This is a genomic window from Dyella sp. AtDHG13 (assembly GCF_003201105.1).
In the GTDB taxonomy this organism is placed as follows: Bacteria; Pseudomonadota; Gammaproteobacteria; order Xanthomonadales; family Rhodanobacteraceae; genus Dyella; species Dyella jiangningensis_B.
The window spans coordinates 566,871-621,563 of sequence record NZ_QICJ01000002.1 but is presented as its reverse complement, the minus strand read 5'-3'; the positions used below and the strand labels follow the sequence as shown (position 1 = coordinate 621,563).

Annotated in this window: 61 protein-coding genes, 1 tRNA gene and 1 other RNA gene (2 of these 63 running past the window's edge); 45 read left to right on the top strand and 18 right to left on the bottom strand. The window is 66.6% G+C overall.

Annotated elements, in window-relative coordinates:
• The 8 genes from BDW41_RS05730 to BDW41_RS05695 form a co-directional block, all read right to left on the bottom strand.
• On the bottom strand, positions 1-511 hold the 5' end (the start) of the coding sequence (locus tag BDW41_RS05730; RefSeq protein ID WP_074550834.1) for an NAD(P)/FAD-dependent oxidoreductase. The gene continues 890 nt to the left of window position 1, outside the view; the window shows 511 of its 1,401 coding nt (coding positions 1-511); its start codon is at positions 509-511; its stop codon lies off the left edge, out of view.
• 236 nt (positions 512-747) lie between these two features.
• Positions 748-1,509, bottom strand: coding sequence for an acetoacetyl-CoA reductase (gene phbB / locus BDW41_RS05725; protein ID WP_074550836.1), 762 nt, complete (start codon positions 1,507-1,509; stop codon positions 748-750).
• Positions 1,510-1,611: 102 nt separating this feature from the next.
• Positions 1,612-2,103: a polyhydroxyalkanoate synthesis repressor PhaR gene (phaR, locus tag BDW41_RS05720; protein ID WP_074550838.1), complete on the bottom strand. Its 492-nt coding sequence runs from the start codon at positions 2,101-2,103 to the stop codon at positions 1,612-1,614.
• A gap of 150 nt (positions 2,104-2,253) precedes the next feature.
• A complete protein-coding gene (locus BDW41_RS05715) occupies positions 2,254-3,813 on the bottom strand; it encodes a DHA2 family efflux MFS transporter permease subunit (protein WP_074550840.1) in 1,560 nt (519 codons plus the stop codon).
• 21 nt (positions 3,814-3,834) lie between these two features.
• Positions 3,835-5,037, bottom strand: a complete 1,203-nt coding sequence (locus BDW41_RS05710; protein ID WP_074550842.1) for an efflux RND transporter periplasmic adaptor subunit — start codon at positions 5,035-5,037, stop codon at positions 3,835-3,837.
• Entirely contained in the window at positions 5,024-6,529 is a 1,506-nt protein-coding gene (locus BDW41_RS05705) for an efflux transporter outer membrane subunit (RefSeq protein ID WP_074550844.1), read from the bottom strand. Before BDW41_RS05705 ends, BDW41_RS05710 begins: the two co-directional genes overlap by 14 nt.
• A complete protein-coding gene (locus tag BDW41_RS05700; protein WP_343125751.1) occupies positions 6,526-7,002 on the bottom strand; it encodes a MarR family transcriptional regulator in 477 nt (158 codons plus the stop codon). Before BDW41_RS05700 ends, BDW41_RS05705 begins: the two co-directional genes overlap by 4 nt.
• Before the next feature lie 117 nt (positions 7,003-7,119).
• Entirely contained in the window at positions 7,120-7,887 is a 768-nt protein-coding gene (locus tag BDW41_RS05695) for a TatD family hydrolase (protein ID WP_074550848.1), read from the bottom strand.
• Between the two features lie 139 nt (positions 7,888-8,026).
• Here BDW41_RS05695 and BDW41_RS05690 point away from each other — a divergent pair, with 139 nt between their 5' ends.
• Together BDW41_RS05690 and BDW41_RS05685 are read left to right on the top strand one after the other, a co-directional pair.
• A complete protein-coding gene (locus BDW41_RS05690) occupies positions 8,027-8,608 on the top strand; it encodes a glycine zipper 2TM domain-containing protein (protein ID WP_074550850.1) in 582 nt (193 codons plus the stop codon).
• A gap of 143 nt (positions 8,609-8,751) precedes the next feature.
• Positions 8,752-9,072 carry a glycine zipper 2TM domain-containing protein gene (locus BDW41_RS05685; protein ID WP_233496778.1) on the top strand — a complete coding sequence of 107 codons (321 nt, stop codon included), beginning with the start codon at positions 8,752-8,754 and terminating at the stop codon, positions 9,070-9,072.
• A gap of 70 nt (positions 9,073-9,142) precedes the next feature.
• On the opposite strand, the gene BDW41_RS05680 is transcribed toward BDW41_RS05685, so the two are convergent.
• Together BDW41_RS05680 and BDW41_RS05675 are read right to left on the bottom strand one after the other, a co-directional pair.
• Entirely contained in the window at positions 9,143-9,577 is a 435-nt protein-coding gene (locus BDW41_RS05680) for a cell wall hydrolase (RefSeq protein ID WP_074550854.1), read from the bottom strand.
• A 457-nt stretch (positions 9,578-10,034) separates the two neighbouring features.
• The gene (locus tag BDW41_RS05675; protein ID WP_233496792.1) at positions 10,035-10,904 is read right to left on the bottom strand and encodes a folate-binding protein; all 870 of its coding nucleotides are present in this window, start codon (positions 10,902-10,904) and stop codon (positions 10,035-10,037) included.
• Between the two features lie 59 nt (positions 10,905-10,963).
• Between BDW41_RS05675 and BDW41_RS05670 the strand changes: the two genes are divergently transcribed.
• From BDW41_RS05670 to lpxK, 14 genes are all read left to right on the top strand, one after another.
• On the top strand, positions 10,964-11,131 hold the full coding sequence (locus tag BDW41_RS05670; RefSeq protein WP_074550858.1) for a DUF1674 domain-containing protein: 168 nt from the start codon (positions 10,964-10,966) through the stop codon (positions 11,129-11,131).
• 85 nt (positions 11,132-11,216) lie between these two features.
• Positions 11,217-11,612, top strand: coding sequence for a succinate dehydrogenase, cytochrome b556 subunit (gene sdhC, locus BDW41_RS05665; protein WP_074550860.1), 396 nt, complete (start codon positions 11,217-11,219; stop codon positions 11,610-11,612).
• Positions 11,609-12,022, top strand: coding sequence for a succinate dehydrogenase, hydrophobic membrane anchor protein (gene sdhD / locus BDW41_RS05660; RefSeq protein ID WP_074550862.1), 414 nt, complete (start codon positions 11,609-11,611; stop codon positions 12,020-12,022). Before sdhC ends, sdhD begins: the two co-directional genes overlap by 4 nt.
• Before the next feature lie 4 nt (positions 12,023-12,026).
• On the top strand, positions 12,027-13,814 hold the full coding sequence (sdhA, locus tag BDW41_RS05655) for a succinate dehydrogenase flavoprotein subunit (RefSeq protein WP_074550864.1): 1,788 nt from the start codon (positions 12,027-12,029) through the stop codon (positions 13,812-13,814).
• Positions 13,815-13,835: 21 nt separating this feature from the next.
• Positions 13,836-14,618, top strand: a complete 783-nt coding sequence (locus tag BDW41_RS05650) for a succinate dehydrogenase iron-sulfur subunit (protein ID WP_074550866.1) — start codon at positions 13,836-13,838, stop codon at positions 14,616-14,618.
• A gap of 160 nt (positions 14,619-14,778) precedes the next feature.
• Positions 14,779-15,027 carry a succinate dehydrogenase assembly factor 2 gene (locus BDW41_RS05645; protein WP_074550867.1) on the top strand — a complete coding sequence of 83 codons (249 nt, stop codon included), beginning with the start codon at positions 14,779-14,781 and terminating at the stop codon, positions 15,025-15,027.
• Positions 14,999-15,454 carry a hypothetical protein gene (locus tag BDW41_RS05640; RefSeq protein WP_074550869.1) on the top strand — a complete coding sequence of 152 codons (456 nt, stop codon included), beginning with the start codon at positions 14,999-15,001 and terminating at the stop codon, positions 15,452-15,454. The genes BDW41_RS05645 and BDW41_RS05640 overlap by 29 nt, the downstream gene beginning before the upstream one ends.
• A 68-nt stretch (positions 15,455-15,522) precedes the next feature.
• On the top strand, positions 15,523-16,770 hold the full coding sequence (locus BDW41_RS05635) for a lipoprotein-releasing ABC transporter permease subunit (RefSeq protein ID WP_074550871.1): 1,248 nt from the start codon (positions 15,523-15,525) through the stop codon (positions 16,768-16,770).
• 4 nt (positions 16,771-16,774) lie between these two features.
• Entirely contained in the window at positions 16,775-17,473 is a 699-nt protein-coding gene (lolD, locus tag BDW41_RS05630; RefSeq protein ID WP_074550873.1) for a lipoprotein-releasing ABC transporter ATP-binding protein LolD, read from the top strand.
• A gap of 142 nt (positions 17,474-17,615) precedes the next feature.
• A complete protein-coding gene (locus BDW41_RS05625) occupies positions 17,616-19,880 on the top strand; it encodes a DNA internalization-related competence protein ComEC/Rec2 (protein WP_110301535.1) in 2,265 nt (754 codons plus the stop codon).
• 161 nt (positions 19,881-20,041) lie between these two features.
• Entirely contained in the window at positions 20,042-20,695 is a 654-nt protein-coding gene (locus BDW41_RS05620; RefSeq protein ID WP_074551092.1) for a MotA/TolQ/ExbB proton channel family protein, read from the top strand.
• Positions 20,696-20,698: 3 nt separating this feature from the next.
• A complete protein-coding gene (locus BDW41_RS05615) occupies positions 20,699-21,130 on the top strand; it encodes a biopolymer transporter ExbD (RefSeq protein WP_074550877.1) in 432 nt (143 codons plus the stop codon).
• A complete protein-coding gene (gene msbA, locus BDW41_RS05610; protein ID WP_074550879.1) occupies positions 21,127-22,905 on the top strand; it encodes a lipid A export permease/ATP-binding protein MsbA in 1,779 nt (592 codons plus the stop codon). The genes BDW41_RS05615 and msbA overlap by 4 nt, the downstream gene beginning before the upstream one ends.
• Before the next feature lie 9 nt (positions 22,906-22,914).
• A complete protein-coding gene (lpxK, locus tag BDW41_RS05605) occupies positions 22,915-23,895 on the top strand; it encodes a tetraacyldisaccharide 4'-kinase (protein WP_074550880.1) in 981 nt (326 codons plus the stop codon).
• Positions 23,896-23,958: 63 nt separating this feature from the next.
• Here the strand turns inward: lpxK and BDW41_RS05600 are convergent, their stop codons facing one another.
• The gene (locus tag BDW41_RS05600; protein ID WP_074550882.1) at positions 23,959-24,426 is read right to left on the bottom strand and encodes a glycine zipper 2TM domain-containing protein; all 468 of its coding nucleotides are present in this window, start codon (positions 24,424-24,426) and stop codon (positions 23,959-23,961) included.
• Positions 24,427-24,587: 161 nt separating this feature from the next.
• Between BDW41_RS05600 and BDW41_RS05595 the strand changes: the two genes are divergently transcribed.
• Complete coding sequence (locus BDW41_RS05595) at positions 24,588-24,986, top strand: DUF6165 family protein (RefSeq protein WP_074550884.1); 399 nt, start codon at positions 24,588-24,590, stop codon at positions 24,984-24,986.
• 46 nt (positions 24,987-25,032) lie between these two features.
• Here BDW41_RS05595 and BDW41_RS05590 read toward each other — a convergent pair whose 3' ends face one another.
• Positions 25,033-26,076: a glycosyltransferase family 9 protein gene (locus BDW41_RS05590; RefSeq protein WP_074550885.1), complete on the bottom strand. Its 1,044-nt coding sequence runs from the start codon at positions 26,074-26,076 to the stop codon at positions 25,033-25,035.
• Between the two features lie 91 nt (positions 26,077-26,167).
• Between BDW41_RS05590 and BDW41_RS05585 the strand changes: the two genes are divergently transcribed.
• The 10 genes from BDW41_RS05585 to BDW41_RS05540 all read left to right on the top strand — a co-directional run bounded on the left by BDW41_RS05585 (position 26,168) and on the right by BDW41_RS05540 (position 32,380).
• Positions 26,168-26,899, top strand: coding sequence for a 3-deoxy-D-manno-octulosonic acid kinase (locus BDW41_RS05585; protein WP_074550887.1), 732 nt, complete (start codon positions 26,168-26,170; stop codon positions 26,897-26,899).
• Positions 26,896-27,654 carry an MBL fold metallo-hydrolase gene (locus BDW41_RS05580; RefSeq protein ID WP_074550889.1) on the top strand — a complete coding sequence of 253 codons (759 nt, stop codon included), beginning with the start codon at positions 26,896-26,898 and terminating at the stop codon, positions 27,652-27,654. Before BDW41_RS05585 ends, BDW41_RS05580 begins: the two co-directional genes overlap by 4 nt.
• A gap of 28 nt (positions 27,655-27,682) precedes the next feature.
• Positions 27,683-28,186, top strand: a complete 504-nt coding sequence (locus BDW41_RS05575) for a DinB family protein (protein ID WP_074550890.1) — start codon at positions 27,683-27,685, stop codon at positions 28,184-28,186.
• A gap of 301 nt (positions 28,187-28,487) precedes the next feature.
• Positions 28,488-28,580, top strand: a tRNA-Ser gene (locus BDW41_RS05570).
• Between the two features lie 78 nt (positions 28,581-28,658).
• Positions 28,659-28,755, top strand: an RNA gene (gene ffs, locus BDW41_RS05565) — signal recognition particle sRNA small type.
• A 98-nt stretch (positions 28,756-28,853) separates the two neighbouring features.
• On the top strand, positions 28,854-30,536 hold the full coding sequence (gene dnaX, locus BDW41_RS05560; RefSeq protein WP_074550892.1) for a DNA polymerase III subunit gamma/tau: 1,683 nt from the start codon (positions 28,854-28,856) through the stop codon (positions 30,534-30,536).
• 21 nt (positions 30,537-30,557) lie between these two features.
• Entirely contained in the window at positions 30,558-30,881 is a 324-nt protein-coding gene (locus tag BDW41_RS05555) for a YbaB/EbfC family nucleoid-associated protein (RefSeq protein ID WP_074550894.1), read from the top strand.
• A gap of 133 nt (positions 30,882-31,014) precedes the next feature.
• Positions 31,015-31,608 carry a recombination mediator RecR gene (recR, locus tag BDW41_RS05550; RefSeq protein WP_074550896.1) on the top strand — a complete coding sequence of 198 codons (594 nt, stop codon included), beginning with the start codon at positions 31,015-31,017 and terminating at the stop codon, positions 31,606-31,608.
• A 4-nt stretch (positions 31,609-31,612) separates the two neighbouring features.
• On the top strand, positions 31,613-32,020 hold the full coding sequence (locus tag BDW41_RS05545) for a GNAT family N-acetyltransferase (protein ID WP_233496777.1): 408 nt from the start codon (positions 31,613-31,615) through the stop codon (positions 32,018-32,020).
• Positions 32,021-32,035: 15 nt separating this feature from the next.
• Entirely contained in the window at positions 32,036-32,380 is a 345-nt protein-coding gene (locus BDW41_RS05540; RefSeq protein ID WP_074550900.1) for a histidine triad nucleotide-binding protein, read from the top strand.
• Positions 32,381-32,448: 68 nt separating this feature from the next.
• On the opposite strand, the gene BDW41_RS05535 is transcribed toward BDW41_RS05540, so the two are convergent.
• Genes BDW41_RS05535 through BDW41_RS05520 form a run of 4 tightly spaced genes read right to left on the bottom strand, consistent with a single transcriptional unit; the run spans position 32,449 to position 36,971 of the window.
• Positions 32,449-33,057: a Slp family lipoprotein gene (locus BDW41_RS05535; RefSeq protein ID WP_074551093.1), complete on the bottom strand. Its 609-nt coding sequence runs from the start codon at positions 33,055-33,057 to the stop codon at positions 32,449-32,451.
• Positions 33,058-33,106: 49 nt separating this feature from the next.
• Positions 33,107-35,077 (bottom strand): DUF3488 and transglutaminase-like domain-containing protein, encoded by a 1,971-nt coding sequence (locus BDW41_RS05530; RefSeq protein ID WP_343125750.1) that lies wholly within the window; start codon positions 35,075-35,077, stop codon positions 33,107-33,109.
• On the bottom strand, positions 35,074-36,030 hold the full coding sequence (locus BDW41_RS05525) for a DUF58 domain-containing protein (protein ID WP_074550902.1): 957 nt from the start codon (positions 36,028-36,030) through the stop codon (positions 35,074-35,076). Before BDW41_RS05525 ends, BDW41_RS05530 begins: the two co-directional genes overlap by 4 nt.
• Positions 36,030-36,971 carry a MoxR family ATPase gene (locus BDW41_RS05520; protein WP_074550904.1) on the bottom strand — a complete coding sequence of 314 codons (942 nt, stop codon included), beginning with the start codon at positions 36,969-36,971 and terminating at the stop codon, positions 36,030-36,032. The genes BDW41_RS05525 and BDW41_RS05520 overlap by 1 nt, the downstream gene beginning before the upstream one ends.
• Before the next feature lie 41 nt (positions 36,972-37,012).
• Here BDW41_RS05520 and BDW41_RS05515 point away from each other — a divergent pair, with 41 nt between their 5' ends.
• Positions 37,013-38,605 (top strand): glycosyltransferase family 39 protein, encoded by a 1,593-nt coding sequence (locus BDW41_RS05515; RefSeq protein WP_083337744.1) that lies wholly within the window; start codon positions 37,013-37,015, stop codon positions 38,603-38,605.
• A gap of 6 nt (positions 38,606-38,611) precedes the next feature.
• Here the strand turns inward: BDW41_RS05515 and BDW41_RS05510 are convergent, their stop codons facing one another.
• Together BDW41_RS05510 and BDW41_RS05505 are read right to left on the bottom strand one after the other, a co-directional pair.
• Entirely contained in the window at positions 38,612-39,196 is a 585-nt protein-coding gene (locus tag BDW41_RS05510) for a Maf family nucleotide pyrophosphatase (RefSeq protein ID WP_074550909.1), read from the bottom strand.
• Entirely contained in the window at positions 39,193-39,648 is a 456-nt protein-coding gene (locus BDW41_RS05505) for a hypothetical protein (protein WP_074550914.1), read from the bottom strand. Before BDW41_RS05505 ends, BDW41_RS05510 begins: the two co-directional genes overlap by 4 nt.
• A gap of 173 nt (positions 39,649-39,821) precedes the next feature.
• Here BDW41_RS05505 and BDW41_RS05500 point away from each other — a divergent pair, with 173 nt between their 5' ends.
• The 17 genes from BDW41_RS05500 to BDW41_RS05420 all read left to right on the top strand — a co-directional run.
• Entirely contained in the window at positions 39,822-40,301 is a 480-nt protein-coding gene (locus BDW41_RS05500; protein WP_074550919.1) for a YceD family protein, read from the top strand.
• An 18-nt stretch (positions 40,302-40,319) separates the two neighbouring features.
• Positions 40,320-40,514: a 50S ribosomal protein L32 gene (rpmF, locus tag BDW41_RS05495; protein WP_019466219.1), complete on the top strand. Its 195-nt coding sequence runs from the start codon at positions 40,320-40,322 to the stop codon at positions 40,512-40,514.
• Positions 40,515-40,662: 148 nt separating this feature from the next.
• Positions 40,663-41,637: a beta-ketoacyl-ACP synthase III gene (locus BDW41_RS05490; protein ID WP_074550923.1), complete on the top strand. Its 975-nt coding sequence runs from the start codon at positions 40,663-40,665 to the stop codon at positions 41,635-41,637.
• 316 nt (positions 41,638-41,953) lie between these two features.
• Positions 41,954-42,901 carry an ACP S-malonyltransferase gene (fabD, locus tag BDW41_RS05485; protein ID WP_074551097.1) on the top strand — a complete coding sequence of 316 codons (948 nt, stop codon included), beginning with the start codon at positions 41,954-41,956 and terminating at the stop codon, positions 42,899-42,901.
• A 63-nt stretch (positions 42,902-42,964) separates the two neighbouring features.
• Complete coding sequence (gene fabG / locus BDW41_RS05480; RefSeq protein ID WP_074550928.1) at positions 42,965-43,708, top strand: 3-oxoacyl-ACP reductase FabG; 744 nt, start codon at positions 42,965-42,967, stop codon at positions 43,706-43,708.
• A 300-nt stretch (positions 43,709-44,008) separates the two neighbouring features.
• A complete protein-coding gene (gene acpP, locus BDW41_RS05475) occupies positions 44,009-44,248 on the top strand; it encodes an acyl carrier protein (protein ID WP_019466215.1) in 240 nt (79 codons plus the stop codon).
• Positions 44,249-44,464: 216 nt separating this feature from the next.
• The gene (gene fabF / locus BDW41_RS05470) at positions 44,465-45,703 is read left to right on the top strand and encodes a beta-ketoacyl-ACP synthase II (RefSeq protein ID WP_074550931.1); all 1,239 of its coding nucleotides are present in this window, start codon (positions 44,465-44,467) and stop codon (positions 45,701-45,703) included.
• A gap of 20 nt (positions 45,704-45,723) precedes the next feature.
• Entirely contained in the window at positions 45,724-47,052 is a 1,329-nt protein-coding gene (locus tag BDW41_RS05465; protein ID WP_233496791.1) for an aminodeoxychorismate synthase component I, read from the top strand.
• Positions 47,052-47,876 (top strand): aminodeoxychorismate lyase, encoded by an 825-nt coding sequence (pabC, locus tag BDW41_RS05460; protein WP_074550938.1) that lies wholly within the window; start codon positions 47,052-47,054, stop codon positions 47,874-47,876. The genes BDW41_RS05465 and pabC overlap by 1 nt, the downstream gene beginning before the upstream one ends.
• Positions 47,873-48,910, top strand: a complete 1,038-nt coding sequence (gene mltG / locus BDW41_RS05455) for an endolytic transglycosylase MltG (RefSeq protein WP_074550942.1) — start codon at positions 47,873-47,875, stop codon at positions 48,908-48,910. Before pabC ends, mltG begins: the two co-directional genes overlap by 4 nt.
• 112 nt (positions 48,911-49,022) lie before the next feature.
• The gene (gene tmk, locus BDW41_RS05450) at positions 49,023-49,664 is read left to right on the top strand and encodes a dTMP kinase (RefSeq protein WP_074550946.1); all 642 of its coding nucleotides are present in this window, start codon (positions 49,023-49,025) and stop codon (positions 49,662-49,664) included.
• Positions 49,661-50,596, top strand: a complete 936-nt coding sequence (holB, locus tag BDW41_RS05445) for a DNA polymerase III subunit delta' (protein WP_074550948.1) — start codon at positions 49,661-49,663, stop codon at positions 50,594-50,596. Before tmk ends, holB begins: the two co-directional genes overlap by 4 nt.
• 81 nt (positions 50,597-50,677) lie before the next feature.
• The gene (locus tag BDW41_RS05440; protein WP_074550949.1) at positions 50,678-52,300 is read left to right on the top strand and encodes a hypothetical protein; all 1,623 of its coding nucleotides are present in this window, start codon (positions 50,678-50,680) and stop codon (positions 52,298-52,300) included.
• 1 nt (position 52,301) lies between these two features.
• Positions 52,302-53,240 carry a PIG-L family deacetylase gene (locus BDW41_RS05435; protein ID WP_233496776.1) on the top strand — a complete coding sequence of 313 codons (939 nt, stop codon included), beginning with the start codon at positions 52,302-52,304 and terminating at the stop codon, positions 53,238-53,240.
• Between the two features lie 106 nt (positions 53,241-53,346).
• The gene (locus tag BDW41_RS05430; protein ID WP_074550950.1) at positions 53,347-53,703 is read left to right on the top strand and encodes a PilZ domain-containing protein; all 357 of its coding nucleotides are present in this window, start codon (positions 53,347-53,349) and stop codon (positions 53,701-53,703) included.
• 285 nt (positions 53,704-53,988) lie between these two features.
• Positions 53,989-54,345, top strand: a complete 357-nt coding sequence (locus BDW41_RS05425) for an NADH-quinone oxidoreductase subunit A (protein ID WP_074550952.1) — start codon at positions 53,989-53,991, stop codon at positions 54,343-54,345.
• On the top strand, positions 54,336-54,693 hold the 5' portion of the coding sequence (locus BDW41_RS05420) for an NADH-quinone oxidoreductase subunit B (RefSeq protein WP_074550954.1). 200 nt of this gene lie beyond the right edge of the window; 358 of the gene's 558 nt are visible here — the first part of the coding sequence; the start codon lies at positions 54,336-54,338; the stop codon falls past the right edge of the window. The genes BDW41_RS05425 and BDW41_RS05420 overlap by 10 nt, the downstream gene beginning before the upstream one ends.

Here is a 54,693-nt window from a genome sequence, read left to right as displayed (position 1 = left end):
TGGCCGCGCGCAGGGCGGAGCCCGCGCCATCGGCACCGATGACGACGGGCGCATCGAGCTCGCGCGACACGCCTTGCTCGTCGACGAGGCGGATGCGGCCACGGTCGAAATCCGCGCTGGCCAGCGACTGGCCGAAATGAAAATGCACGCCGGCTGTTTCGGCGGCGTCCAGCAGCAGCATGTTCAGCGCGCCACGCGAGACCGACCAGATCACCTCGCTGTCGTCCACGCCGTAGCGCTGCAGGCCGGAGCGGCCGTCGCGCGTGTGCACCATGCGGCCGCGCATCATCACCGCGCGCTGGAGCACATCCTCGGCGAGACCCGCCTCGCGCAGTGCCTGCAGGCCGCGCTCGGCCAGGGCAAGATTGATGGAGCGGCCACCGGTGAAGCCGGCGATGCGCGGATCGGCGCGCTTCTCGAAAACGTCGACGGCGAAACCCCGCTTCGCCAGTTGCTGCGCCAGCAAGGCGCCGACCAGGCCGCCGCCGATAAGGGTGATGTGCTTCGCCATGAAATCCCGCTGCGTAGGTGGCAACCGCGTAAAACGCTAAGAGTAGCGGGTCCGGGGCGGGCGGGGCGATGCGCAGTGCGGCATGGCGCGATGTGCCGCGCATGTCATGGCCGTCATCCCAGCGAAAGCTGGGATCCAGTGCCTTTTTTCCACGCATTCAAAGTCGCTGGATCCCAGCTTTCGCTGGGATGACGAGCTGAGCGCGAAGGGTGTTGCGTACCGCGACCGCCCCCTCGTCAGAAACTCATGAAGTACCCGCCATTGACCGGCAGGTTGGCTCCCGTGATGTAACCGGCGTCGTCGGCGGTGAGGAAGGCGACGGCGCGGGCGATGTCGCCCGGCGAGCCGAGGCGGCCGACGGGAATGTCGGCGATGATCTGCTCGCGGATGTCCTGCGGCACGGCGGCCACCAGCGCGGTATCGCAATAGCCGGGCGACACCGTATTCACCGTGATGCCCTTGCGCGCCGTCTCGCGCGCCAGCGCCATGCCGAAGCCGTGCACGCCGGCCTTGGCGGCGGAGTAGTTGGTCTGGCCGAACTGGCCGGTCTGGCCGTTGACCGAGCTGAGGTTCACGATGCGGCCGAAGCCGCGCGTGCTCATGCCTTCCACCACGTTGCGGCACATGTTGAACACGCCGTCCAGGTTCACGCGCATCAGCTCGTGCCATTGCTGCGGCGTCATCTTGCGCAGGCTGGTGTCGCGCGTGATGCCGGCGGCGTTCACCAGGATGTCCACGCTGCCGTGCTGCTGCTCGACGCGGCCGATGAGTTCGGCGCAGCTGTCGAACTGGCTGACGTCGGCGGCTTCGAACTTCACCGCACCATCGAGATCGGCCGTGTCACGCCGGAAGGCGTCGAGCCGTTCCTCGCGATTCCCCAGGTCGACGGCGATGACCTGCCGGCCGGCCTGAGCCAGCTGGCGACAGATTTCGGTGCCCAGGCCGCCGATGCCGCCGGTGACGAGGGCGACGCGCGGTGCGCGAGTGTGATGCGTCATGTGAAGGACTCGTACACATGCCGCAGGGCAGCACGTGTTGTGCTGCAGCGGCGGATGAGACGGAAAGGCGGCCCGCGATGCGGGCCACCGCGGCGGGCTGGCTCAGCCCGGCTTCTTGGTGGTGGTGCCGCGCGGCGGCGTGGTCGCCTGCGTGGCCGTGTCCAGCAGCCCGCGCTGCATGTTGCGCCAGGCTTCCATGTTGCGCTCGGTCAGGTCGTTGAGCATGGACCAGGGCGTCTGGCCGAGCAGGCTGTTGAGTTGCGTGCGGAACTGCTGCTGCTGGTCGAGGAAGACCTGCAGGCTGCGTTCCAGGTACGGGCCCATGAAACCCTGCAGCGAGTCGCCGTAGAAGCGGATGATCTGGCTGAGCAGCTGGGGCGACAGCATCGGCTGCCCCTTCTCCTCGTGCTCGGAGATGATCTGCAACAGGACCGAGCGGGTGAGGTCTTCACCGCTCTTGGCGTCGCGGACTTCGAAGGTTTCGCCGTCCAACACCAGCTGACGGACCTCTTCCAGCGTGATGTAGCTGGAGATTTCCGTGTCGTAGAGCCGACGGTTCGGATACTTCTTGATGATGCGGATCGTTTGTGCCATGCACACAAACTAGCAGAAGGTATTGCGCCGCACCAGTCGCCCAACTGGTATTCATTGCTGCACTGGTCAGTTGCAGCAATTCCTGTTAGATCAACCACATGCCTGTTGTTGCCGGTTTGTGCCGGATTGGGTGCAATCCGGCACGCAGGGTCAGTGCGCCGGGCCGCCCGCCGAGCCGAACGGCGGCTTGGCCAGCCAGATCACGGGGATCAGCACGATGAACAGCACGGCGCAGAGCAGGAAGATGTCGTTCACCGCCAGGGTCAGGGCTTCCTTGTTCACCAGCTGATCCACCACGCCCAGCGCCTGGGTCTGGCCCAGGCCGCCATGCGTCAGCTGCCCCACGATCTGCGTGGCCGGCTGGCTGGCGCCCGTGACGTTCTCGGTCAGGGTGGCGTGGTGCAGGATGCCGCGATGCTGCCACAGCGTCACCGTCACCGCCGTGGACACGCTGGAGCCCAGGGTGCGGAAGAAGTTGGCCAGGCCGCTGGCGCTGGCGATCTCGTTCGCCGGCAGCCCCGAGAGGTAGATCTGGTTGAGCGGGATGAAGAAGCAGGGGATGGCCACGCCCATCACGAAGCGCGGCAGCACCAGGGTGGAGAACGACGCGCCGCTGTCGAAGGTGGAGAACCAGTACGAGGTGCCCGCGAACACCACGAAGGCGAACGTCACCACCGCGCGCAATTCCAGCTTCTGCATGTTGCGGCCGATCACGGGCGACAGCAGGAAGGCGAGGATGCCCACCGGCGCGGTGGCCAGGCCGGCCCACGTGGCCGTGTAGCCCAGCGTGGTCTGCAGCCACAGCGGAAACACCACGTTGATGCCGAAGAAGGCGAACATGCCCAGCGACAGGGCGATCACGCCCGCGGTGAAGTTGCGCTGCTTGAACAGGGTGAGATCGACCACCGGATGCTTGGCGTGCAGCTCCCATACCACCAGGAAGGTCAGGCACACCAGGGCGATGATGCCCAGCGTGGTGATCAGGCCGGAGGCGAACCAGTCATGGTCGTTGCCGTTGTCCAGCATGAACTGCAGGCAGCCCACGCCGGCCACCAGCAGCACCAGGCCGATCACGTCGATCGGTGACTGGAACGTCTTGGTCTCGCGCTTGCGCAGCAAGGTCCAGGTGATCACGCCCGCGAGCACGCCCACCGGCAGGTTGATGTAGAAGATCCACGGCCACGAGAAGTTGTCGGTAAGCCAGCCGCCCAGGATGGGGCCGAAGATCGGCGCCACCACCACGGTCATGGCCCACAGGGCCAGCGCGATGCCCTGCTTGGCCTTGGGGTAGCTCGCCAGCAGCAGGGTGAGCGACAGCGCCACCATCGGGCCGGAGCCGGCGCCCTGCATCAGGCGGGCGAACACCAGCATCGGCATCGACGTGGCTAGGCCGCACATCATGGAGAACACCACGAATAGGCCCACGGAGACCACGAAGGTCTTCACTTCGCCGAAGCGTCGTGCGATCCAGCCGGTCAGCGGCTGCATGATGGCGCTGGCCAGCGAATACGAACTGATCGTCCAGGTGCCTTCGTTGGCGCTCACGCCCAGGCTGCCGGCGATGTGCGGCACGGCCACGTTGACGATGGTCATGTCCAGCACCTCCATGAAGGTGCTGAACGCCACCGCGATGGTCAGCAGGACCAGCGCGGTGCCATGCAAAGGCGGCAAGCCTTCGGCGGTTTTTTCTTCGGCGGAATTGTCAGCCATGGCGGCGTGCCCGTCGTCTCGTCAGTTCGCGTCGCGGGGGCTGAGGTTGGCCTTGATGATCTTCTCGGCCTCTTCGTCGGCCTTGCTGGCCATCTGGTCGTAGACCGTGGTCTGCGCGATTGGCTGGCCGTTGCCCTGGGCGGCGTTCATCGCGCCCTTGTCGTTGGTGATGTCCACCGTGACCTCGGTGGACAGGCCCACGCGCAGCGGATGGTCGTCCAGGTCCTTGTTGTCGAGCGCGATGCGCACCGGCACGCGCTGCACCACCTTGATCCAGTTGCCGGTGGCGTTCTGCGCCGGCAGCAGCGAGAACACGCTGCCGGTGCCGGCGCCCAGGCCGACCACCTTGCCGTGGAACTCGACGCTGCCACCGTAGACGTCGGCCTCGACCTTGGCGGGCTGGCCCACGCGGATATGACGCAGCTGGTTTTCCTTGAAGTTGGCGTCCACCCACAGGTCGTGCAGCGGCACCACGCTCATCAGCTGCTGGCCGGGCTGCACGCTGTTGCCCACCTGCACGCTGCGCTGCGCCACGTAACCGGTGACCGGCGCATAGATGTTGTTGCGCTGGGCGGCGATCCAGGCCGAGCGGAAATTCGCGCGCGCCTGTTCCACCGCCGGATTGTTGGCGATCTGCGTGCCCTCGATGGCGGCGCGCGAGGCGGCGGCCTGAGCGACGGCGGCATCCAGCGAGGCGCGTGCCTGATCCACCGCATCGCGCAGATGCTGCACGTTCTGCGGCGCTTCCGCCTGGGCGGCGATCAGCGGCGCGCTGCGCGCGAGGTCGGCCTCGGCCTTCTTCAGGTCCACGCGTGCGCGGGCCACCTGGGCGTCGGCGCTGTTGGCCGATTCGGTCTGCTGTCGCACTTGGCGAACCGCCTGGGCGAGCGCGCTGCTGGTCTGCTGCAGGCGCACGTCCGCGTCGGTGCTGTCTAGCTTCACCAGCACTTGGCCGGCTTCCACGCGCTGCGTGTCGTCGGCGAGGATGGCCACCACGATGCCTGGCACCTGCGCGGAAATCGCCACCTGGTTGCCGTTGACGTAGGCGTTGTCGGTCTTCTCGCGGGTGGAGAACACGAACACCCACAGCAGCAGCCACGTCGCGGCGGCGAGGATGAAAACCAGGGCAACGATCAGCAGCGCGCGGCGGCGCTTGGCCGGATCCTTCGCGGCCATGCCGCTGTCGTTGCCGTTCTTGTTGGCGTCGGAATCAGTGGCGCTCATTCGGGGCGTCTCCGGAAAGGTTCAAAGGGGAAGAGGGGCGTTCGCTGGATGCCTGCTCCGGCAGGCTGGCGCGGTAACCGCCGCCCAGTGCCTTGATCAGCGAGATATCGGTGGAAAGCGCCTGGGCCTGCAGGCTCACGTCGCTGTCCTGCTGTTGCAGCAGCTGCGCCTGCGCGCTCAGCGTTTCGCGGCGATCGCTCACACCGCGCTGCACGCGCGACTGCGCGGTGGCGAGCAGCTGCTGGTTGGCGGCGATCTCGCGCGCCTGTTGCTGCCGGCGTCCTTCGATCTGGTCGGCGGTGAGGCTTTGCGTGGCGACGTCGCGGGCGGCGCTCAGCACGGTGCTGTTGTACTGCGCCACGGCCGCTTCCAATTGCGCCTTGCTGATGTCGTAGTTCGCTTCCAGCAGGCCGCCGGTGAAGATCGGCAGGTGCAGTGCGGGCGTCAGACCGAACACGCGGCTGCCCGAGTTGAACATCTTGTCCAGATCAATGCTCGACAGGCCCGCCATCGCGCTGATGCTGATGTCCGGGAAGAACTGCGCGCGCGCCACATCGGTTTGCCGCAATGCGGCTTCAACTTGCCACAGGCTGGCCGCGATGTCGGGGCGGCGGGCGATCAGGTCGACGCCGACATTGTCGGGCAGGCCGGTGGTGACGCTGGGCAACGCGCGTGGCTGCAGCGCCGGCAGTTGCGCGGGCGACACGCCGCACAGGCTGGCGAGCGCCGCCTGTCGAATGCGCGCGGAGCTTTCGATGGTCACCAGCATCTGCCGTGCGGAGGCCGTCTGGGCCTTGGCCGACTGCAGCGTATCCGGGCGATCGACGCCTTGCTTCACGCGCAGCGCGGCGATCTGCTCCAGCTGTTCGGCCGTCTGTACCGCTTGCTTGGCGATGGTGATGCGCGACTGGTCGGCGAGCCAGCCGAAATAGGTGTCGGCCACGGTGGTCTGGATGGCCAGGGCTGCGGCGCTGTGCTGTGCTTCGGCCGCATGCGCCTGGTCCACGGCGCCTTCGATGGCGTTGCGCTTCTTGCCCCAGAAGTCGAAGTCGTATTGCGCCTGCACGCCGATGTCGCCCTGGTTGTACCAGGTGAAACCGAGGAATTTCGGCGGGATCAGGCCGGTTTCGCTGAGGCGCTGGCGCTCGACCTGCGCGCTGCCGCTGACGCTCAGGCCGGATTGCGCGGTGGCGGCGCGAATGGATTGCTCCGCCGATTCCACGCGCGAACGGGCTTGGGCGATGTCCGGCGAATCCTTCATCGCCAGCTCGATCAGGTGGTCGAGTTGCGGATCGTTGTACTGCTTCCACCAGGCCGTGTCCGGCCAGCCGGCGCGGTGGCCGGTATCCAGGCCCGCCAGCGGGACATCGTCGCGAACAGGCGGGCGGTTGAGCTTGGCGGGAATGGAGCAGCCCGCGACCGCGAGCGCGACGGCGCACGCAAGCAGTGCGCGACGGCCGAGTCCGTGGCGGGAGGATCGATATGGGGTCATGGACGGGAGTCCGGCTGGGTGAGCGAATCGATGTTGACAGCGATCTGGCGGAGCAGTCGGTCGAGCGTGCGTTTGTCGCTCGCCGTCAGCGAAGCGAAAGCCCCGTGCACGTGCGGGAACAAGGGCGGAAGAATCTTTCGCACCAGACGCTTGCCGGCGGTGGTGATGCTGAGCACGATGCGGCGGCGATCCTCCGCGCTGGTGGCGCGCGTGATCAGCCCCGCCTTCACCAGGGCGTTGGCGATGCGCGTCATGTTGGTGGCGCCCTGTTGCGCGTACTCGCACAGCTCGCTGGGCGTGGCGCTGCCCGTGGGGCTGCTGTAGATCATCATCAGGGTGCGGAAGTCGCTGTCGTTCAGGCCATGCGGCCTCAGATTGCGTTCAAGCTCGCCCAGCAGGGTTCCACCGACCAGCAGCAACAGGCGCGTCAGGATCACTTCCTGGGCCGGCAGGTCCGGGAAGATCTCTCCCACACGGCCAATTCCCTCGTCCATGTGGGCAAGGCATTCGGGCATCCGCTTCATTTCACCAAAGAATAGTTCGCCAGTGAAGTATTAAGTCTAGCGCCGGGTTCCCGGGGCCCGCAAGCCTCAGGCGAGCCGGAAGAGGGCGCGGGCGTTCCGGGTGGTGGCCTGCGCGATGGCTTCGGGGCTTTCACCGCGCAGCTGCGAAATCACGTCGAGCACTTCGATGATGTTGGCCGGCTCGTTGCGTTCGCCGCGGTGGCAGGCGCCGGGCTGGTCCGGTGCGTCGGTTTCCAGCAGCAATCGTTCGACAGGCATGGTCGCGACGATGTGACGAAGGCGTTGTGCCCGCTCATACGTGACGGGCCCGCCTATACCCAGATGAAAGCCCATGTTCCACAGCTGCTCCGCCTGCTGCAGGCTGCCGGAGAAGCTGTGCACCACGCCGCGCAGGCCGCCGATGCGACGCATGGTGGAGGTGACTTCGTCCATGGCCTTTCGCGCATGCACGATGACGGGAAGGTCTATGTCGCGGGCGATGCGCAGCTGTTGCTGGAAGTACTCGCGCTGGCGCTCGACATCCAGGCCTTCCAAGAAATAGTCGAGACCGATCTCTCCCACGGCAACGGCGCGATGCGTCTGCAGCCACGATCTGAGCTGGTCCAGGTGCTCGGGGCGATGCCGGTCGATGTAGATCGGATGCATGCCATAGGCGGCATGCGCCTCGCCATGCCCGGCGCAAAGGTCCGCGATGCCTTGCCATGAGGCCTGGTCGATGGCGGGCACCACGATATGCCGTACGCCGGCGTCGCGCGCGCGTTGAAACATGGCCTCCCGGTCGGACGCGAAGCTCGCATCATCGATGTGCGCATGGCTGTCGGTGAGTTCAAGCACAGTTTTCAGCGTCCTGAATTTGAAAAAATGGGCGGCTTCGATCTAAGCGAATATTCAGTGAATCAGAGGTTCAATGTTCACGCTGGGATCGAAATGGCGGGAGCGGGGGCGCTCCGCCGGTCCAGAACAGGAGATTATTATGAACAGGTTGGTCGTTTCGGCGCTGCATGTCGGTTTCGCCGGTGTATTGGCGTTCGGTCTTTCCGCGTGCAACAAGGACGCCAATGCCGACGGTGGCGTGGGCGGCATGGCGCAACAGGGGGCTTCCAACGGAGCCAAGTACGCACGCGTGGTGAGCGTCACCCCGGTGCGCGAGGCGGCGAGTGCGCCGCAGCAGGTGTGCCACGATGAGGTGGTCACCACGCACAAGCCGGTGCAGGACACGCACCAGATCGCGGGCACGGCCATTGGTGCCGTGGCGGGTGGCCTGCTGGGCAACCAGGTTGGCGGCGGCAAGGGCCGCACGCTGGCGACGGTCGCGGGCGCGGTGGGCGGCGGCTATGCCGGCCATGAAATCCAGAAGAACCATCAGGCGAATGCGACGCAGCAGACCACCCAGCGTCACTGCGAAACGGTGCCCGGAAACGGCGGCGACAAGGTGGTGGCGTACGACGTGAGTTACGAGTACAACGGTGTCACCCGCACTGTGCGCATGGACCACGATCCGGGTGACAGGCTGCAGGTGCAGGAGGGTGTGGTAGCCGTTTCCGACGCTCACTGAGGATTCACGCCATGGATACACTGCTTCGACGTTTGGCTGTCTTTGGACTGGTTTCTGCTGTAGCGCTTCTTTCGGGATGTGAGACGCCGCCCCAGCGGCAAGTGGTTTACAGTGGTGCTTCCAATCGTTGCGAGCAGTGTGGCGTGGTCAGTGACGTGCGCCAGATCCAGACCCAGAAGGAGAATTCACCGCTGGGCATGGTCATCGGCGGCATTGCCGGCGGCGTGATCGGTAACCAGTTCGGCGGCGGCAGCGGCAAGGCCCTGACGACCGTTGCGGGCGCGGTGGCTGGTGGCGCGATCGGCAACCAGGTCGGCAAGAACTCCGGCGGCCCGGACGTGGCATGGCAGGTCACCATCAAGCTCGATGATGGCCGCTACGCCACGGTGACGCAGGCGGCCGATCCGCAGGTTCGCCCGGGCGACTACGTGCAGATCCGCAACAACCTCGTCTATCGTCTCTGACGAATAGACGTCTGGACGTCCAAATGAAAAGGCCCTCTTGCGAGGGCCTTTTTTTATGGGTTGGGGTGGTTCAGTTGTTGACCGCGTAGAAGGCGTGTTCGCCAATGGTCTTGACGCGCTTGTTGGACCACTGCGGCGTCACTGCCAATGTGGCGAAGGCGTCCGCGCGCGGGACATATACCGTGCGCTCTCCCTGCGGCAGGCTCCAGTTGCTGATCGAATCGCCAGCAATCTTCCACGCCTTGGTCCAGGAGTTGAGATCGGTCACTTCAAAATTGCTTGCGGTTGTCGTCAGCGCAAACTGACGCGGGGAGGTCACGACCTCACAAACGCTGTCGCCCCAGGTGCCGCGATCGCGGCGACGCATGGCAACTTCGGCCACGGCGTACTGGCCGATGGTCGACTCACTGCGTGCCTCAAGATATACCGTCGTGGCCAGGCAGGTCTGGTCCGCGAGGGGCTGGGGTAGCACGGACGCTAACCACAACAGCATCGAAAGTTTCATTGTCTGCCTCCAACGTGCTGTACGCGCGAGGTCGTTGCTGCTGACTTCACGCGCCGTTGCGGTGGACGGGCGGGCAGGCCGTTCCACCTGGATTGATCGCCGCGACCGAAACTTGTGGTCAGGCGGTTTGCCACGGGATTGTGGCCAGTCGAACGGCTGATCCGGTGCCGCTCAAAACTTGTTGTGCTGCAAGGGCATTGCTCGGGTACTACGACCTCGTGCCTGCAACGTGACCGCGCCAAGGGGCGGTGTTTACACCGGCATCTCTGCCGGGTCGCGCCGATCCGGACCCCTCCGGTTCGTCGCGTATGTCGACACCCGTGGGCATTGGGCGTCGTCGAATTTGGTTGGCGGAGCCTAGTGGCCGATTTCAGATCTGGCAAGTGCCTGGCGGTTCAGGTTCACGTCACGCTCACATTGTCGTCTGATCGTGAATCTTTGCGTTTGATGGTTTTCATCACGCGGGCCAACTCTCCGTCACGTGCAGCGATACCCCCTCGTCGGTGTCGATGCGGCCGACATTTTCGACGGCATGCATTAGACCATCGTCTATAACAGCGAGTGCCTGAATGCTTGCATCGCGGCCGTCGACATCGAGCAATCGAATGCCGTTTTCGCCATCACGGTGCAGCACCGTGCCCCCGGCGACGTATTGCGACAATACGACGCAATGCATATGCCGCTTCAGCCCGCCGCGATAGTGCAGGCGAGCGACAATTTCCTGTCCCGGATAACAGCCCTTGTCGAAGGCGACGGCCTGCAGGCGTTCCAGCGAGATGGCCTGCGGAAGCAAGGTGCCCAGTGCATCGTTCGGCAACCACGGCCAGCCGAGTCGAATCTGCGGTGCTCGCCACGCGTCGTCCGATTGCGGTGCTCCAATGATCATGCTGTGGTCGCCGCAGCCGAGCACGTAGGCGTCGGCTTCACGATGCGCGGCGTAAGTCTCCAGCGCCGGACCGGTGCCGAGAGGACGTGTCTCGGGCACGGTCAGCTTGACCTTGGACCGGAACACGAAGCGTTGCAGCGACTGCGCCATGGACGTGGCATCGCCACCGCGCAGCAGCAACAGCAGGGCGTCGTCGGCAAGCCGCGCGAGGTGAAACAGGGCCAGCACGCGACCCTGAGCATCGAGCCATGCGCCGAATTGCCAGGTGCCGACGGCGAGCGACTGGACGTTGCTGCTGAACTGGGCTTGCGCGAACGCGGTGGCGTCGGCGCCTTCGAGGAGCAGGGTGTGGGCGGTGTGGTCTGTCGTCATAGGGGAGCGAACTGAGGGCAGGGGTCGGGAGATGCAAGTGGCGCCGCCCCTACTGGCAGACGAACGCACCGCCGTCAAGGTTGTGCTGCATTAACGCAGGTATTACGCTTTTACGGCTTTCAAACACCATGTCCGATACGTCCTCCCAAACTGAGTCCAAGCCCGCTTCCGCTCCGGCGGAGCAGACGGCCGTGCCTGCGGTTCCGGCCACGGAAAAGACTTCGACGGAGAAACCGGCCCCGGACCCCACCCGCTACAGCGATTGGGAAAAGAACGGGCGCTGTATCGACTTCTGATCGCGCCGCGCCGGCTCCGCGCCGGCGTCGTCGGGTAAGGGAAGGGCGGTATAGGGCATCAGCGATTCCACCCAGGATAGCCGCCATGGCAGACACGCAACGACCGCTCTCTCCCCACATGGGCATATATAAGTGGCAAGTGCAGATGGTGACCTCCATCGTGCACCGCGCCACCGGCATTGCCCTTTCCGTCGGAACCCTGATCGTACTGTGGGGAGTGTTCTCCCTCGCCAATGGCGAAGACAGCTACAACCAGTTCAAGACCTGCATCGGCAGCCCGATCGGTCTGATCCTGATGCTGGGCTGGACCTGGTCGCTGTTCTACCACCTGTGCAACGGCGTGCGTCACCTGTTCCAGGACGGCGGCATGGGCTACGCCATCCCGCAGTTCGTGCGCTCCAGCTGGCTGTCGATCATCGGCAGCGTGGTGCTGACCGCTCTCGTCTGGGTCTACGTGCTGTGCTGCGGAGGTGCCGCATGAGCGCCAACGGTCAGCAGCATGACGTGCGCAAGCAGTTGCGCAACCCGCTCAAGCGCGCGCGCGGCCTCGGCTCGGCGCAGTCCGGCGTCGGCCACTGGTGGACGCAGCGCGTCACCGCCACGGCGCTGGTCTTCCTCGCCCTGTGGTTCGTGGTGACGGTGCTGGGCGCACTGCACGCCGATTACGCAACCGCCAAGAGCATCATCGCCAAGCCCTGGAACGCCCTGCTGCTGGTGGCCTTCGTGCTCGCCATGTGCTGGCACGCCGTGCTCGGCCTGCAGGTCGTGATCGAAGACTACGTGCATACGCGCTGGAAGGAAGTCGCCCTCCTGGTGCTGGTGAAGTTCATTGCAGTGCTCGGCACGCTGGCCACCTTGATGGCCGTGCTGCGCGTGGCGCTGGGAGCCTGATTCCATGGAAAGCTACAAGATCCAACAGCATAAGTACGACGTGATCGTGGTCGGCGCCGGCGGCGCGGGCCTGCGCGCCACCTTCGGCCTGGCCGAGAAGGGACTGAAGGCCGCGTGCATCACCAAGGTGTTTCCGACGCGCTCGCACACCGTGGCGGCGCAGGGCGGCATCTCGGCCGCGCTCGGCAACATGGGCGAGGACGACTGGCGCTTCCACTTCTACGACACCATCAAGGGCTCCGACTGGCTCGGCGACCAGGATGCGATCGAATACATGTGTCGCGAGGCGATTCCGGCCATCATCGAGCTGGAACACTACGGCGTGCCGTTCTCGCGTACCGAGGAAGGCAAGATCTACCAGCGTCCGTTCGGCGGCATGACCACGCACTACGGCAAGGGCACCGCGCAGCGCACCTGCGCCGCCGCCGACCGCACCGGCCACGCCATCCTGCACACGCTGTACCAGCAGGCGCTGGCGCACGACGCCACGTTCTTCATCGAATACTTCGCCATCGACCTCATCTTCGACGAAGAGGGTGTGTGCCGCGGCGTGCTCGCGCTGGACATGAACGAAGGCACCTTGCACTTCTTCCGCGGCCATGCGGTGGTGCTGGCGACCGGCGGCTACGGCCGCGCCTACTTCAGCGCCACCTCGGCGCACACCTGCACCGGCGACGGTGGCGGCATGGTGCTGCGCGCGGGCCTCGCGCTGCAGGACATGGAGTTCGTGCAGTTCCATCCGACCGGCATCTACGGTTCGGGCTGCCTGATCACCGAAGGCGTGCGCGGCGAAGGCGGGTACCTCACCAACTCCAACGGTGAGCGCTTCATGGAGCGCTACGCGCCGAATGCCAAGGATCTCGCTTCGCGCGACGTGGTCAGCCGCGCGATGACGATGGAGATCCGCGAAGGCCGCGGCGTGGGCGAACACAAGGACCACATCCACATCAACCTGATGCACCTGGGCGCGGACGTGATCCACGAACGCCTGCCGGGCATCGCCGAGTCGGCGCGCATCTTCGCCGGCGTGGACGTGACCAAGGAGCCGATTCCGGTGATCCCGACCGTCCATTACAACATGGGTGGCATCCCCACCAACTATCACGGTGAAGTGGTGCAGAAGCGCGGCGACAACGTCGACGCCGTCGTGCCGGGCCTGTTCGCCATCGGCGAAGCGGCCTGCGTGTCGGTGCACGGCGCCAACCGCCTGGGCTCCAACTCGCTGCTCGACCTGGTGGTGTTCGGTCGCTCGGTGTCGCACCGCTGCGCCGAGATCATCAAGCCGGACACGCCGCACAAGGACCTGCCGGCCAGCGTGCTGGACAAGGCACTGGCGCGCTTCGACGGCCTGCGCAACGCCAAGGGCAGCCTGCCGACCGCGAAGATCCGCGCGGAAATGCAGCGCACCATGCAGACCGACGCGGCCGTGTTCCGCACCGGCGAGTCGCTGAAGGAAGGCTGCGAGAAGATCACCAAGGTCCGCGATTCGTTCAAGGACGTGGGCGTCAGCGATCGCTCGCTGGTGTGGAACTCCGACCTCATCGAGACGCTGGAGCTTGCCAACCTGCTCGACCAGGCCGTGGCCACCATGTACTCGGCGGCCCAGCGCGAAGAGAGCCGCGGCGCGCATGCCCGCGAGGACTTCCCGGAGCGCGACGACCACAACTGGCAGAAGCACACGCTGGTGGCGGTCGACGAGAACGGCAAGGCCAGCTTCGACTTCCGTCCGGTGCACATGTACACCATGACGAACGACGTCGAAGTCGTGCCGCCGAAGAAGCGCGTTTACTGATACCCGGACTGGAGAGCCACTGTGGCAGAGTTTTCGCTTCCCAAGAATTCCACGGTCCAGCCGGGCAAGCACTTTCCGGCCAAGGACGCGAAGAAGCCGCGGACGTTCCGCATCTATCGCTGGTCGCCGGACGACGGCCAGAACCCGCGCATCGACACGTATGAGGTAGACCTCGCCGCGTGCGGCCCGATGGTTCTGGACGCCCTGCTGAAGATCAAGAACGAAATCGATCCGACGCTGACCCTGCGCCGTTCGTGCCGCGAAGGCATCTGCGGTTCGTGCGCCATGAACATCGACGGCACCAACACCCTGGCCTGCACCAAGGCCATCGGTGATTGCGCCTCCGGCGACGTGAAGATCTACCCGCTGCCGCACATGCCGGTGGTGAAGGACCTGGTGCCGGACCTCACGCACTTCTACGCGCAGTTCGCCTCGATCAAGCCCTGGCTGCGCACACAGAGCCCGGCGCCGGCCGACAAGGAGCGCCTGCAGTCGCCGGAAGACCGCAAGAAGCTCGATGGCCTCTACGAGTGCATCCTCTGTGCCTGCTGCTCGACCAGCTGCCCGAGCTACTGGTGGAACGGCGACCGCTACCTTGGTCCCGCGATCCTGCTGCAGGCCTATCGCTGGATCGTCGACAGCCGGGACGAGGACACCGGTGCGCGCCTGGACGATCTGGAAGATCCGTTCAAGCTGTACCGCTGCCACACGATCATGAACTGCGCCCGCACCTGCCCGAAGGGCCTGAACCCGGCCAAGGCGATTGCGGAGATCAAGAAGCTGATCGTCGAGCGTCGGACCTAATGCTCCTGTTCCCTCTCCCTTCTTGGGAGAGGGAAGGGTGAGGGGCGGGTGCTCGCGATAAGGTCGGCACTTGCCCGACTGAGGCAAGCTCGCCCCCTCTCCCCAAAGCTCTCCCACAAGGGGAGAGGGAGTATTCGATAGGAGGCGCACCGCGTTTTTTATGGACGAAGCCCGCATCAAGCGCCTTCGCTGGCGCACCCGCCGCGGCACCCGCGAACTGGACGCGCTGTTCGGCGGCTGGCTGGACGAGCGCTTCGCCCACGCCGACGAAGCCCAGCGCCAGGCCTTCGATGAACTGCTGGACGTGCAGGACCCGGACCTGTGGGACTGGGTGATGGGGCACGCCAAGGCGAGCCGCCCGGACTGGCAGGCCATCATCGATGACATCCGCGCCCGCCATCGGCTTTGAGTGCCGGCCTTCGCGCTGGCTGGGCCGTCTGCTGCTGTTCGTATCCCCGATCGCCTTGCTGGCGACCTGGATGAGCGCCGTGCCGTGGCCGGCCAAGCTGGTCGTGACCCTGGGCGTGCCGCTCGCTTGCCGGCGCACGTGGATGCGTTTTTCGGATCGCCGCATCGAAGCCGCCGGCTGGGCGCGCGATGGCAGCTGGAGCCTGCGGATGCGTGCCGGCGAGAATGTCGTGGCGACCCTGGCGTCCTTCCGGGTGATCGGCGAGAAGCTCGTGTGGTTGCGGTTGTCCTTGCCGGGGCGGCAATCGGCCTTGTTGCTGCTGGCGCCGGACAACAGCGATGCGGATATCCGTCGTCGCCTGCGCATGCGGCTGGCACAGGTCGAGGCATCGGGCACTCTGGCGGCTGAACGCGGTCCTACGGTTTAGCCGCGTTACAGGCGATAATCCCGCCATTCGGGCGGCCAGCCCATCGAACTTCCAAAGCGACCGCCCTAATGTTCCGACCGCTAGAGCTTTTCATCGGCCTGCGTTACACCCGCGCCAAGCGTCGCAACCAGTTCATCTCCTTCATTTCCACTGTGTCCATCGTATGCATCGCCATCAGCGTGACCGCGCTGATCACGGTGATGTCGGTGATGAACGGCTTCGACGACGAACTGCGCTCGCGCATCCTCGGCGCCATCTCGCATGCCACCGTATCGGGCATGCCCGGGCAGGCGGTGGAGGAATGGCCGCGCGCGGTGAAGATCGCCGAGGCGAACAAGCACGTGAAGGGCGCTGCGCCCTACGTGGAGTCGGAGGCGTTCTTCCAGGCCCGCCGTTCCACGGGCGGACTGATCCGCGGCATCGAGCCGGCGGAAGAGCCCAAGGTGTCGGACATCGACCAGCACATGGTGGAAGGCAAGCTCAGCGGGCTGACCCCGGGCAGCTGGAATGTCGTGCTGGGCCGCGAGCTGGCGATGCAACTGGGTGTCGCGGTGGGCGACAAGGTCATTGTCGCAGTGCCTTCGTTCCAGTCCTCGCCGATCACCGGCAGCGTGCCGAGCCTGCGCACCTTCACCGTGTCGGGCGTGTTTGAAATGGGCATGCAGGAGTTCGACTCCGGCCTGGCCCTGGTCAACATGACGGACGCCGAGCGGCTCAATCGCCTGGACGGCCCCACCGGCATCCGCCTGAAGCTGGACGACATGTTCAATGCGCGCGAAGTGGCGCGCGAGCTGGCCGACCAGCTGGGCCAGGTCTATCGCGTTGATACCTGGATGGACAGCCACGCCAACTTCTTCTCCGCCATTTCGATGGAGAAGAAAGTGATGTTCATCATCCTCTCGCTGATCATCCTGGTCGCGGTGATCAACCTCATTTCCATGCTGATGATGCTGGTGACGGACAAGCAGGCCGACATCGCCATCCTGCGCACGCTCGGCTCCACGCCGCGCAGCATCATGGGCATGTTCATGGTGCAGGGCGTGCTGGTCGGTTTCGTCGGCATCGGCTTCGGCGTGGCGCTGGGCTCGCTGCTGTCGTGGAAGCTGCCGGTAATCGTGAAGTGGATCGAGCACGTCACGGGCGTGACCTTCCTCTCGCCGGACGTCTATTACATCAGCGAATTGCCGAGCAAGCTCGATGCGGGCGACGTGGGCTGGGTGGCCTTGATCACCTTCCTGTTCTCGCTGCTGGCCACCCTTTATCCCGCCTGGCGTGCGTCGCGCACCCAGCCTGCGCAGGCGCTGCGTTATGAATAAGCCGATGAACAACCACAGCGGCGTGGTGATGCGCGCCAGCCACATCGCCAAGACGTACGAAGAAGGCGACCTGAAGACCGACGTGCTGTCGGATGTGAGCTTCACGTTGAATCGCGGTGAGACGCTGGCCATCGTGGGCGCATCGGGCTCGGGCAAGAGCACGCTGCTGCACATCCTTGGCGGGCTGGATACGCTGACCAAGGGCTCGGTGGAAGTGGAAGGGCGCAACCTGTCCAGCCTGTCCGATGCCGAACGCGGCCGCGTGCGCAACCGCTCGATGGGCTTCATCTACCAGTTCCACCATCTGCTGCCGGAGTTCACCGCGCTGGAAAACGTCTGCATGCCGCTGTTGATCCGCGGCGTGTCGATCCGCGATGCGGAGCGACAGGCCTCGTTGCTGCTCGGGCGCGTGGGCCTGGGCCAGCGCCTGCATCACAAGCCGGCCGAGCTGTCCGGTGGCGAGCGCCAGCGCAGCGCCGTGGCGCGCGCGCTGGTGACGCGCCCCGCCGTGGTGCTGGGCGACGAACCCACCGGCAACCTCGACGAAACCAACGCCGCGCAGGTGTACGACCTGATGCTCGAACTCAACCGCGAGATCGGCACCAGCTTCATCCTCGTGACGCACGACAACCGCCTGGCGGCGCGGATGGACCGCACGCTCGAACTGCACAACGGCGAGCTGGTGGACAAGGTTTTCGCCTGACCTCCCGGCCGCCATCGGGCGGCCCCTGGCGCTGACGCCTACACGTTTTTCAGCGCCGTTGTCGCTGCGCACTCACTAACCTGTTGCTTTTCACGGAACGGGATGGAACGTGCGCAAGGACGGTGCCCTGGTACCTGCGGTCATGTCGTTGCTCGGCGTGCTGGCCGTGCAATGGTGGGTCACGCTGCCGCCGGCGTGGGTGTGTGGTGTCGGTGCCTGCGTGGCGCTCGCTCTGTTTCGTTGTGGTTCCTGGGGACGCGTACTTGCCTGGTGCCTGCTCGGTATCGCATGGGCATGCTGGCGTGGCGATGCGGGGATGGACGCGCGGTTGCCGCGCGAACGGGAAGGGCAGGACATCCACGTCGTGGGCCGCGTCGTTGACCTGCCGCTGGCACGCGACGACGCCACCGGCTTTCTGCTGGATATCGAAGACGCACGCTTCGGCGCCACGCCGCTGGCCTTGCGCGGCCGCGTGCGGGTGAACTGGTACAACGGCGCGCCGGAGATTCCGCCCTGCAGCCGCTGGCAGCTCACTCTGCGGCTGAAGCGTCCGCGCGGCATGCTCAATCCGGGTGGTGCGGACAGCGAGCGCAGCGCGCTGGAACGCCATATCGTGGCCGTCGGTTATGTGCGCAATGGCGCAAGCAACGAGCAACTCGGCGCCACGCCGTTCTGCATCAATGCGGTTCGCGATGCCATCAGCCGCGGCATCGCCGCGCGCGTGGACGATCCGCACGACGTGGCCTTGCTGCAGACGTTTTCCGTCAGCGACACGCGCGGACTCAGCCAGCGCGACTGGGAAGTAGCGCGGGCCAATGGCATTCCGCACCTCATCGCCATCTCGGGATTCCACGTGGGCGTGGCGGCGCTGTTCGGCGTGTGGTTCGCGCGCCTGGTCTATCTGCTGTTTCCTCGCCTGGGCTTGCGCGTGCCGCGAGTGCAGGCGCAGGCGGCGATGGCGATGCTGGTCGCCGGCGTGTACGGCGCGCTGGCGGGGTTTGGCCTGCCCACGGTGCGCACGCTGCTGATGATCGGCATGGTGGCCCTGGCGCGTTGTTCGCGGCGCCATGCGAACGGCCCGCAGACGCTTTCCGTCGCCTTGATGTCGGTGCTGGTGGTGGATCCCCTGTCGGTGTTGTCGGCGGGCTTCTGGCTGTCCTTCATCGGCGTTGCCTTCCTCATGGCTTGCATGAACACGCGCGGCCGCGGCCTGCGCGGCTTCCTGCACGAGCTGTCGGCCGGCCAGTTGGTGATGACGCTGTCGCTGCTGCCGCTCACCATGTGGTTCTTCGGCGAATCGTCGCTGGTGGGCGCGTTGTCCAACCTGATCGCGGTGCCCTTCGTCAGCTTCGTCATCGTGCCGGTGACCCTGGTGGGGATGATTGCGCTGGGCCTCTGTCCGCCGCTGGCGCAGCCGGTGTTCTGGTGCGCCGGATGGCTCGCGCATGCGCAGTGGTGGCTGCTGGAGCGCATGGCCACTTGGCCGGGCGCACACTGGTACTTGCCTGAAGTCGGCGGATGGGCCTTGCTGTTCGCCACACTGGGTGCGCTGTGGCTGTTCATGCCGCGTGGCGTGCCCATGCGTTGGCTGGGCGGCCTGCTGTTCCTGCCGCTGCTGTTTCCACCGCGGAGTCTTCCGGTGGCGGGCGGATTCCAACTGTGGATGCTCGACGTGGGGCAGGGCTTGTCCGTGCTGGTCCGCACGGAGCATCACGCGCTGGTCTATGACGCCGGAGCCCGTTATCCCTCGGATTTCGATCTTGGCGAGGCCGCCGTGCTGCCTTCGCTGCATGCGCTGGGCATTGGGCGGGTGGACCTGATCGTCGCCAGTCACGCGGACAACGATCACGCGGGTGGCATACCGGCCGTGGCGGCGGCGTTTCCCGAAGCCGAGCGCATATCCGGCGAGCCGGAGCGCTTGCCCATTGCCATGGCGGCCTGTGAACCCGGCAAGCGCTGGCAGTGGGATGGCGTGACCGTGCAGATATTGCCGTCGGGCAAGCAGGGCGGGCCGGCGAACGATCGGTCCTGCGTGCTGCTGGTCGAAGGGAAGGGCGGCCGCGCCTTGCTGACCGGCGATATCACCTCCGCAGTGGAACCGACCGTGGCGGCGGCGATACCTTCCGGCGGGCCGCTGGTGTTGTCCGTGCCGCATCACGGCAGCAAGACCTCATCCAGCGTCGGGTTCATTCGCTCCACATCGCCAACCTTGGCGCTGGTATCGGCGGGATGGCGCAACCGCTTCCACCACCCCAATGCGGCCGTCATGCAGCGCTATGACGAGGCCGGCGTGCCCTGGCTGAATACGGCGACCGCCGGCGCGATCCAGGTGGATGCGCCGCCGGACGGGCCGCCTCGCGTCGCCGCGACCTGGCGACAGCGCCAGTCTCGCTACTGGCGCGAATGAGTCCGTGGCGGCCTTGCAAGCGGTCCATCCGGCCCCCAAAAAGCCTCTTCACACGCTTTTCGCAACTGCCACCGGTGCCGCGGAACGGCGGGGTGAGACTGATATGATGCGAGCTTCCCTGACTATCTGAGCGACCCGGAGTCGTTGTGCTGGAAATCCTGATGGCTGGTGGCTGGGCGATGCTGCCCATCCTGATCTGTTCGGCGGTCGCGCTGGCGATCGTGCTGGAGCGTTGCTGGACCCTGCGCCGCAAATCCGTGCTGCCGCCCGGCCTGGGCGAGGAAGTGCGCAACTGGGCGCGCTCGGGGCAGCTGGATCCAAACCACCTCGCCACGCTGGCGAATGGCTCGCCGCTCGGCGAACTGCTGGCCTCGGCCCTGGCCGTGCGCAACCGTCCGCGTGAACTCATCAAGGAGCGCATCGAGGATACGGGCCGCCATGTCGTCCATCGCATGGAGCGCTACCTCAACACGCTCGGCACCATCGCCCTGATCGGCCCGCTGCTGGGCCTGCTCGGCACCGTCATCGGCCTCATCCGCATGTTCATGGAAGTGATGCGCGGCGGCGTGGGCGATCCCATGAAGATGGCGGGCGGCATCGGCGAGGCGCTGATCTGCACGGCCACCGGCCTGATCGTCGCCATTCCGGCTTACGTGCTGCATCGCTACTTCCGTTCCAAGGTGGCCGGCTACTGCGTGGAAATGGAAAAGCAGGCGACCGAGCTGCTTGACGAGCTGACCGTGAACCAGCCGACGCCCGCGCCGCGCACCCGCACGTCGCGCGCGGCGGCCGCCTCCGAGTCGAGCGCGGGCTGACGCATGCGTATCGGCAATGACCGCCGGCAGGACGATTTCGAGATCAACGTGATCTCGCTGATCGACGTGCTGCTTACCCTGCTGATGTTCTTCGTGCTCACCACCACCTTCATCCAGCATTCGCGGATGCAGGTAACCCTGCCCAAGGCCAGCGCGGAAGAACGCGACATGCAGGCGCCCGCGCTCACCATCGTGGTGGATCGCGACGGCCACTTCTTCGTGGGCAGCGACGAAGTCCACGGCGAGGGCGTGGAGCCGCTCAAGCAGGCCATCGCCAATGTGGCCGGTGACGACCGCGAGCGCCAGGTCACCATCCGCGCGGATGCGATGACGCCGCACCAGAACGTGGTCACCGCCATGGACGCCCTGGGCCAGTTGGGCTTCACCAAGCTGTCCATCGCCACCACGCCGACGCAGTCGGGCACGGGTCCATGAGCGACGGCAAGAAGAAAGTCGCCCTGTGGGATGCAAAAAGCCGGCAGGTCTACAAGCGGTTGCTGGGTTATTCCGCCCGCTACTGGCCGGTGATCCTGATCGCCATCTTCGGTTTTGCGCTGGATGGCGGCGCGCTGGCGCTGTTCACCAGCAAGCTGCAACCCATCATGGACCAGCTGCTGGAGAAGAAGGACCCGTACCTCATCCGCTGGATGCCGTGGTGGATCATCGGCATTTTCGCGGTGCGCGGCATCGCCATCCTCATCAGCAACTATGGCATGGGCTACGTGGCGCGCAACGTGGTGCAGTCCATGCAGCGCGACGTGTTTGCCGCCTACCTGCGCCTGCCCGCGTCGTTCTTCGGCAGCGAGCACTCCGGCCACCAGGTCTCGCGCATCACCTACACCAGTGAGCAGGTGGCGGGCGCGTCCACCGATGCGTTGAAAGTAGCCGTGACGGAGAGCATCACCGTCATCGGCATGATCGTGGTGATGCTGCAGAAGAGCGTGTACCTCACCACCGCCTTGCTGATCCTGGTGCCGGCGATCGTGCTTATCGCCTCGGCGGTGAGCCGCCGCTACCGCGTGGTCAGCCGGCGCATCCAGGGCATGATGGGCTCGGTCACCGGCACGGTGGACGAGATGATCAAGGCCAACCGCGAGGTGCGCATCTACGGCGGCCAGCAGCAGGCGGACGAGCGCTTCAAGCAGGTCTCCGACCGCGCGCGCTACCTCAACATGAAGGTCATCGCCACCAGCGCCATTTCCGGTTCGTCCATCCAGACGGTGGCGTCGCTGGCGTTGGCGGGCATGGTGTTCCTTGCGTCGCGGCCATCGCAGATCGATCACATCTCGCCGGGCGTGTTCATCGCCGTGCTCACCGCCATGGGCGGCATGCTGTCGTCGCTGAAGCGCCTGACCAACGTGCAATCCACCTTGCAGACGGGCATCTCGGCAGCCGAGAACCTGTTCGGCGTGATGGACCTGCCCGCGGAAGTGGACAACGGCACCAAGGTGCTGGAACGCACCCGGGGCGACCTGCGTTTCGACAAGGTCGGCCTGGTTTATCCCGTGGGCGATTTCCAGGCGCTGGCGTCCATCGACCTGCACTGCGCGCCGGGCACGGTGACGGCGCTGGTGGGACGTTCGGGCAGCGGCAAGAGCAGCCTGGTCAGCCTGCTGCCGCGATTCAACGAACCGTCCAGCGGGCGCATCCTGCTCGATGGCGAAAACTACGAGAACTACACCCTGGCCTCGTTGCGCCGGCAGATCGCGTGGGTAGGCCAGAACGTGGTGCTGTTCGACGGCACGGTGGCGGAAAACATCGCCTATGGCGAGCTGGCCGGCGCCAGCGAGCAGGAGATCATCGCGGCCGCCGAGGCGGCGCACGCGATGGAATTCATCGCGGGCCTGCCGGAGGGCATCCACAGCCAGATCGGCGAGGGCGGCAACAGGCTTTCGGGCGGCCAGCGCCAGCGCATCGCCATTGCGCGCGCCATCCTGAAGAACGCGCCGATCCTGGTGCTGGACGAAGCCACCAGCGCGCTGGACACCGAATCCGAGCGGCTGATCCAGCAGGCCCTGCAAGGCCTGATGCGCGATCGCACGACGCTGGTGATCGCCCATCGCCTGTCCACCATCGAGCATGCCGACCAGATTGCAGTGATGGAGCGCGGGCACATCGTCGAGCGTGGCACCCACGAGCAGTTGCTGGCGCTGGGCGGCCAGTACGCCGCGCTGCATCGCATGCAGTTCCACAGCCAGCCCGGTGACTGAGGCCGTCGCATGACGCTGGCCGAGCGGCTCGAATCGGCGTGGTACGGCACGGCGCGAGCGCCATGGTGGACCACGCCGCTTTCGTGGCTCTACGGCGCAGTGACGGCGCTGCGGCGTGGCCTGTATCGCCTCGGCGTACTGCGCAGCGTGCGCCTGCCGGTGCCGGTGGTGGTGATCGGCAATGTGAGCGTGGGCGGCACCGGCAAGACGCCGTTGACCATCGCCCTGGCGGATGCGCTGCGCAAGCGCGGCTACACGCCCGGCGTGGTGAGCCGCGGGTATGGCGGTTCGCAGAAAGAACCGTTGCTGCTGGATGAACTGCCCGATCCTGCGCGGGTCGGCGACGAGCCTTGCCTGATTCGCGCCAGTGGCGTGCCGGTGGCCGTCGGGCGTGACCGGCCAGCGGCGGCGAAGCTGCTGCTCGCCGCGGGTTGCGATGTGGTGATCGCGGACGATGGCTTGCAGCACTATGCGCTGGCCCGTGACTTTGAGATTTGCGTGATCGATGGCGTGCGGCGTTTCGGCAATGGGCGCCTGCTGCCGGCAGGCCCGCTGCGTGAGCCGATGTCGCGCCTGCGCACGGTCAGCTATCGCGTATGCAACGGCGGCGTGGTGGCGCCGGGTGACGTGGCGATGGAGCTCAAGGGCGGCCACATCCGCGCGCTGATCGACGATCACACCCGCCCGCTGGCGGAGCTTGCCGGACAGACCGTGCACGCGGTCGCCGCCATCGGCCATCCCGTGCGCTTTTTCGCCAGCCTGCGCGCGCAGGGGTTGCAGGTGATCGAGCACGCCTTTCCCGATCACCATGCGTTCGTGCCGGGCGACCTCGCCTTTGGCGACGACATGCCCGTGCTGATGACCGAGAAGGATGCAGTGAAATGCCGGGCGTTCGCGCAGCCGCACTGGTGGGCCGTGCCGGTGCGGGCGGTATTGCCGCGGGCCTTCTTCGACGACATCGAGGCAAGCTTGCGGCGCCTGGAGCGCTGATCCTTGGCACAAAAAAAGCCGACCCGAGGGTCGGCTTTTTCGTGGGAACAAGCGCGCGTCGCATTACTGGATGCGGACGATATTGCCCTGTGGGTCGATCTGCACCAGGTCGCCCTGGCGGATGGCGCTGGCGTCCGGCACGGTCACGTTGGCGTAGGAACCGTTGCCCATGCGGATGCGCAGCGTGTAGCTGGCATTCGGGCGGCCGCTGTTCGCGCCGATGCGATTGCCGGCGTAGCCGCCGCCCACGGCGCCCGCCACGGTGGCGAGGGTATTGCCCTTGCCCTTGCCGACCTGGTTGCCCAGCACGCCGCCGGCGATGCCGCCGATGATGGTGCCGGCCATGCTGTGGTCGTGGCCCTGGGTAATGTTCTGGTCGATGGATTCCACCGTGCCGCACTGGTCACAGCGGAGGTAGATGCCGTCGTTGCGGACCAGCACGCCATTGCGCGACGACTGGGCGCTGGCGGCGAACGGGCTGGCGGCCAGCAGGGCTGCCAGCGACAACACGGCGAGGCGAGGGGTGAACATGGACTTTCTCTCCATTGGGAAGATGTTGCGCCGCCAGTCTAGCTGGGCAGGCTGAATGATGGACTGAATGATCGGGGCAGTAGGCCTTATCATGAGCGCTTTCTCGGTCGGCCGCCGTGACGGGCACGTCACCGGACCACGGTCCCTTTTCTGGAGTTCCCATGAGCCTTATCCAAGTCCCGGTTTCCTACGGCGAGCTGATCGACAAGATCACCATCCTGGAGATCAAGTCCAGGCAGATCAGCGATGCCGCCAAGCTGGCCAACGTGCGCACCGAACTGGAACTGCTCAACGCCACCTGGGCTGGCCATCCGGCGTCGAAGACGGACATCTCGGCCGAGCGCGCCCGCCTGCTCGCGGTGAACGAGGCGCTGTGGGACATCGAGGACCGCATCCGCCTGAAGGAAAAGGCGCAGGCTTTCGACGCGGAGTTCATCGAGCTGGCCCGCTCGGTGTATTTCCAGAACGACGAGCGCGCGGCGGTGAAGCGCGAGATCAACCTCAAGCTGGGCTCGCAACTGGTGGAAGAGAAGTCGTACCAGGACTACCGCGCGAAGTAAGCGCGCGTTTCCAGCGGGAGCGCACTTGCAGCGCTCCCGCCGTTGCTCAGGCCAGCCCGAGGTGCGCGGCGCAGGCCTCGAAGCGATCGACCACGTCGTCGACGGCAATCAGGTCCATCACGCCGGGCTTTTCGATCTTGGCGCCCCACGGAATCTCGCTGGCCGGCTTGCCGAAGAAGGCGAGCGAAGCCTCGTCGTACTTGTCCACGCACCAGCGGCGGTCGGAATAGGGGCCGGACCGGTTCGGGTTGCTGGCCGCGTGCAGGCCCAGCACCTTGCAGCCCACGGCATTGGCCATGTGCATCGGGCCCGAATCCGGCGTCAGCAGCATGGGCGCACGCACCAGCATGGCCATCATCTTCTTCAGCGTGTCCTTGCCGGTCAGGTCGAGCGGCGCATGGCGGCAGGCGGCGAGCACGGCATCCGCCATGCTGCGTTCGAAAGCCGACGGGCCGCCCACCAGCACCACGCGCCAGCCGCGGGCGGCGGCGTGGTCCATCACCGCGGCGTAGCGCTCTGGGCGCCAGTTGCGCAGCGCGTGGCTGGAGGTCGGGCTCACCAGCAAAGTCGGCTGTTCGCCCGGCAGCTGTTCGGCGGCCCAGGCATGGGCTTCTTCGGGAATGGGGATGTCCCAGCGCACCTGTGTCTGCTTCAGGCCCAGTGGCTCGCAGAAACTGCCCATGGCGTCCAGCACGTGCTCGCCGGTGCGCGCGGGGATGCGTTCGCGAATCACCAGGCCATGCCCGTCCTTGGCGCGCGCCTGGTCGTAGCCGATGCGCCGGTTGGCCTTGACGAACAGGCTGAGCAGGTTGGAACGCAGGGCCACCTGCATTTGCAGCAGGGCGTCGAAGCGCTGGCCCTTGAGCGCATCGCCGACGGCGCGCATGCCGGCCAAGCCGGCGCCCTTGTCAAAGGTGACGAAACGGACGCCGGGAATATCGCCCACCAGCTTCCGCTCCAGCTTGCCCACGATCCAAGTCAACTCGAGCTGCGGCCATGCGGCCTGCAGCGTCCGCACCAGGGGCACGACGTGGGTCACGTCGCCGATGGCGGAGGTGCGCAGGATGCAGATCGAGGTGGGCGTAGGCATGGCGTGGGCAGCTCGGTGTGGCGGCGTGGATTCGCGGCAGCCCTCGGCTAGAATCGTGGCAATGGGCCCAGGGCGGACGTCTGACGTACAGATGGCGATGCAGGAACGAATTCGCGAAGGCGCCACGGGTGCGATTCTGTTCGACGCCGCGGTGTCGCCACAAGTCGACGATGCCTGGTTCGAGCCCGAGGCTTGGCGCGAACGCGGGGCATTGCGCCAACAGTCGGGTGGTCGCGGCGGCGTGGCCATCATCGACACGCCGGCCGGCGAATGCGTGCTGCGCCATTACCGTCGCGGCGGCATGGTCGCCAGGCTGATGGGCGACCGCTACCTCTGGTCAGGCGCCGACCACACCCGCAGTTTCATGGAATTCCGCCTGCTCGCGCGCATCGCCGCGCTCGGCTTGCCCAGCGCGGTGCCGGTGGCCTGCCGTTATCGCCGGCACGGGCTGTTCTACGAAGCCGACCTCATCACCCGCCGCATCGCCGACGCGCAGACGCTGGCCCAGTGCCTGGCCGCAGGGCGGCTGGACGGTGAAATGGCAGAGCTGGTCGGTGCGCTGGTGGCGCGGTTTCATCGCGCCGGCATCTGGCACGCCGATCTCAACGCGCACAACGTGTTGGTGACGGATGATGCGCTGTACCTGATCGATTTCGACCGCGGCCGCCAACGCGAGCCCGCCGAGAGCTGGCAGCAGGCCAACCTGCAGCGCCTGCGACGCTCGCTGGTGAAGCTTGGTGCGGCGGCGCAAGGCGAGGCGGCCTTCGAGGAGACGTTGTGGAAACCCCTGGTCTACCGCTATGAGCGTACGCTGAGAGCATGAACTGGTCCCTGCATTTCCTGGGTGTCGGCGCGGCGCATGCCGTGGAACTGGGCTCGTCCGCCGTGGTGCTGGAGCGTGACGGCAAGCCGATGCTGCTGATCGATTGCGGCCCCGACACGCTGGACCGCTACGTCGCCGCCTATGGCGAACCGCCGCGTGCGTTGTACATCACGCATACCCACATGGATCACATCGGTGGCATGGAGCGGCTGTTCTTCCGGCTGTGGTTCGACGACGCATGGCGAGGGCGCACCAAAGTGTTCGTGCATGCCGGCCTATTGCCCTGGCTGCAGGCGCGCGTGGCGGACTATCCGAACGTGCTGGCCGAAGGGGGCGTGAATTTCTGGGAAGCCTTCCACCTGGTGCCCTGCACGCGGGGTTTTTGGCTGGACGGCCTGTGGTTCGATGTCTTCGGCACGCGCCACCACATGGCCGGTACCTCCTACGGCGTGGCCCTGGCGGGCAGCTTTGCCTACACCGGTGACACGCGCCCGATTCCCGAGGTGCTCGCGCGCGTGGCGGGCAGCACGGAACTCATCGCGCACGATTGCGGCCTGGTGGGCAATCCCTCGCACACCGGCGTGGACGATATCGAGCGCGAATATCCCGAGGCGTGGCGCGCCCGTTTGCGCCTGTACCACTACGGCAGCGAAGCCGATGGCCAGGCACTGACCTCACTTGGCTACACCGTCGCGCGTACCGGTGATCGCCTGACGCTTCCGGCGCCGGCGCCGCTGCTTCCCGACGCTGGCTGACGCCGTTCACAAGGAATACCAAAACACCATGTCCACTGCCTATCTGCGCAAGCTGCTGCGTTACCGGGATTGGGCCGACCGGTTGACCTATGCCGCGGTGGCGGCACTGCCCGAGGGAGCGGCGACCGCTCCGCGCGCCACTATCTTCGGCAACATGCTGCGCACGCTCAGCCATACCTGGGTCGTCGACGACATTTTCCAGGCGCACCTGCAAGGCCGCACCCACGGCCATACCAGCCGCAACACGCCCGAGCCCTTGCCGTTCGACGAACTGTGGGCGCGGCAGCAGGCCATGAACGCGTGGTATCTCGACTATGCCTCGGCACTCACGCCGGAACAGGCAGCCGAGCGGGTCACGTTTCAGTTCATCGGCGGCGGGGAAGGGTGCATGAGCCGCGAGGAAATGATGCTCCACGTAGTCAACCACGCCACCTACCACCGCGGTTTCGTAGCGGACATGTTCTACCAGGTCCCAGCCAGGCCGCCGGCGACGGACCTGTCGGTGTTCCTGCGGGACGTGCCGCAGGAGTGAGCGAGACGCCCCCGCCGCTATCTTGTGTGAACGGGCCCGTCCCGCTATCCTTTCGCCTCTTTGCCGGGACTGTGTCCCCGGCAAGCGGTTTCACCATGGCGGAGAGGTGTCCGAGTGGTTGAAGGCGCAGGCTTGGAAAGTGTGGATACGGCTTATTCCCGTATCGAAAGGGTTCGACAAATTCGTCCGGAACGAATTTGGACAACCGGAGGTTGGCCCCGAGCGTAAGCGAGGGGTGAGGCCCAGGAGGGGCCGAACCATCCCGCCCGTCGCGGATGGTTGCAGTAAAGGTTTTGCGTGCGGAGAGGTGTCCGAGTGGTTGAAGGAGCACGCCTGGAAAGTGTGTATACGGCTTATCCCCGTATCGCGGGTTCGAATCCCGCCCTCTCCGCCAGTTTCAAAAACGCGACGATCCCGTATCGGCGCGAACATCGGGATTAGGGCATAGCCTTGTCCCCGTCTATGGTGGCCCTGTCGGTCCCCCCGCGACGATAGTTCGTAAACCCCGCCAGGCCCGGAAGGGAGCAACGGTAGCGAATGATTCGGGTGCCGGGGTGTGGCTGGCAGGGCCGCCGCCTTTTGGGCCCCTCGCCAAGCCGCGATAGTCAATGCTGACTTATCCCCCGTCCACTTGGCACAATCGGGACTTGCCCCAAGGTATACCGGAATGTCCTATCAGGTACTCGCGCGCAAATGGCGCCCTCGCAAGTTCGCTGAACTCGTCGGGCAGGAGCACGTCGTGCGCGCGCTCACCAATGCGCTCGACACCGGCCGCATGCACCACGCCTACCTGTTCACCGGTACCCGTGGCGTGGGCAAGACCACCATCGCGCGCATCTTCGCCAAGTCGCTGAACTGCGAGCGTGGCGAATCGGCCGATCCCTGTGGCGAGTGCGCCGTGTGCACCGCGGTGGACGCGGGCCGCTTCGTCGACCTGCTCGAGATCGACGCGGCCAGCAACACCGGCGTGGACGATGTGCGCGAGGTGATCGAGAACGCGCAGTACGCTCCCGCGCGCGGCCGCTTCAAGGTGTACCTGGTCGACGAGGTGCACATGCTTTCCAAGCCGGCCTTCAACGCGCTGCTGAAGACGCTGGAAGAGCCGCCGCCGCACGTGAAGTTCCTGCTCGCCACCACCGACCCGCAGAAGCTGCCGGTGACGGTGCTGTCGCGCTGCCTGAAGTTCAACCTGAAGCGCCTGCTGCCGGAGCAGATCTCCGGGCAGATGCGCCACATCCTGGGCGCGGAGAACATCCCGTACGAAGACGCCGCCATCGCCGAGCTGGCGCGCGGCGCGGATGGCTCGCTGCGCGACGGCCTCTCGCTGCTGGACCAGGCCATCGCCTATGGCGGCGGCTCGCTGCGCGTGGACGACGTGCGCGCCATGCTCGGCAGCGTGGCGCGCGGGCAGGTGCTGGGGCTGCTGCAGGCGCTGGTCGAGGGCAGCGGCGAATCGATGATGGCCGAGTGCGCGCGCATCGCATCGTTCTCGCCCGATTTCGGCGGCGTGCTGGACGACCTGGCCAGCGTGCTCCATCGCATCCAGCTGATCCAACTGGTGCCCGGCTACCGTCCGGAGCAGGACGACAGCGACGGCGACGCGCTCGCCGGCCTTGCCGCGCAGCTGGCGCCGGAAGACGTGCAGTTGTACTACCAGATCGCCACCACGGGCCGCCGCGACCTCGCGCTCGCCCCGGACGCCCGCACCGGCTTCGAAATGGCCATGCTGCGCATGCTCGCCTTCCGCCCGGCCGAGGGCGGCGGCGCGCATGCCGAGCGCCCGGCGGCCAGCGCCGCGCCGCGCGCACCAGCCCAGCCGCCACGCGCCTCGGCCCCGGTGGCCAACGAACGCATGCACATGGCCAGCGTGGCGGAGCCATCGCCCGCACGTGCCGCCCCCGCGCCGGTGGCGCCGCCCGCCGCCGCACCCGCGCCGCGTGCGCCGGTGGCGACGGATGCCAACGGCCTGCCGCACTGGGACAGCCTGATCGAGCAGGCGAACCTGCGCGGTCCGCTGGGCCAGCTGGCCCAGAACGCCGCGCTGCGCGAGCGCGAAGGCCAGACGCTGGTGCTGGCCTTGCAGCCCATGCACATGCATCTGGCGGTCGAGCCCATGACCGGCCAGATGGAAGAACGCATCAGCCAGGTGCTGGGTGAGCGCGTGAAGCTGCGTTTCGTCGAAGCGCATGGCGCGGCCGCCGAAACCCCCGCGGCGCGCGCCGCCAATGCCCGCGAGGCCGCCCAGTCGGCGGCCGAGCAAGCCATCGAGGAAGATCCCCTGGTGCAGTCGCTCAAGCGCGAATTTGGCGCGCGCGTGGTGCCCCAGTCGATCAAGCCGTTTGAACACTGAAAGACCTAGCGGAGTCGAATCATGAGAGGACAGATCGGTCAGCTGATGCAGCAGGCCCAGCGCATGCAGGAAGAAATGAAGCGTGCGCAGGAAGAGATCGCCAAGCTGGAAGTCACCGGCAGCGCCGGTGGCGGCCTCGTCACCGTCGTCATGACGGGCGCGCATGAAGTGCGCCGCGTGCAGATCGACCGCCAGCTGTTCGCCGATGACCCGGAGATGGCCGAGGATCTGGTCGCCGCCGCGGTCAACGACGCGGTCAACAAGGTGGCGGACGTCAGTAAGAACAAGCTCGGCGGCGTGACCTCCGGCCTGAACCTGCCGCCCGGCTTCAAGATGCCGTTCTGACGTTTCCGTGGGAGCGCAGCGCGCGCCGGCCACCAGGGCGCGCGGATGCCATCGCCGCGATGCGGCGAAAGCCGCCAGGCCAAGCCTCCTCCCGTTCGCGCACTTCGGTGCGCTCCCACCGTGACTTCGATCCATGAGCAAGCTCCTCACTGATCTCGTCGAAGCCTTGCGCTGCCTGCCCGGTGTCGGCGGAAAGAGCGCGCAGCGCATGGCTTTCCACCTGCTGGAGCGCGACCGCGAACGCGGGCAGCGCCTGGCCCAGGTATTGGCGCAGGCCATGCGCGAGATCGGCAATTGCTCGCGCTGCCGCAACTTCAGCGAAACGCCGGTGTGCGCGCTGTGTTCCGGCAGCAGCCGCGACCGCCACGTGCTGTGCGTGGTGGAATCGCCCACGGATCTGGCGGCCATCGAACAGGCCACCGGTTATCGCGGCCAGTATTTCGTGCTGCTGGGGCGCCTGTCCCCGCTGGATGGGCTGGGGCCCGAGGAGCTCGGTCTCGATCGGCTCACCGAACGGCTGGCCGAAGGCGAGGTGGAGGAAATGATCATCGCCACCAACCCCACCGTGGAAGGCGAGGCGACCGCGCATTACCTCGCGCAGCTCGCGCGCGCGGCCAACGTGCGTCCGACGCGGCTGGCGCACGGCGTGCCGCTGGGTGGCGAGCTGGAGTACGTCGATCGCGGCACGCTGGCGCATGCCTTCGGCAGCCGGCAGTCGGCGGACTGACGCCGTGGAACCGGCGCTCGCCTTTGAAATACCCGGCAACGAGGAATACCGCGCCCTGCGCGCGGCAGCGGGACTGAGCGTGATGTCGGAGCAGGGCGCGGCGGTGGGCCTTCCCGCGAGCTGGAGCGCCGTGTGCGTGCGCCACGACGGTGCATTGATCGGCATGGGGCGCGTGGTGGGCGACGGCGGCCTGTTCCTGTTCGTGGTCGATATCGCCGTGGCGCCGGCCTGGCAAGGCAAGGGCCTGGGGCGGCGCATCATGCAGGCCCTGATGGACGACGTGCACGCGCGTGCGCCGGCGCGCGCGATGGTTGGGCTGATCGCCGACGGCACGGCGCATGCGCTCTACGCGAAATTCGGATTCAAGCTGGTGGCGCCGGGTGCGCACGGTATGCTGCTGCGTCTGTCATAACCTGAGGAACCAGTCATGGGCGACACCATCTTCGACAAGATCATCCGACGGGAAATTCCCGCCGACATCGTCTACGAAGACGATGACGTGCTCGCGTTCCGCGATCTCAATCCGCAGGCTCCGGTGCATGTGCTGTTCGTGCCGAAGAAGTCCATCGCCACGCTGGATGGCGCGACGGCCGCCGATGCGGAATTGCTGGGCAAGCTGCTGCTGGCTGCCGCGGCCTATGCGCGTCGCGAGGGCCTGGCGGACCAGGGCTATCGCACCGTGATCAACTGCAACGAATACGGCGGCCAGACGGTATTCCACCTGCACCTGCACCTGCTCGCGGGACGCCAGATGCATTGGCCGCCGGGCTGAGCGTTGGATATCACATAGCGCCTCGCCATAAAAAAACGCCGGCTTTTGCCGGCGTTTTCTTTGATCGATCAGTGGTGCGGCGGCGGAGGCGGCGGCGGGCGCACGATCACGCGGGTCGGGTAGTAGCCACCCCAGTAGCCCCAACCACCCCACGGTCCCCACGGGCCAAAGCCCGGGCCCCAGTAGGGACCCCAGTACGGGTCGTACCAGCCCGGCCCGTAGTTCACGGGCACGCGCTTGGGCCACAGGTACACCACGTTGGCTTCCACGCGCGGATACGCGTAGTCGTATTCGCCGATCTTCTCCGACTTGGTGCCCTGGATGACGCCGGTCACCGTGATGTCGCGGCCACGGGTGAACACTTCCGGATCGTAGAAGCCGGCGCGGCACGCCACGAAGCGGCCCTGCGTTTCGCTGTCGCTGCTGCCTTCCTTCGGGCGGGCCTGGTCGTCCAGCGGACGCTGCAGCACGTAGAAGCAGGTTTCCTGCGGACCCGGCTCGGTCTTGATGATCTGGCCGCCCCAGCGTACCTGGGCGCCGCTTGCTCCGTTGCCTTCCTGTTGCGCGGAAACGGACGTGACCTGGGTGTACGTGCCCTGCAGCGGTTGCGGCACCGTTGCGCAGGCCGCCAGCGTGACCACAGCGGTCGCGAGAATCAACGGCTTGTACATGGACATGACGCTTTTCTCCATCGTTTGGCGGATGCGATACATCCGCGGTTCACTGTCATTTGAACACGCGACGCGGCCGAAAGTCCCGCGCAGCCTGTCGAAAGTTCTTTAGCAGGTCGGCGGGCGGTTCTTCATGTGCATAGCGCAGTTCGAGATACGTCCTCATCAAGTGTTCCAGCTCGGTGCGGTGGCCGGGGAGAGCCCGCGCGGCGCGGCTGAAATAGTGCTGCGGCCCTTCGCTGCGCCGACGCGCCACGCCTGCCGCCGCCAGTCGCTTCTCCAGCAATCGCATGCTCGTTAGTGCCTGATCCGCATCGGGACGTTTCCATAATGCCCACAGCAGGCCCGGCACGGCGAACAGCGCGCCGCCGATGGCAAGCACCAACCCCAGCATGCCCACGCTGGTGTCGTTCACGCCGAACGGCGTCAACAGCCCATGCTGTCGAAGCGTGTCGAAACCGATAACGCCTTGGTTCCACCACTGGTTGACGACGTCCCAGCGGTTGCGCCATCCCAATGTCCAGCGATTGGGCGACCAGTCAGCTGCCGCGGCACCGGCTGTCGTGGAACCCTGGTTGAGGTGCACGGTGCGCACGGCGGCGGTGGGGTCGAAGCGAACCCAGCCACGGCCGGGCAGCCAGGCTTCGCTCCAGGCGTGGGCATCGGACTGGCGCACCAGCAGGTAGTTGCCCATGTCGTTCCAGTACCCGCCCTGGTAGCCGGTGACCACGCGCGCGGGAATGCCGGCGGCGCGCATGAGCACGGTGAAAGAGGATGCGTAGTGCTCGCAGAAACCTTCGTGCGTAGCGAACAGGAAGTCGTCGACGGCGTTGGTGCCCAGCGGCGCCGGCGTCAGCGTGTAGCTGAACCCGCCATCACGGAAGAGCTTCATCGCGGCCTGGATGATCGCCGTATCGTTGCTGCCGTATTGCGCGCGCCAGCGTGCGCCCAGTTCGTGCGCGCGCGGATCGAACCCGGCCGGCAATTGCAGGGCCTCGCGCCGCTCCAGGTCATTCAGCTGCGTCTGCAGGTGGTAGCGCAGCGCGGAGCCAAGCCGATAGGTGAGGCGGTCGTTCACCGGGCGATCGGCCAGCAGTTCGCGGTCGGGTCCGAGTTGCGCAAGGGCCGTGGTCTCGACGGGAATATCCAGCGCAGGCAGCACGCGCTGGCCGGTGGCTTCCAGGCTGACCGTGTAGCGCGTGACCGGGCCGTGTTCTTCCGCGGCGGGTCTGCCGTTGCGAGCTTGTGGACGCCATGTATGGCCGTCGTAGCTCCACAGCACATAGGCGCGGAAGTAACGCTGCTCGTTGGGCGGCGGATTGCCGTCGAAGGTCACGCGCATGGCGGGCGTGTCGTCGAGCAATATCTGTGCGAAATCGCCGGGCGACATGTCGGAGCTCAGGCCTGTTCGTCCCTGCGGACTATTGGGCGTGCCCCACAGCGGCGCGCTCAGGCGCGGCACGAACAGGAACGCGATCAAGGCCAGCGGCAGGGAAACGCCAAGCAGCCCAAGCGCAGGCAGCAACTCACGCGGCAGCGTGGTTTGCGGGCGGGCGGGCTCGAGCGCACGCAGCGTGGCGATGGCCGGCAGCAGGCCAAGCGTGACGAGCACCGTCGCCACCAGGCTCTGGTTGAACAGCAGCGCGGACATCAGCGCGAAGCAGGCGAACGCGGCGCCGACCCGCGCATCCCTGGGTGTTTCCGTTTCCAAAAGCTTCAGCACCAGCAGGCCGGTCACCATCGCGGCGCCCGGTTCGCGGCCGAACAGCGTGCTGTAGTGAAGCACCACCGCGGCCGCCAGCAGTGCGACCAGGGGAAGCTTGAGCAAGGCCGATGCGCGCCCTGCACGCTGTCGGCGTTGCCACCATCGCAGCCCCAGCGTGAGCGCCAGGCCGAGCGTGAGCCACCAGGGCAGATGCGGCGCGTGCACGCCCAGCACCACGGCCACCGTCAGGCAGAGCAGGTCGAAGGGACGCCGCTCCAGCACCGGTTGCGGCTTGCGCCGAAAGAGCCTGAAGCGGATCACGGCAACCGCGCCAGCGCATCCATGCAATGCGCGTAATGGCTGCGGCCATGGCCGAGGCCGATATCTTCGTTGGGCAGCCACAGGCTGGTCGGGCGACCCACGGCTTCGGCCTCGCCAAGCCAGCGGGCCAGTCGCGCGATGCGCATCTCGGGCACCAGTTGCGACAGCTGCCGCCAGTCCAGCCGCCACTCCTCCTGTGCTTCCGGTTGCTCGAAATCCTTCACCAGCAGGCTTTCGTGATGCGCGCTGTGTTTCCAGGCGATGTGGCGCTGCGGGTCGCCTGCGCGGTAGGCACGCAAGGCGGCGATGTCGTCGCCCTGGTGTCGACGCTGCTGCCTGCCATCCTGCGTGGGCAGCACGGGCGGCGGGCCGCCGATTTCAGGACGCGGCCACACCAGGACGGCATGGTCCGGATGGGTCCAGCTCCACGCATGGAACAGGCCCAGCGGCCAGTTGCTCCACAGCTTGATGCGCGGCAGCGGTTGCCAGCCACGATGTTCGGTGGGCAGGTTCAGCGAGACGATGACTTCGCGATGCGCCGCCACGGCAAAGGCCTCGGCCTGCTCGCCCATGGCGACGTGGATGGACGCATGCGCATGGTCGCCGCCCGTGAAGACCAGTTGCAGCACCATGGGTTCGCCGGCAATGGCGTGTCCATGGCGGACACCGGTAAGGCGCAGGCCGTTGAGGCTGCGAAACGCCACCAGCATGCTTGCCGAGGTCATCGCGCCGAGCAGGCAGGTCAGCATCAGGGCCGCGTTGTTGTTGTAGTTGAGCGCGCCCGTCAGCATGACCAGCAGAAGCACGGTGAACGCGACGCCGAAACCGGTGGGTGCGATGTAGATGCGACGGCGGTGCAGCAGGATCGGCAACGGTTCCAGGCGCCGATACCGCGTGAGTGCCGGCAGGCGTCGTTCCGCCCAGCGCCGGAAGCGGCCAAGCGCTTCTTGCATCAATCCACCGCGACGTCGGCGAGCAGGGCGCGCGCGAGGCTGTCGCCGCTGGCGCCGCGCGTGGTGACCAGGCGGTGGGCCGCCAAGGGCACGAACAGCGCCTGGATGTCTTCAGGCAGCACGTGCTGGCGTCCGCTCAGCAGGGCCCAGGCGCGGGCGGCGCTGAGCAAGGCGAGGCCGGCGCGCGGCGACAGGCCCACGCGCACATCGGCGTGTCGGCGGCTCGCCGCCAGCAGGGCCTGCAGATAATCGAGCAGCGCGGAGCTGGCGGTAATCGCCTGCGCCTGGCGCGACAGCGCCGCCAGTCCGGCCGCATCGAGCTGCGGGCTCAGTTGCGCCAGCAGGTCGCGGCGATCGCTGCCGGTCAGCAGCGCGCGTTCGGCGGCGGCGTCGGGATAATCCAGCGAAACGCGCAGCATGAAGCGATCGAGCTGCGAGTCGGGCAGCGGAAACGTGCCTGCAAGGTCCAGCGGGTTCTGCGTGGCGACCACGAAGAACGGCTGCGGCAGCGTGTGCGTGTGGCCGTCCACCGTGACCTGGCCTTCGGCCATCGATTCCAGCAGGGCGCTCTGCGTTTTCGGCGTGGCGCGGTTGATTTCGTCGGCCAACAGCAGGCCAGTGAAGATCGGGCCGGGATGGAAGCGGAATTGCCCCGTCTCGCGCTCGTACACGCTGACGCCGATAATGTCCGAGGGCAGCAGGTCGCTGGTGAACTGCACGCGTTGGAAGTCCAGCGCGAAGCTGGCGGCCAGCGCATGCGCCAGCGTGGTCTTGCCTACGCCCGGCACGTCTTCCAGAAGCAGGTGGCCGCCCGCCAGCAGGCAGGCGAAGGCCAGCTTGACCTGGCGCGGCTTGCCGAGCAGCACGCGATTGACCTGGGCCATGGCGGCCTCCAGGCGCGTGCGTAGCGATTCATCGTGCAGCGGAGTGATGGCGGACATGGGTTTCTGGCAGCGGCAAGGGGCGATGCGGGGCGAGGCACATGCGTGATGCCCGCAGTGTAGCGGCGGGTATCTCGCGCTGGCGAGCCGCGTTCGTGATCGCCTTCGCGATACTTTGCGTCGCCCGGTTGATGCTTGCCGCAACGCTGTCGCCGTTTGGTGACGAAGCCTTCTATTGGCAGGAAAGCCGGCACCTCGCCTGGGGCTACAGCGACCTGCCGCCGCTGACGGCGCTGTTGATCCGCCTTGGCGAAAGCGTGGCCGGCCACGGCGTGCTCGGCATGCGCTGGCCGTTCCTGCTCATCGGCAGTGCGTTGCCGTGGCTGGTTCGCCGTTTTGCCGCCGACGTGTTCGATGAACGGGCTGGCTGGCAGGCGGCCCTGCTTTGCCTTGCCTTGCCGTTGGCAGGCAGTCTGGGCGTGCTGGCCCTGCCGGATGTGCCGCTCACGGTGGCCATCATGGGCGCGCTGGTGGCATGGGCGCGCGCGATGGATCGCGATCGTCTGCTCGACTGGCTGCTGCTTGGCCTGTCGCTGGCCGTATGCTGGCTCACCCATTACCGCGCCGTGATGCCCATGCTGGCGGGCCTGCTGTTTTGCGTGCTGGCGCGTCGCGGGCGCGCGCAATGGCGTCGCCCCGGCCTGTGGCTGGCCTTGGCCGTGGCGGCGCTGGGCCTGGTTCCGCTGCTGGTGTCCAACTGGCAACAGCATGGCGCGGGCCTGCTGTTCCAGCTGGTGGATCGCAACCCATGGCGTTTCCACGCCGATGCGCTGGTGCAGCCGCTGGAACAGGCCGTGGCGTGCACGCCGTTGCTGTATGCGTTGTTGCTCTGGGCCGCCTGGCTCAGCTGGCGCCGTCGCGACGAAGGACGGCCGTGGGATCTCATCGCCATCGTCTCCTGCAGCTTCATCGTGGGTTACTTCGTGCTTGGCCTGTTCGCGGACGATCTGCGCTTTCGCGCGCACTGGCCCTTGCCCGGCTATCTGCCGTTGCTGGCCGCGTTGCCGGTGCTGTTGCGGGAGCGCACGCGCTGGCGTCGCGGCTGGCTGGTGGCGACCTTTGCGCTGGCGATCGCGGGGCAGGCACTGGGCTTCGCTTATCTGGGGCTGGCGGCCAGCGACCATGGCGCGCAACGGCTCGCCAGCCTCAAGGCGTTTCCCGCGCGCTTCGTGGGCTGGCGCGAGAGTGGCGACATGGCGCACCGCCTGCTCGCGGCTCATCCGGGTGTACTCGTGGCGGACAACTTCATGCTCGCCGCAGAGATCGACTTTCAACTCGACGGCCGCGTGCCGGTCTATGTGCTGGACAGCCCCCTCAACGTGAAGCACGGCCGCGCACCGCAGCTGGCCATCTGGCAACGCGACGAAGCGGCGCTGCGCGAGCGGCACGGTGGCGAGCCAATGCTGCTTGCCGTGGATGAAAAAGCCCTGCGTGCCCGCGAGCGTGCGCCTTGGTTGCGCGCGATGTGCGGGCGCATCGACGGCGCCACCCCATTGGCGAGGCTCGACCTTTTCGAAGGTCGCCGGCGCATGGCGTTCTACGCAGGACGTGTGCCCGTGGGTGATACGTTCGCCAGCATCGGCGATGACTGCGTGATCTGGCGTCACGCGGCGGAAGCGGAATCCGCGCGCTGAGCGCGCTCAGGGCAGGGAGATGCCTGCTTCGCGCAGCATGCGCGCCAGCGCGATGAGCGGCAGGCCGATGAGTGCGGAAGGGTCTTCGTTGTCGATGCGTTCGAACAGCGCGATACCCAGGCCTTCGCACTTGAAGCTGCCGGCGCAATCCAGCGGCTGCTCGCGTTCGATATAGCGCGTAATTTCTTCGCTGCTCAGGCTGCGGAACGTCGCCACCGTGTGGTCCACGTGCACGCGGTCCTGGCCCGTGCGCGTGTCGTGCAGGCACAGCGCCGTGTGGAAATGCACTTCGCGGCCGGAACTGGCGACGAGCTGCGCGTGGGCGCGCTCGCGGGTTCCAGGCTTGTCGAGCACGACGCCTTCCAGCTCGGCGACCTGGTCGGAACCGATGACCAGCGCGTCGTCCAGGCCCTCGGCCGCGGCGCGCGCCTTGGCTACCGCCAGGCGCAGGGCGCGCTCGCGCGGCGTTTCGTGCGGCAGCGCGGCTTCATCCGTGCCCGGCGCCCGCTGCTCGAACTCGCTCAGGATGCGGCGGAGGAGCTCGGCCCGGTAGCGCGAGGTCGAGCCGAGGACGACGGTAGGCAGGCTCACGCGTCGTGCTCCCGGCGCAGGTGTTCGCGCATGGCGCTGTCCAGATCGTGCTGGGCGCGGTCCAGGGCGGTCAGCAGGGGACGCAGGCGGGCGCGCGTATCATTCATGGATGAGACGGTTTCATCCAGTTCCTGTTGGGGCGCACGCGGGGCCTTGTCGCGTATCCATATGCGCTGCTGCAGCAGGGAGCGCAGGCCGGCGTCGATGGCGTGCCGGGCCTCCTGCTCGCTGCTGGCGGGCAGGTCGGGGTTGAGCGACATCACGGCATGGGCCTGTTGGAGCCCGGCCCGGCAGGTTTTCAGGTCGCCTTCCAGCTTGTCGGCCAGTTCCAGCAGCTGGTGCACGCTCGCGGCCCGGCGATCGGCACGCAGTCGGAAGGCGACGGCCGCGCCCACCAGGGCCGCGGCAATGACTGCCAGGCCGGCAAGGCCGAGAATCAGGTAGGCATTCACTGAGGGCGGGCTCGCAAAAGGAATGCCCGAAGTCTGCCGTACCGGAGCCATTCAGGCAAAATGGCGCGTCGGGTGTGTCCTGGCGCTGTTAACCCGTTGACTTCAACACGTTGTAATCCTAAGATTTCGCGTCTATGTCCGTGACACTGCCAGAGTCCGTGGACGCTTGGCGCATGGTCTCGGCGCGGCGTTCGTTCCAGGGGGAATTGCCCGTGGTCGCCATGAAGCGACTGGGTGAGGCCCTGGCGGATACGGAAGGAACGGCGCAATACGAGCTGGATTTTGGGCGGGACGAGTTTGGTACGGCGTACCTCGATGTCCGCGTCAAGGCCCCGCTCACGCTGACCTGCCAGCGCTCCCTGGAGCCGTTCGTACTGCCCGTGACGGTCGACAGCCGGCTGGGCCTGATCCGTTTCGAGCGCGAAGAAGCGGCCCTGCCGCCGAATGTCGAGCCGCTGCTGATCGCCGACGACGGCAAGCTGGGCCTGCTGGATGTCATCGAAGACGAATTGTTGTTGGCACTGCCGCTGATCCCGATCAACCCGGACAGCGAATTGCCTGAAGAAGTAGTAGGTCCCGGGCCGGAGGAATCCTCCAGCGAGGGGCGTCCCGATAACCCGTTCGCGGTTTTGCGCGAACTCAAGAAACGTTGATTTAGCTGGAGACTCGCCATGGCCGTTGCCAAGAGCCGCAAGACCCCGTCCACCCGCGGCATGCGTCGTTCGCACGATGCGCTGAAGACCGTGCAGCTGGCCACCGACCCGACCAGTGGCGAGGTGCACCTGCGCCACCACGTCACCAAGGATGGCTACTACCGCGGCAAGAAGGTCATCGACACCAACACCTCGGTGGTCGAAGAGGATTGATCGTTCCCGCAAGGGATACGGTTCCGCATGGCGGCGCGATTTCGCGCCGCTTTGCGTTTGTGCGATCACCCACGTAACGTTGGCGGTTTGAAAGGTGGCTGTAGCGCGAGCGCAGCGCCCTTGTCACAACCCGTCGCATGGAAAGTTAATGGCCCAGATCTACGCCCGCATCACCGGCACCGGCAGCGCGCTGCCCGAGCGAGTGGTGACCAACGCCGATCTCGAGAAGATCGTCGAGACCAGTGACGAATGGATTCGCACCCGTACCGGCATCCAGCGCCGCCACATCGCCGCTGAGGGCCAGACCACCGGCGATCTCGCCACCGAGGCCGCGGAGCGTGCCCTCGAAGCCGCCGGCGTCAAGGCGTCCGAGCTCGACCTGATCGTGCTGGGCACGACCACGCCGGACATCATTTTCCCGTCCACCGCCTGCCTGGTTCAGCACCGCCTGGGCGCTAACGGCTGCGCGGCGTTCGACGTCAACGCGGCCTGCTCGGGCTTCGTCTATGCCCTGGGCATCGCCGACAAGTTCATCCGTAGCGGCCAGTCGAAGAAGGTGCTGGTGATCGGCGCGGAAACGCTGACCCGCATGATCGACTGGAACGAGCGCGAGACCTGCGTGCTGTTCGGCGACGGCGCCGGCGCGGTGGTGCTGGAAGCCTCGGAAGAGCCGGGCATCTACGCCACGCTGCTGCACGCCGACGGCGGCTTCAAGCACCTGCTGTACAACCCGGTGGGCGTGTCCGCCGGCTTCAAGGACGAGCCCAACCACGGCGTGCGCATCAACATGTCCGGCCGCGAAGTGTTCAAGGTCGCGGTGAAGACGCTCGATTCGCTGGTCGACGAAACCCTGCAGGCCGCCGGCATGGAGGCCTCGCAGATCGATTGGCTGATTCCGCACCAGGCCAACCTGCGCATCATCGAGGCGACGGCCAAGCGCCTGAACATGCCGATGGAGCAGGTCATCGTGACCGTGCAGGAGCACGCTAACACCTCGTCGGGCTCGGTGCCGCTGGCGCTGGATTATGCCGTGCGTTCGGGTCAGGTGAAGCGCGGCCAGAACCTGCTGCTGGAAGCCTTCGGTGGCGGTTTCACCTGGGCGTCGGCGCTGTTGCGTTATTGATCGCGCGTCGCGGGATGCTTAAGGAGCCGCCGAAAGGCGGCTCTTTTTTTGCTCGTCATTCCGGCGTAGCCCGCAAAAGGGGGCAGGGGCCGAAATCCAGTAACGGCTACGCAGGGTTTTCGCGGATGAGTTCAGGCGTCGCGATAACCGATCGTTACGGCCACTGGATTCCGGCCTGCGCCGGAATGACGGGCGAAAAGCGAGGCTTTCATCGCATCGCGCGGCCGGCAGAACCCCGCACCCCACCGAATACAGCTGCGTATGGCGCGCAATGCTGGCACCATTCCGTTTTTGGTTTTCGGAAATCTCCTTCTCCATGACCCAGACCGCCGCCAACCTCGCGTTCGTTTTCCCGGGCCAGGGCTCCCAGTCCGTCGGCATGCTGGCCGAATTGGCCGCTGCGCATCCGGAAGTGAAGGCCGCGTTCGACGAGGCATCGCAGGGCGCGGGCGTCGACCTGTGGGCGCTCAGCCAGCAGGGGCCTGAGGAAGATCTCAATCGCACCGAAAACACCCAGCCGGCCTTGCTGGCGGGCAGCGTGGCCGTGTGGCGCGTGTGGCAGAAGCTGGGCGGCGCGCAGCCGGCGCAGCTGTCTGGCCACAGCCTGGGCGAGTACAGCGCGCTGGTGTGCGCGGGCGCCTTGTCGCTGCACGACGCGGCGGCGCTGGTCGCCGAGCGCGGCCGTCTGATGCAGGCGGCCGTGCCGCCCGGCGTGGGCGCCATGGCGGCCATCCTGGGTGGCGATGACGCGCAGATTGCCGCGGTGTGCGAGGAAGTGGCGCAAGGCCAGGTCGTGTCGCCGGCCAATTTCAATTCGCCGGGCCAGCTCGTGATCGCGGGCAACGCCGAGGCAGTGGACCGCGCGCTGGCCAAGCTGGCGGAGCAGGGCGTGAAGAAGGCCATCAAGCTGGCGGTGTCGGTGCCTTCGCACTGCGCCCTGATGCGTGATGCCGCGGATCGCCTGGGCGAGCGCATGGCGTCCATCCAGTGGTCGCTGCCGGGCATCCCCGTGGTGCAGAACGCCGAGGCGCGCAGCTACGGCACGCTGGAGGAGATCCGCTGTGCGCTGCAGCGCCAGCTGTACCTGCCGGTGCGCTGGACTGAATGCGTGCAGGCGCTGGTCGCCGGTGGTGCGACGCGCATGGCCGAAGCGGGTCCGGGCAAGGTGCTCGCCGGCCTGATCAAGCGCATCGACAAGAGCGTCGAGGCACGCGCCATCGGCACGCCGGCCGAGCTGGACGCCGCCCGCGCCGAATGGGCGTAAGCCACCCATCATTCCAAACGGATTGGACGGCTCGACGTCCAACCTTTCCAAGGGAAATGACCCATGAGCAAGACTCTGCAAGGTGAAATCGCCCTCGTCACGGGCGCCAGCCGCGGTATCGGCGCGGCCATTGCCGACGAGCTGGCCGAGCTTGGCGCCACCGTCATCGGCACCGCCACCAGCGAAAGCGGCGCGGCGGCGATCGGTGAGCGTCTTGCGGCGCACGGCGGCCATGGCCGCGTGCTCAACGTGACCGAAGGCGCGTCCATCGAGAACCTGATCGATGGCATCGCCAAGGAATTCGGCCCGGTGTCGATCCTGGTCAACAACGCCGGCATCACGCGCGACCAGCTGCTGATGCGCATGCGCGACGAAGACTGGCAGGCCATTCTCGATACGAACCTCACCTCCGTGTATCGCGCCTCCAAGGCCGTCATGCGCGGCATGATGAAGGCGCGCAAGGGCCGCATCATTTCGATCGCCTCCGTGGTCGGTGTCATCGGCAATCCGGGCCAGGCCAATTACGCGGCGGCCAAGGCCGGGATCATCGCGTTCTCCAAGTCGCTGGCGCGCGAGATCGGTTCGCGCGGCATCACCGTGAACGTGGTGGCTCCCGGCTTCATCGACACCGACATGACGCGCGCGCTGCCCGAGGATGCCCGCCAGGCCCTGCTGGGCCAGATCGCCCTGGGCCACCTCGGCCAGGCGTCCGATATTGCGAAGGCCGTGGCCTTCCTGGCATCCCCGGCGGCCGCCTACATCACGGGCGAAACCCTGCACGTCAATGGCGGCATGTACATGCCGTAAGGCGTGAAGAAAGGGGCTTAAACCCTTCTCGCGTCCTTCATTGTTTCAAACGGCCGGACCGCTTCCAGCGATGCTGGAGGGCTGTCCGGCGCGCCGGCACGGGCCGGCTTAACAAGGAGTTGTCGCAAGCTCCATCGTTTTAGGCGACAATTGCTTCTTTCGCGCCGGTCCCGTGGCCTGCGTTTAACGACAGCTGGCGGATCATGGCGGCCTCGCGGTTTAGCCACTACAATCCGCCGGCCATATGCCGGCCACAGGCCGGTGTTGACAGGTAACTACTCCTTGGGAGGTATTGGCAACATGAGCACCATCGAAGAGCGCGTCAAGAAAATCGTCATCGAGCAGCTGGGCGTGAAGGAAGAGGAAGTCACGGCGAACGCTTCGTTCGTGGACGATCTGGGCGCTGATTCGCTGGACACCGTCGAACTGGTGATGGCTCTCGAGGAAGAGTTCGAGACCGAGATTCCGGACGAAGAAGCCGAGAAGATCACCACGGTGCAGCAGGCTGTCGATTACATCAAGGCCCACACCAAGGAGTGATCGCTCCGATGCGGCGAACGCGTCGTGACGATGCGTTGGTCCATTAGCGATACCGGAAGCTGCGCCACATTGGCGCAGTTTTCGTTTCTGCATTTTGCAACGTCCGATCCCGTATGGTGCGCGCAGCGCGCGATGCGGCCCGGATGACGTGGCCGCGAGTAGCACAGATCCCCTGTCCCTATCGACAGTGCCACGGAAACACGAGGGAAGATCAGCATGAGCAAACGACGTGTGGTTGTAACCGGCCTCGGCATCATCTCGCCGGTCGGCAACGATATCGCGACCGCCTGGGACAACATCCTCAAGGGCATGAGCGGCATTGGCCCGGTTACCCATTTCGACGCTACCGCCTATGCCACGCGCATCGCCGGTCAGGTACGTGATTTCGACCCGGCGCAGTGGATTGCCCCGAAAGAGATCAAGAAGATGGATCCGTTCATCCACTACGGCATCGCCGCGGGCACGCAAGCCCTGCGCGACTCCGGCCTGGAAGTGACGGAAGCGAACGCGCCGCGCATCGGCGTGGCCGTGGCGGCCGGCATCGGCGGCCTGCATACCATCGAGCACACCTCGATCGAGCTGCACGACAAGGGGCCGCGTCGCGTGTCGCCGTTCTTCGTGCCCTCGTCGATCATCAACATGGTGTCGGGCCACCTGTCGATCATGAACGGCCTGAAGGGCCCGAACATCGCCTGCGTGACCGCCTGCACCACCGGCACGCACAACATCGGCCTGGCCGCGCGCATGATCCAGTACGGCGATGCCGACGTGATGATCGCCGGCGGCGCCGAGTTCGCCACCACCGGCACCGCGATGGCGGGCTTCTGCTCGGCCAAGGCCATGTCCACCCGCAACGACGAGCCGACCAAGGCCAGCCGTCCGTGGGACAAGGACCGCGACGGCTTCGTGCTGTCCGACGGCGCCGGCGTGCTGGTGCTGGAAGAGTACGAACACGCCAAGGCCCGCGGCGCGAAGATCTATGCCGAACTCGTGGGCTTCGGCATGAGTGGCGACGCGTACCACATCACCGCGCCCAGCGAGGGTGGCGAGGGTGCGGCGCGCAGCATGGACACAGCGCTCAAGGACGGTCACCTCAACCCGACCGACGTGCAGTACATCAACGCGCACGGCACCTCGACGCCGCTGGGCGACCTGGGCGAAGTGCTGGCCGCCAAGCGCGTGTTCGGCGACCACGCCTACAAGCTGGCGATGAGCTCGACTAAGTCGGCGACCGGCCATCTGCTGGGCGCGGCCGGTGGCGTGGAGGCGATCTTCACCATCCTGGCGCTGCGCGACCAGGTGCTGCCGCCCACCATCAACCTCGACGAGCCGGGTGAAGGCTGCGACCTGGACTTCGTGCCGCACACCGCGCGCGAAGCCAAGTTCGACGTGGCCATCTCCAACTCGTTCGGCTTCGGCGGCACCAACGGCACACTCGCCTTCCGTCGCGTGTGACCTCGTTCCATCGACGTACCCTGCACGGCCGGCGCGATCTGCTCGCGCCGGCCGCTGCATTTCCGGGGCGCTATCCCGGCCTGCTGCAGAGCGTGACCCACGGTACGCCGCAGGCGCGCTACGACATTCTCTTCGCATTTCCCCAGGAAACGCTGGCCTTGCTCGCCGATGGACGGCTGGTGGATGGACAGGGGCGCGAGCGGCAAGGCCGCTTTCTCGATGCACTCGACGATGCATGGCGCGCGGAGCGCCTGCCGCGCGATGCGTCCAGCTACTTGCCGTTTCATGGCGGCTGGCTGCTGTTGCTGGCCTATGAACTGGTCGGCGAAATCGAGCAGCGCCTGCGCCTGCGTCCTTCCGGTCCGCTGCCGACGGCGATGGCGGTGCGCTGTCCCGCTGCCGTCATCGTCGACCACGCGCGTGGCTGCACGGTGCTGGTGGCCGAGGCAGGGCATCACGATTTGCTCGATGCGCTGGAGGCCGATCTCGGCGTATCCGTCGAGGTGCCTGCCTTGCCTGCGCCGGATCGCTGCGGCGAGGACGAGCCTGCGTTGTTCCTCGATGGCGTGGCGCGCATTCACGAGCATCTGCACGCGGGCGACATTTTCCAGGTGAATCTCTCGCGGGCGTGGCATGCGCACTACGCGGCGCCGCCGAGTGCGACGCAGTTGTACCAGTCGTTGCGGCAGGCCAATCCCGCGCCGTTCGCCGGGCTGTTCCAGCAACCGGATTGGGCCGTGGTGAGCTCGTCGCCCGAGCGCCTGGTGGAAGTGCGCGACGGCCTGGCGCAGACGCGCCCCATCGCCGGCACGCGTCCGCGCACGCCCGGTGACGATGACGTGGAGCGCATCCGCGAACTCAGCACGCATCCCAAGGAGCGTGCCGAGCACGTCATGCTGATCGATCTCGAGCGCAACGACCTGGGGCGCGTCTGCGTGCCGGGAACGGTCGAGGTCAACGAGCTGATGGTGGTGGAGAGCTATGCGCACGTGCACCACATCGTGTCGAACGTGCGTGGCCGCCTGCGCGACGAGGTGACGCCGGGCGAAGTCATTGCGGCCACGTTCCCTGGCGGCACCATCACCGGCTGCCCCAAGGTGCGCTGCATGGAAATCATCGCAGCGTTGGAAAATGCGCCGCGTGGCGCCTATACCGGCGCGCTGGGTTATCTCGACCGCAACGGCGACCTGGATCTGAACATCCTGATTCGCACGTTCACCCTGGTGGGCTCGGACGTCACCCTGCGCGCTGGCGCGGGCATCGTGGCCGACTCCGTGGCGGAGAAAGAACTGGACGAGACGCGCGCGAAGGCGCGTGGCCTGCTGCGCGCGCTGGGAGTGCAGGGCTGATGGTCGGCCGCGTGCTGGTCAATGGCGAAGCTGCGGCTACCGTTTCCGTGTTCGATCGCGGCCTGTCCTATGGGGACGGCTTGTTTGAAACCATCCGTTTCGTGCATGGCGTGGCGCCGCTGTGGTCGCGGCACATGGATCGCCTGCGCGAGGGTTGCCGCCGTTTGGGATTGCCGCAGCCGGACGCTGCCGCGCTTCAGCGCGAAGCAGTCGCGATGGCGGCGGGCATGGAGCATGCGGTGGTACGGATCACCCTCACGCGCGGCCTCGGTGAGCGCGGCTATGCGCCGCCGGCATCGCCTACAGTGACGCGCATCGTGGCCGGTTTCGATGCGCCGGCGATGAGTGGCGATGCGTACGTGTCGGGCATCCGCACGCGCTGGTGCGAGACGACGCTGGCGCTGCAACCACGGCTGGCGGGGCTGAAGCACCTCAACCGGCTGGAGCAGGTGCTGGCGCGCGCCGAGTGGTCGGATCCCGCCGTGGCCGAAGGCCTGATGCGCGACGTCGACGGCCGGGTGATGGGCGGAACCATGACCAACCTGTTCGCCGTGTTGGATGGCCAGCTCGTGACCCCGGCACTGGACCGCTGCGGCGTCGCCGGCGTGGCCCGGGCGGAAGTGCTGGCGGCGATGCCTGCGGCGCGCATCGTGGATCTGAGCCCGGAAGATCTGGCGCGGGCCGAGGAGGTTTTCCTCAGTTCGAGCGTCCGGGGCATCCTGGCGGTTCAGGCCGTGGACGATACCGTGTATGTTCCCGGTCCGGTGACCCGCGCCTTGCAGCAGCATTGGCGGGCCCTGGGCTTTCCGATGGAGCACGCATGAGTCGATACAAGATGCGGGGGCGGGCGTTCTGGCGTGTCCTGATCGTGCTGGTGTTGCTGGCGCTGGCTGGCGGCATCGTCTATGGCTGGGTGGACTACCAGCGATTTACCAGCACGCCGCTGGCCGTGTCCGCGCAGGTTCCCAGCATCGACGTCGCCAAGGGCAGCAACCTGCGCGACGTGGTCGGCCAGTTGCGCGAGCAGCATGCGACGAGCTCCGGCCCGCTGTATTGGCGCGTGCTGGCCGAGCAGCTGCATGTCGCGGGGCGCCTGCACGCCGGCGAATACGCATTGACCAGCGGCATGACGCCGCGCGACCTGTTGCTCAACATGGCCGCCGGCAAGGTCGTGCAGCGCAACTTCACCATCGTGGATGGCTGGAATTTCCGCGAGCTGCGCCAGGCGCTGGCCAAGGCGGACAAGCTTCGCCAGGACGGCGCCGCGCTCGACGATGCGGATCTGATGGCGAAGATCGGTGCGCCGGGCGAGATGCCCGAGGGGCAGTTCCTCCCCGAAACCTATGCCTACGTGAAGGGCGACAGCGATCTGGACATCCTGCGTCGCGCGCATGCCGCGATGAAGAAGATGCTCGACACGCTATGGGCCCAGCGCGACAAGGACGTGCCGCTGGCGACGCCCTACGATGCGGTGATCCTCGCCTCCATCGTGGAGAAGGAAACCGGACGCGCGGACGAGCGTGCGCGCATCGCCGGCGTCTTTATCCGCCGCCTGCAGACGCACATGCTGCTGCAGACCGACCCCACCGTGATCTACGGCATGGGTGAGGCGTACGCGGGCAATATCCACAAATCGGATCTCACCACGGACACGCCGTACAACACCTATACACGCCAGGGTCTGCCGCCCACGCCTATCGCCATGCCTGGCAAGCCCGCGCTGGAAGCGGCGCTGCATCCGGCGCAGGGCACGGAGCTGTATTTCGTGTCGCGCGGCGATGGCAGCCATGTGTTTTCCAGTACGCTGGATGAGCACAATCGCAACGTGGCGTGCTACCAGTTGAAGCGTTGCCAATGAGGCCGGTTCCCGCGCATGGCACGGGCGAAGCGCGCGCATGGCGGCGTGCTCGCTCCCATCCTGCGTCACGCCCGGTTGTGCACCTGGAATCTACGCGAACCCCATCGACACCATGAACGGATTCTCCCGAGGCAAACTCATCACGCTCGAAGGCGGCGAAGGCGCCGGCAAGAGCACGCTGCTGGCCGGCTTGCAGAAGCATTTGCTGGCGCAGGGCGTGGACCTTGTGCAGACGCGCGAGCCGGGCGGCACGCCGCTGGGCGAGGCGGTGCGGGCCATCGTGCTCGATCCCGCGCATCGCGGCATGAGTGCCGAGTCCGAACTGCTGTTGATGTTCGCCTCGCGCGCGCAGCTGGTGCGTGAGTGCATCGAGCCGGCGCTCGCTGCCGGGCGCTGGGTGCTGTGCGACCGCTTCACCGATGCCAGCTATGCCTATCAGGGCGGCGGACGCGGCGTGCGCGCCGAGCGCATTGCCTTGCTCGAGCAATGGGCCACGCATGGGCTTACGCCCGACCTGACCCTGCTGCTCGACCTGCCGGTCGCCACCGGTCGCGCGCGCGCGGCTGGACGTGGCGAGGCGGATCGCATCGAGGTGGAGGGCGACAACTTCTTCGAGCGCGTGCGTGCGGCGTATCGCGCGCGCGCCGCCGCGGAACCGGCGCGCTTCCGGATCATCGATGCCACGCGCACGCCGGACGAAGTACTGGCGGCGGCGATCGACGCCACCCATCACCTGTTCGGGGCGAAGGCATGAGCGTGATGCCCTGGCATGCGGAACACTGGGCGCGCCTGCAGGCACGCCGCGCGCGCGATGCGATGCCTCATGCCTTGCTGCTGTGCGGCCCGGAAGAGCTGGGCAAGCGGGACTTCATGCGCCGCTTCGCCGAAGGCCTGCTGTGCCAGCAGCCCCATGACGGCGAGCCGTGCGGCCAATGCCGCAGCTGCCTGCTGTTTGCTGCGGGAACGCATCCGGATTTCGCCGTGCTCAGTTTCGGCCTGCGCAAGGACGGCGTGCAGCGCAGCGAGATCGTGGTCGACCAGATCCGCGAGTTGTCCGCACGGCTTGCCATGGCGAGCCAGTTCGGCGGCTGGCAGATCGTCTGCATCGATCCGGCAGATGCCATGAACGCGGCGGCAGCCAATGCCTTGCTCAAGACGCTGGAAGAGCCTTCGCCGCAGACCCTGCTGCTGTTGGTCGCCGATGCGCCGTGGCGTTTGCCGCAGACCATCCGAAGCCGCTGCCAGCGCATCGAGTTCCACTTGCCGCCGCGCGAGCAGGCCTTGTCCTGGCTTCAGCAGCAAGGCGTCAAGGATGCCGCTGCCGCGCTGGACGCGGCCGGCGGCAATCCCGGCCTGGCACAAGCCTGGGTCGAGCAGGGCGCCTTGGCGCGCCGGCAGGAAGTGCGCAAGGATCTGAACGCCCTGGCCGCGGGGCGTGGCGAGGCGATGGAAGTGGCCAGGCGCTGGCTCGATAACGAGCCGGAACAACGCCTCTGGTTCGCCGCGCAGGCCGCCGCCGATGAAATGAAAGCGCGCGCCGCGACGGGGCAGGGGCCGTTGGCCAGCCAGCTCGATGCCGAGGGGCTCGATCAGTGGTACATGGCCGCGAATCGCACGCGCGATGCCTTGCGCGGCCCGTTGCGCGGCGACCTGTTGTTGCTGGAGCTGCTCGCCCGCTGGCATTGAGCGGGTGCTGATCCCGGTTGTCGGTGTCGGGTGTTCCCCATGGGAAAGCCCGCTGACAGGCCGTCTGCCTACGCTTTCGCGATGACGTTCCCCTCCCAACGCCGTATCCCCGTCTGGCCGTGGATTTCATTCCTGTTCCTGCTGGTTCTTCGACTGGCATGGCTCAATGCGTACACGCTCAATTCGGACGAGGCGCAGCATGCGCACGTCGCCTGGGCGTGGACGCAGGGCTTGCTGCCGTATCGCGACGTGTTCGACAACCACGGCCCGTTGTTCAGCTGGCTGCATTCGCCCTTGCTGCGGTGGTTGGACAATCGTCCTGACGTGTTGACCTGGCTGCGGCTGGCCATGCAGTTCTGGTACGTCGTCGCGCTCGGCGCCGCGGGCCGGATCGCGCAGCGCCTGTATGGCTGGCGCACGGCGATGGCGGTGGTGCTGGTGGCGGGCCTGTTTCCGCGTTTCTTCATCGTCAGCGGACAGTTCCGCACTGACGACATGTGGATGGCCATGTGGCTGCTCGGGCTGGCCTTCGTGGCCGGCGCGCCACCGCGCCTGTGGCGTTATTTTCTGGCCGGGCTGGCGTTCGGCTGCGCGTTGTCGGTGTCGCAGAAGACGCTGGTGTTGCTGGTGACCACCGTGGTTGCCGCGGGCATCGTGCGCGTGCTGCGTCCGGCGGATGCGCCGCGTGCGGGTGTCCGTTGCTGGCTGGTCGCGCTGGCGGGCCTGCTGGTCGTCCCCGCCATCTTCACTGCCTGGCTGGCGGCGCATGGCGTGCTGGGCGATGCATGGTACGGGCTGGCCGGCTACAACATGGGCGGCGCCAGCAAGCGCCATGCGGCGCAACAGGGTCTGTGGTTCATCCTGCTCGCGGTGGCCCTGATCGCCGTCTGCCTGCGCATGGCACGCCAGCGTTCTGAGCAAGGCTTCGACTGGCCCGTGTTCTTCATGCTGCAGGGCGGGCTGTACCTGTTCCTGATCTGGTTTATCTGGCCGCTGATCACCAAGCAGGATTTCCTGCCGGTGCTACCCACGCTTGTGATCGCGGTGACGGGCTGGGCCTCGGGCTGGACATGGCTGGATCGTCGCCACCGCCTGCGCGCGGGCTTGCTGGTGTTCATCGTGACGGCCGAGCTGGCGACCATCGTCGCCTATGCGCCGCCGTGGGAGGACAGTCTTGCCGAGCAGCGCAGCGAGTTGGCGACCGTGCTGCGCTATACGGATGAAACGGACACGGTGATGGATGCAAAGGGGGACAGCATTTTCCGCATGCGTCCCTACTATCCCGTGCTGGAAAGCCTGGCCATGCGGCGCTTGCGCCGCGGGCAGATGGTGGACACCATCGTCGACGACATGATCAACCACAGGACCATGGTGGCATTGATTGATCGCCTGCCGCCGGCGAGCGCGCGCTTCGTGATGCTCAACTACATGGAGGCCGGCGGCAGCATCTGGGTGGCAGGGCGTGTGCTGCCCGACCATCAGCCCAGCCAGACGTTCGACGTGAAGATGCCCGGCGACTATGTGGTGACGGACGGCCATCGCCGCCTCAGCGGCAGCATGGATGGCGGGCCGGTGGCCGATCATTGGTTGCTCGAACGCGGCACCCATCATCTGGTCGTGAACGATGGCACGCCCGTGGCCTTTGTGTGGTCGCAGGCGTTCGATCGCGGATGGCGTCCCGCGCCTCCTGCCACGGGAGGCTGACGTGGCCTTGACCTTGAATGCCGGGACACGCCTGCTGGTCGTGGCCCCCCACCCGGATGACGAATCCATCGCCACGGGCGAGCTGATCCAGCAGGTGCGCCTGGCTGGCGGCGAGGTGCAGATCCTTCTGCTCACCAATGGCGACAACAATCCCTGGCCGCAGCGCTGGATGGAGCGCCGGATCCGCATCGGCGTGGATGAGCGCCGCCGCTGGGGCGAGCGCCGACGCGCCGAGGTGGCCGAAGCGCTGGGCAAGCTTGGCGTGGATGCCGCGTCGCTGCGGCCGCAAGGCTGGCCCGACATGGGCGTGACGACCCGCCTGCGCGAGGCGATGGACGACAGCGTGGCGGTGATCCTCGATCGACTGGACGATTTCCAGCCGACCGTGCTGGCCTTGCCCGCGCTGGGCGATCACCATCCCGACCATGGCGCGGCCCATGTGTTGACCCGGCTCGCCGTGGCCCGGTGGCAGCACGAGCCGCCGCGCATGCTTTCCTACCTGGTTCACGGCCATGACACCGGTGCAACGGGTCGCGTGAAACTGGACTCATCCGTGGGCCTGCACGCCAACAAGATGGCCGCGCTCGCCTGCCATCGCAGCCAGATGGCCTTGAGTGGCAAACGCATGCGCCGTCTGGCCGATCGGGCCGAGCGCTATCAGTGGACCCGGGGGGTACCACCGGTCACGGACTCTGCCGTGCTGCCGTGGCAGCCGTCGCCGCTGCTGCAAGGCTGGCTGCACCTGACCCTGGCCGATGGGCAGGGCGTCCGCCAGTGGTCCTGGCGCGAGGCCCCCTTGGCCCAGGACGGGCAGGGGCGGCACGTACTGCATGGCCTGGATGCGACCATCGAGGGGCCCCGCTTCGTGAAGCTCCACATGAACCTGCCTTCCCCCTGGATCTTCGATCGCTGGGGCTGGTGCGAGCTGCAGTGTGGCTAGTGCCGCTGGCCTCGTCACAAACCGTCGACATCTTGCTTGTCGCTGGGCCGGGGCGGTCGCTACGATGCGATGAGGGGCGCCGCAGCAGTGGCGTACAGGAGCAGTCATGAATCCGGTCATCGCCGCCCGCCAGGGCATTATTTCGTTGAAGATCAAGGACGCGGCGTCGCTTTATAACGCCTACATGCCTTTTCTGAAGCACGGCGGCCTGTTCGCGCCCACCGCGCAAAAGTACTCGCTGGGCGATGAAGTGGTGCTGCTGATCAACCTGACCGACGAGGGCGAGCGCCTGTCGGTGGCCGGCAAGGTGGTGTGGGTCACCCCCATCGGCGCGCAGGGCAACCGCACGGCCGGCATCGGCGTGCAGTTCAACGAGTCCGCTGACGGCGCCGCCGCCCGCACCCGCATCGAGAACATCCTGGCCGGCATGGCCGGCTCCGAGCGTCCCACGCACACCATGTAAGTTCTTAGACCTTGGTCGTGTGTTCGTGCCGACCGCGCCGTGAGGCGCTCGCAGGCCATGCAAATCGCCTTCCAACCACCTGACAAGGCTTGTTGTTGTTAAGCGCGCTGATACAATGTCGCGATTCCCGACTCTGATCGTGGAAAGTCGGACGTTCGCCGCTGCGCAAGCATCGTGATCGTGGTGCACAACCCATGGCCGTCACCGGTCGTGCCGAATCCGGTTCCGGACCGTTTCCCCGACGGTCACTGATGCGCCAACGATGGCGCGGAGGTACGTTTCACCGTGCTTGCCCAATACTGGCCCATTCTGCTCTTCATCGGCGTTGCCGCCGGACTAGGCGTGGTCCTGCTGGTCATTGGCCTCCTGGCCGGCCCGCGCCGCCCCGAGTCGGAGAAGCTCTCGCCCTACGAGTGCGGCTTCGAGGCCTTCGAAGACGCGCGCATGCGCTTCGACGTGCGGTACTACCTGCTGGCGATCCTGTTCATCATCTTCGACCTGGAAATCGCCTTCCTGTTCCCCTGGGCAGTGGTGTTCCAGAAGATCGGCATCATCGCGCTGATCGAAATGGCGCTGTTCCTGCTGCTCCTTGTCATTGGTTTTGCTTACGTGTGGAAGAAGGGAGCACTGGAATGGGAGTGATCTCGTCCCTTGACCGGGTGATGCACAACCCGCAGCCGTTGAACCTGGTGGACGACATCCTGCGTCCGGCCGGGGACAACCCCGTCATCCAGCGCGGTTTCGCCACCACCAGCGTCGACGCCCTCATGAACTGGGCGCGCACCGGTTCGATGTGGCCGATGACCTTTGGTCTGGCCTGCTGCGCCGTGGAAATGATGCATGCCGGCGCCGCGCGCCTGGACCTGGACCGCTACGGCGTGGTGTTCCGCCCGAGTCCGCGCCAGTCCGACGTGATGATCGTGGCCGGCACCCTGGTCAACAAGATGGCCCCGGCGCTGCGCAAGGTCTACGACCAGATGCCTGATCCGA

Bases quoted from the DNA above. Each gene is read 5' to 3' on its own strand.
- phbB (WP_074550836.1), bottom strand. From the start codon at position 1,509: ATGACGCATCACACTCGCGCACCGCGCGTCGCCCTCGTCACCGGCGGC.
- sdhC (WP_074550860.1), top strand. From the start codon at position 11,217: ATGGCAGACACGCAACGACCGCTCTCTCCCCACATGGGCATATATAAG.
- BDW41_RS05500 (WP_074550919.1), top strand. From the start codon at position 39,822: ATGGTCTCGGCGCGGCGTTCGTTCCAGGGGGAATTGCCCGTGGTCGCC.
- BDW41_RS05555 (WP_074550894.1), top strand. From the start codon at position 30,558: ATGAGAGGACAGATCGGTCAGCTGATGCAGCAGGCCCAGCGCATGCAG.
- BDW41_RS05490 (WP_074550923.1), top strand. From the start codon at position 40,663: ATGGCCCAGATCTACGCCCGCATCACCGGCACCGGCAGCGCGCTGCCC.
- fabF (WP_074550931.1), top strand. From the start codon at position 44,465: ATGAGCAAACGACGTGTGGTTGTAACCGGCCTCGGCATCATCTCGCCG.
- BDW41_RS05520 (WP_074550904.1), bottom strand. From the start codon at position 36,971: ATGTCCGCCATCACTCCGCTGCACGATGAATCGCTACGCACGCGCCTG.
- msbA (WP_074550879.1), top strand. From the start codon at position 21,127: ATGAGCGACGGCAAGAAGAAAGTCGCCCTGTGGGATGCAAAAAGCCGG.
- BDW41_RS05635 (WP_074550871.1), top strand. From the start codon at position 15,523: ATGTTCCGACCGCTAGAGCTTTTCATCGGCCTGCGTTACACCCGCGCC.
- BDW41_RS05585 (WP_074550887.1), top strand. From the start codon at position 26,168: ATGGCGATGCAGGAACGAATTCGCGAAGGCGCCACGGGTGCGATTCTG.
- phaR (WP_074550838.1), bottom strand. From the start codon at position 2,103: ATGGCACAAACGATCCGCATCATCAAGAAGTATCCGAACCGTCGGCTC.
- rpmF (WP_019466219.1), top strand. From the start codon at position 40,320: ATGGCCGTTGCCAAGAGCCGCAAGACCCCGTCCACCCGCGGCATGCGT.
- pabC (WP_074550938.1), top strand. From the start codon at position 47,052: ATGGTCGGCCGCGTGCTGGTCAATGGCGAAGCTGCGGCTACCGTTTCC.
- BDW41_RS05705 (WP_074550844.1), bottom strand. From the start codon at position 6,529: ATGACCCCATATCGATCCTCCCGCCACGGACTCGGCCGTCGCGCACTG.
- BDW41_RS05615 (WP_074550877.1), top strand. From the start codon at position 20,699: ATGCGTATCGGCAATGACCGCCGGCAGGACGATTTCGAGATCAACGTG.
- recR (WP_074550896.1), top strand. From the start codon at position 31,015: ATGAGCAAGCTCCTCACTGATCTCGTCGAAGCCTTGCGCTGCCTGCCC.
- BDW41_RS05600 (WP_074550882.1), bottom strand. From the start codon at position 24,426: ATGTTCACCCCTCGCCTCGCCGTGTTGTCGCTGGCAGCCCTGCTGGCC.
- BDW41_RS05515 (WP_083337744.1), top strand. From the start codon at position 37,013: ATGCGTGATGCCCGCAGTGTAGCGGCGGGTATCTCGCGCTGGCGAGCC.
- mltG (WP_074550942.1), top strand. From the start codon at position 47,873: ATGAGTCGATACAAGATGCGGGGGCGGGCGTTCTGGCGTGTCCTGATC.
- BDW41_RS05710 (WP_074550842.1), bottom strand. From the start codon at position 5,037: ATGAGCGCCACTGATTCCGACGCCAACAAGAACGGCAACGACAGCGGC.
- BDW41_RS05525 (WP_074550902.1), bottom strand. From the start codon at position 36,030: ATGCAAGAAGCGCTTGGCCGCTTCCGGCGCTGGGCGGAACGACGCCTG.
- lolD (WP_074550873.1), top strand. From the start codon at position 16,775: ATGAACAACCACAGCGGCGTGGTGATGCGCGCCAGCCACATCGCCAAG.
- fabG (WP_074550928.1), top strand. From the start codon at position 42,965: ATGAGCAAGACTCTGCAAGGTGAAATCGCCCTCGTCACGGGCGCCAGC.
- BDW41_RS05715 (WP_074550840.1), bottom strand. From the start codon at position 3,813: ATGGCTGACAATTCCGCCGAAGAAAAAACCGCCGAAGGCTTGCCGCCT.
- acpP (WP_019466215.1), top strand. From the start codon at position 44,009: ATGAGCACCATCGAAGAGCGCGTCAAGAAAATCGTCATCGAGCAGCTG.
- BDW41_RS05595 (WP_074550884.1), top strand. From the start codon at position 24,588: ATGAGCCTTATCCAAGTCCCGGTTTCCTACGGCGAGCTGATCGACAAG.
- BDW41_RS05645 (WP_074550867.1), top strand. From the start codon at position 14,779: ATGGACGAAGCCCGCATCAAGCGCCTTCGCTGGCGCACCCGCCGCGGC.
- BDW41_RS05575 (WP_074550890.1), top strand. From the start codon at position 27,683: ATGTCCACTGCCTATCTGCGCAAGCTGCTGCGTTACCGGGATTGGGCC.
- sdhA (WP_074550864.1), top strand. From the start codon at position 12,027: ATGGAAAGCTACAAGATCCAACAGCATAAGTACGACGTGATCGTGGTC.
- dnaX (WP_074550892.1), top strand. From the start codon at position 28,854: ATGTCCTATCAGGTACTCGCGCGCAAATGGCGCCCTCGCAAGTTCGCT.
- BDW41_RS05670 (WP_074550858.1), top strand. From the start codon at position 10,964: ATGTCCGATACGTCCTCCCAAACTGAGTCCAAGCCCGCTTCCGCTCCG.
- BDW41_RS05680 (WP_074550854.1), bottom strand. From the start codon at position 9,577: ATGAAACTTTCGATGCTGTTGTGGTTAGCGTCCGTGCTACCCCAGCCC.
- BDW41_RS05535 (WP_074551093.1), bottom strand. From the start codon at position 33,057: ATGTCCATGTACAAGCCGTTGATTCTCGCGACCGCTGTGGTCACGCTG.
- tmk (WP_074550946.1), top strand. From the start codon at position 49,023: ATGAACGGATTCTCCCGAGGCAAACTCATCACGCTCGAAGGCGGCGAA.
- BDW41_RS05625 (WP_110301535.1), top strand. From the start codon at position 17,616: ATGTCGTTGCTCGGCGTGCTGGCCGTGCAATGGTGGGTCACGCTGCCG.
- BDW41_RS05440 (WP_074550949.1), top strand. From the start codon at position 50,678: ATGACGTTCCCCTCCCAACGCCGTATCCCCGTCTGGCCGTGGATTTCA.
- BDW41_RS05690 (WP_074550850.1), top strand. From the start codon at position 8,027: ATGAACAGGTTGGTCGTTTCGGCGCTGCATGTCGGTTTCGCCGGTGTA.
- BDW41_RS05540 (WP_074550900.1), top strand. From the start codon at position 32,036: ATGGGCGACACCATCTTCGACAAGATCATCCGACGGGAAATTCCCGCC.
- BDW41_RS05430 (WP_074550950.1), top strand. From the start codon at position 53,347: ATGAATCCGGTCATCGCCGCCCGCCAGGGCATTATTTCGTTGAAGATC.
- sdhD (WP_074550862.1), top strand. From the start codon at position 11,609: ATGAGCGCCAACGGTCAGCAGCATGACGTGCGCAAGCAGTTGCGCAAC.
- BDW41_RS05580 (WP_074550889.1), top strand. From the start codon at position 26,896: ATGAACTGGTCCCTGCATTTCCTGGGTGTCGGCGCGGCGCATGCCGTG.
- fabD (WP_074551097.1), top strand. From the start codon at position 41,954: ATGACCCAGACCGCCGCCAACCTCGCGTTCGTTTTCCCGGGCCAGGGC.
- BDW41_RS05590 (WP_074550885.1), bottom strand. From the start codon at position 26,076: ATGCCTACGCCCACCTCGATCTGCATCCTGCGCACCTCCGCCATCGGC.
- BDW41_RS05620 (WP_074551092.1), top strand. From the start codon at position 20,042: ATGGCTGGTGGCTGGGCGATGCTGCCCATCCTGATCTGTTCGGCGGTC.
- BDW41_RS05640 (WP_074550869.1), top strand. From the start codon at position 14,999: ATGACATCCGCGCCCGCCATCGGCTTTGAGTGCCGGCCTTCGCGCTGG.
- holB (WP_074550948.1), top strand. From the start codon at position 49,661: ATGAGCGTGATGCCCTGGCATGCGGAACACTGGGCGCGCCTGCAGGCA.
- lpxK (WP_074550880.1), top strand. From the start codon at position 22,915: ATGACGCTGGCCGAGCGGCTCGAATCGGCGTGGTACGGCACGGCGCGA.